This is a genomic window from Prauserella sp. PE36 (assembly GCF_003311655.1).
GTDB classification, from domain to species: Bacteria; Actinomycetota; Actinomycetes; order Mycobacteriales; family Pseudonocardiaceae; genus Prauserella_A; species Prauserella_A endophytica.
Genome location: NZ_QEQT01000050.1, coordinates 56,260 through 111,135, shown reverse-complemented (window position 1 = coordinate 111,135; position 54,876 = coordinate 56,260). Strand labels below are relative to the sequence as shown.

Sequence of the window (54,876 nt, the reverse complement as noted above, 5' to 3'; positions counted from 1 at the left end):
CGGGGAGGCCGGGGCCGGTCAGCCGCAACGGCTGCTCGCCGCCGGTGACATCGGGCACCGCGAGAGCCGCGAGCGCGCCGTCCTCGGGCGCGGTGGCGCTGCCCCGGCACAGCGAGCGCAGCTCGGCGGCCGTGGCGGGTCGCAGCGCCGCGACGAGGCGGGCGCGGTGGAGCGGGGCGGGCGCGGCGTTGGTGACCACGCCGGTGACGTCGGCCCAGCCCGGGTCGTCGGCGAGGACGTGCACGCCTGTGCCGAGGTCGGCCAGCGCGAGCACGGGCAGCAGTGCGGCCGGGACCGTCTCGAGGGGCTCCTGGGGAAGCCGCGTCACGCGGCCGGGGCGGGCGATGGCGTCGAGCGTCGCCCGGAAGGTGCGCTGCGACTCGTCGGGGCGCAGGGTCGCCGACCGGATCAGATCGGCCGTCTGGTTCATGTCAGCTCCTCGAACTCGACGACGGTCGGCGCGAGCTCGGCCCACTCGGCGGCCTCGCGCTCCTGCCTCCTGCGGGCCACGCGCGCGCACAGCTCGGCGACATCGGCCGCGTGCGGCCGAGCGGCCTCGACCTCGGCGTCGAGCACCGCCGCGGCGAGCGCCGAGGCCCGGTCGTCACCGAGCCGCATGGCCCACCCGCGGTGCCCGGCCAGCTCCACCTCGGCGCGGGACGCGAGCACGTCGCCGAGCAGGAACCGTTCCGCCGCAACGGGTTCGCGCACCTGTGCCGTGACGAAGCCGATCTCGGGGCCGACGAGCACGCGCACGTCGGCGCCGTCGGCGAGGCACTGGTCGGCCAGCGCCCGCAGCTCGTCCGGTTCCGCCTCGGCCAGCAGGCCGCAGCGTTCCTCGCGGCTCACTTCTGTCACCGCTGCTCCTCCTCGGGTTGGTCGGGATGCAAGGTCTCCTGGAGCTCGACGACCATGCGGACGGCGTCGGCGCGTGTCCACGCGGTGCTGCAGGTGAGGCCCGCGCCGGTCTCGGCGTCGCAGCTGAGGCTCTCCACCTGCCACGTGGGTGCGCTCGCCTCGATGCGGAGGTTGCGCACCACCTCGGGCGGCGGCACGTCGAGGCTCGCGCGGCACCAGGCGCGCACGGGCTTCACCCGGCCCATCTGCCGCAGCACGAGGTCGAGCGAGTCCGCCGCCTGCAGCGCCAGCTCCAGCTCCGGCACCACGTCGACGGGGATCCACTCCTGGATCCAGGTCGCCAGCAGGTCGTCGATGTAGAACTCGCGGGCCACGCGGTGGGCGAGCGTGCCGGGCTCGCGGCGCAGCTGTGCCGCCGGCCCGGCCGGCAGCGGGAGCCGGTCGACGTCCTTGATCACCGAGCGCGGCACCGCTCCGGCCGCCTGCACTGTGGCACTCCACGACGGCGGTCTGCTGTGTGAGATCACGTAGTCGATGCGCCGGTTGACGAACGTGCCCGCGCCCTGCACGCGGCGCACCAGCAGGCGTCGCTCCAGCTCCTGCAGTGCCGAACGGGCCGCCGCCCTGCCGACCCCGAACCGCTGCGCGAGCTCGGGCTCGCTGGCCACCCGCGTGCCCGCGGGGCGGCCGGCCAGTTCGGCGGCGAGCCGTTCGGCGATCTCCAGGTATCTCGTCGAGCTCATGTCCACGACCCTGCGCCCCTTGCTTGTCCGGACAACTTCGCCGCAGCCAACGCGACCGGCCCCGCAGGTGAACATCCGGCACGCTTGTCGCGAACTAGCCGGCCACCCTTCGCAGCCACACCGCGATCAGTTCCACCGCCATCGCCAGCGCGAACACCAGCAGCAGCACCGTGGTGACCACGCCGAACTCCAGCACCCTTGACGCGTTCTGGAGGTAGAAGCCGATGCCTCCGGCGCCGACGATGCCGAGCAGTGTCGCGGAGCGGATGTTGACGTCGAGCTGGTACAGGACGTGTCCGACGAACGCGGGCGCGGCCTGCGGCACCGTGGCCGACGCGAACACCTGCCAGCGCGTCGCCCCGGTGGCACGCACGGCGTTCTCCACGCGCTCGTCGACCTCCTCCAGCGAGTCGGCCACGAGCTTGCCGAGCAGACCGACCGCGCCGACCGCCAGCGCGAGCGTCCCCGCGACCTCACCGAGCCCGGTGAGCACCACGAACACCACCGCGAGCACGAGCTCGGGGATGCCCCTGATGAGCACGATCAGCCCGCGGAACACGGCACCCACCCTCGGCGACGGCGCCACGTTGCGAGCGGCGAGCACCCCGATGGGCAGTGCGAGCACGGCGCCGAGCAGCGTCGCCGCGAGCGCGATCTTCACCGTCACCCACAGTGCTGTGAGCAGGTCGGGAAGGATTCCGCCGGTCTCGGGCGGCCAGAACAGCCCGAGCGTGGTGCCCAGCCTGCTGAGCCCGTCGACGAAGCCGGCGGGGGAGAGCTCCGCGCCCCACAGCGAGGCCAGCACCACGAGTGCCGCGACCAGGCCGTAGACGTTGCGGCGGACACGGCTCGGCGTCCACGGTGGACTGATCCGGCCCGGTGCGGGCCGGGCCCGGCTCAGCGGCGCGCGGGTGAGCGCGCGCCGGATCGCGCCGGAAAGCAGCTCCGCCAGCACGCACAGCACGAGCACCACGAAGGCGAGCGCCATGCCGCGCCGGTAGTCCAGCTCCCGGAACGCCGAGGCGATCGCGAACCCGAGGCCGTCGACGCCGACGAAGCCGAGCAGCACCGACACGCGCAGGTTGATGTCGAACCGGTGCAGCGCGGTCGACACGAACGCGGGCAGCACCTGCGGCAGCACACCGCTCGCCAGCTCCTGCGAACGGCCGGCGCCGCCCGCGCGCACTGCGGTGCGCGGTCCCTCGTCGATCTGCTCGACGGCGTCGGCGTAGAGCTTGCCGACCATGCCCACCGAGTGCAGGCCCATCGCGAGCACCCCGGCCATCGAGCCGAGCCCGAACACGCGGATGAACACAATGGCCAGCACCACGTCGGGCACCGCCCTGGCGAGAACGATCGCCGCCCGCGAGCCGATGCGGGCGGCGGCGTTAGGCGTGGTGTTGCCCGCCGCGAGGACGGCGGCCGGGACACTCAGCAGCACCGAGAGCAGTGTCGCCGACACCACGATCGCCAGCGTCGTGCCGCAGAGCCGGAGCAGCTCCCCGGCCGAGGGGAAGTCCAGTGGGAACATCCGCCGGGTGAAGTCGGCGGCGTTGCCGACGCTGTCGACGAGCGTGGCGACGTTGATGCCGAGGTCGCTCGCCGCCCACACCCCGGCGCTGAGTATGGCGAGTACCACGACCGTCGCCGCCATTCCCGGCCCGGACGGAGCGGGCAGGGTCCTGCGTTCGGCTACCGCGCGGCTCATGCGGCGGCAGGAACGCGCGCGACAGCCGAGTACACGGCCATCGCCTCGTCGCGGCCGAGCCCAGCGGCCTGCCGGTCGAGCACTACGCGGCCCGAGCGGAGCCCGACGACGCGGTCGCCCCAGCTCAGCGCGAGGTCGACCTGGTGGAGGCTGCACAGCACGGTGAGGTTCTGCTCAGCGCTGATCTCGCGCAGCAGCCCCATCACCTGTCCTGCCGACTCGGGGTCGAGCGAGGCCACCGGCTCGTCGGCGAGCAGGATCTCCGGCCGCTGCAGCAGGGCCCGCGCGATGGCGACCCGCTGCTGCTGCCCGCCCGACAGCGTGTCGGCGCGCTGGAACGCCTGCTCCGCCAACCCCACGCGGTCGAGGTGCCCCAGCGCCTCCTGTCGCACGCGCTTCGGGTAGGTGAACAGCCCGAGGCGCGGGCCGCGCAGCGTGCCCAGTGCGCCGGTGCAGACGTTCTCCAGCACCGTGAGCGCGCCGACGAGGTGGAACTGCTGGAAGACGAAGCCGACCCGGCGGCGCAGCGCCCGCAGCCGTGCCCCGCTGGCCGTCGCCAGGTCGGTGCCGAGCACGCTGACCGAGCCCGCGCTGGCGCGCTGGAGCCCGTCGACGTGGCGCAGCAGCGTCGACTTGCCCGACCCGGAGAGGCCGAGCAGCACGGCGATCTGCCCCTCCGGCACGCTCAGCGACACCTCGTCGAGCGCGAGGGTGGCCCCGAACCGCTTGCTGACCCGCTGGAACGTCACGACGTCGTGCACTGCTCGTCCTTCGTGATGTCGCAGACCCGGCGCACGCCGTCGAAGAAGCCGTCGTCGACCTTCGCGAAGCCCCACACGTCGTCGCCGACGACGCAGTCCTCACCGCAGAATCCGTTGGCGCGCAGGTAATCCACGTTGGCCTTCTCCTGCACGGCCCTGGCGATCCTGTCCCGCAGGGCTGGGTCGAGGTCGTCGCTCACCGCGATCGGCGGGCCCGCGATCACCTCGGATTTCCACACCGTGCGCACCTCGCCCGCCTTCAACTGTCCCTTCTGGATCAGCTGCCTGTCGACCATGCTGTCCATGGCGAAGCCGACCTCACACTGTCCACTCGCGACGGAGAGTACGGAGGCGTCGTGCCCGCCGGCCATGACGGGCGTGATGCCGGATTCGGGGTCGATGCCCTCGTTGATCAGCCCGGCCGTGGGGTAGAGGTAGCCCGAGGTGGAGCCGGGGTCGACGAAGCAGGTCTTCTTGCCCCGGAAACCGGCGAGGTCGCGTACCGGTGAGCCGGCGTTGACGATGCCGTAGGACTGGTAGCCCGGCTCGGCGCCCTTCTCCTCGACCTGGGAGGCGACGGCCGTCGTCTCGACGCCGCTGTTGCGGGCGAGCACGTATGAGAACGCGCCGTACTGCGCGATGTCGATCTTTCCGGCCCGCTGCCCCTCGATGATCGCCGCGTAGTCGGTGGCCTGCTGGAACTCGATCTCCTTGCCGGTCTCCCGCTCCAGCATGTCGATCACCGGCTGGAACGACTCCTGCAGGCTCGTCGACTCCTCGGAGGGGATCGACGCGAAGACGAGTGTGTCGGCCTCACCGGAACCGCCGTCGTCGTTGGCCGCGCTCTGGCCGCAGCCGGCGAGAGCGAGGGCGGCGACCGCGATCAGGCAGAGGCCGCGCAGGGGAGTCGGGGACATGGAGGCGCCTCTCTCTCTGGGGTGGTGGCACCAGAGAGGTTGCGTGCGAGGGATGCCCGCCACGGGGACTCCGGGTTACCGGAAACCGAACGCGGCGGGTCGCCTCTCTTCACCCGACCGGACGACCACGCCGGGTCACGCACGGTGCGCGCCCGGCCTGCCCTCCTCGACCACGAACGACGCGAACGTCGACTCGCCGGCGTCGCGGCGGCCGACCGTGTCGACCATCTGCAGGTCTGCCCGGAACTCCTTGCGGTCGACCCGGCACCGGACGTAACCGCGCCGGTCGCCGTCGAAGAACCGGATGTGCGGGTTGTACTTGATCATCGGCCCGTAGTAGGGCCCATAGACCTCGCCGTCGCCGTTGGAGGAGATGGACGTGCCGACGAACTCGGTCGCGATCACGGGGGAGTCGGGGCGGTCGAAGTCGCCGTGGATGTCGTTGACGAAGCTGGAGTGCCAGTCGCCGGTGACGACCACCGGATTGCGCACGCCGTGGCGCGTCCAGGCGTCGGTGAGGCGCTTGCGGGCGGCGGGGAAGCCGTCCCACGCGTCGTGCCACAGCCTGCTGCCCGAGGGCCCGTCGTGATCGAGCCGCGCCATCATCACGTTGCTGCCGAGGAGGTTCCACGTCGCCGACGACGCGGCGAACCCGTCGTAGAGCCACCTCTCCTGCTGGAAGCCGAGCATCGTCACGTCGGGCGCGTATGCGGCCGCGCACGCGTCCGCCTCGCCCCAGCCGCACGGCGGCACGCTGCGGTGCTGCCTGCCGTCGACCACGTCGAGCTGCGCGAGCCTGCCCCAGCGGAGCCTTCGCTGGATGCGGGGCCCGCCGAGCGCGTCGTGCCGCGAGGGCGCGCGCACGGGTTGGTGCTCGTACCACGCCTGGTACGCGGCCGCCCGCAACGCGCTGATGTCGCCCGCCTGTTCCTGCTCGGTACCCGCGTAGTCGTTCTTGACCTCGTGGTCGTCCCACGTCACCAGCCACGGGAACCGCGCGTGCGCGAGCCGCAGGTCGGGGTCGCTCTTGTAGAGGGCGTATTGCATCCGCCAGCGTTCGAGGTCCAGCGGCGCGGAGCGCAGCACGTCGGGCGTGTCCTGCCCGCGGTAGCCGCCGTCGGCGGGGATGCCGCCCTCGTAGACGTAGTCTCCGAGGTGCAGCACCAGGTCGAGGTCCTCCCGCGCCAGGTGCCGGTAGGACGGATAGTAGCCGCTGGCCCAGTCCTGGCAGGACGCGAACGCGAACGCCAGCGCGCCCACCGGCGCTCCGGAACGCGGTGCCGTCCTGGTGCGGCCGACGGGGGAGACGTCGCCGCGATAGCGGAACCGGTAGAACCACTCGCGGTCCGAGGCGAGCCCCTCGACCTCCACGTGCACCGAGTGCGCCAGCTCCGGCAGCGCCCACGCCGAGCCGACGGCGACGACGTGACGAAAGCGCTCGTCGCGCGAGACCTGCCACTCCACGGGCACCCTGCGGGGTTGCATGCCGCCGCCGGGCACGAACGGTTCTGGCACCAGCCGCGTCCACAGCACCACGCCCGTTGCGGTGGGATCACCGCTGGCGACACCCAGCTGGAACGGGTAGTTGCCGCCACCAGGCCTGGTCGTGGCTGCGGCGCGGCCGACGGGCGACCCGGCCAGCGCGGCGGCACCGGCGACGGCGGAGACTCCGGCGAGGAACCGCCGGCGGCCGAGTTCGGTCGAGGCTTCGCTCATCCGCCCTGTCTAACCGGTCCCGGTGGCTCCGAGGCCACGCCCAGGTGAACCGCGGATGGGGGCCAGGCGTCGCGACCCCGGCCGACTCGCTGCTGCCCGCGATGCAGTGAAGGCCACCATGCCTGCGTTCAACGCAGTGAAGGTGGCCTTCACTGCATCGGGGCGAGCGCGCCCGCTACCGGCCGGAGGACTCCCGCGCGCTCAGCACCGGCCGCTCCAGGTACTCCAGCAGGCCGCGCTCGAGCAGCAGGTCCACGATGCGGCCCGCCGCCGTCTCGGCGTCCAGCTCGCTCGTGTCCACCCGCAGGTCGGGCGCCTCGGGCTGCTCGTAGACGTCGTCCACGCCGGTCAGCCCCGTGATCTCACCCGAGGCGACCTTCGCGTAGAGCCCCTTCGGGTCGCGGCGCGCGCACTCCCGCAGCGGCGTGCTCACGTACACCTCCAGGAACGCCGACCCGCGCTCCTCGTGGCGCTGCCGCACCGCCTGCCGCGTCTCGGCGTACGGGGCGATCACCGGCACCAGCGTGAGCACCCGGTGCCGCGACAGCAACTCGGCGATGAACCCGACACGCCGGCCCTGCGCGTCCCGGTCCGGCCGGGAGAACCCGAGGTCACTGGAGATGGTCTTGCGGATCTCGTCGCCGTCGAGGACCTCGACCTCGGCATCGTCTCCGACCAGGGACGCCACCGTCCGGGCGAGGGTCGACTTGCCCGCGCCCGACAGGCCGGTCAGCCATACCGTCACACCGCGGTTGAGCCGCAGGGCGGGGCCCGGTGACATACAAGGTCCTCCTCGGTATCGCCCGGCCACGGGCCGGTCCTCGCTCATGGTCGCCCATCATGCCGCCCAGCACGTCGTTCGTATCGTGCTGAGAGAAATAATCAGGAAGGTGCCAGGAAACCATCCCGCCCGACCCACTAACATCCCGGGGCCATGACCTCCCCCACCCAGCGGGTGTACCTGCACATCGGCTTGCCGAAGACGGGCACCACGTCCCTGCAGGAACTGCTCTGGCACCACCGCGAGGCGATCGCCGAGGACGGGGTCCTCTACCCGGGGCACGACGAGGCCGCCCACCACCGCGCCGCCATGGACGTGCACCAGGGCCGGTACGGGCAGTGGAAGGAGCCCGGCACGGCCGGCTCGTGGGACTGGATCGTCGAGCAGGCCCGCGCCTGGCGGGGCACGTCGGTGATCTCCACGGAGCTGCTGGCTCCCGCGAGCCCCGCCGAAGCCGCCGTCGCGCTGGCCGACCTCGACTTCGCCGAGGTGCACCTGCTGTGCACCGCCCGTGACCTCGCCCGGCAGATTCCGTCGGTGTGGCAGGAGAACGTCAAGACCCGGCAGCGGACGTCGTTCGCCGACTTCCTCGCCGCGCTGCGCGAGCCGGAGCTGAACGACACCTCCCGCCTGTTCTGGGACTACCAGGACCTGCCAAGGGTCCTGCGCACGTGGGGAGCGGGCCTGCCGCCCGAGCGGGTCCACGTGGTCACCGTGCCGCCGCGCGGGGCAGCGAGCGGCGTGCTGTGGGAGCGGTTCGCGTCCGTGCTCGGGCTCGATCCGGCCAGGTTCCCCAGCGACGTGCCGCTCTACAACAACTTCTCCCTCGGCATGACCGAGACCGAGTTGCTGCGCCGCGTCAACACCGCGCTCGGTGACGAGATGCCGTGGCTGCGCTACGCGGACGTGGTCAAGGACGACTTCGCCGCGAAGGTCCTGTCGCAGCTCAGCGGTTCCACTCACATCCCGCTGCCCGCCAGGGATCACAGCTGGGTCGCCGAGGCCGCACAGAGGTTCCACGACGAGCTGGCCGCCGCCGGGTACGACGTCGTCGGCGATCTCGGTGACCTGCTGCCGTCGGCACCGGCGGGCAAGGCCGCCGACGCCGACGCGGCGGCGCCGACGGACGCCGAGCTCCTCGCCACCGCCGTCGACGCGCTCGTGGCCCTGCTGCGGCGGGATCCCCCGCGGGCTCCCGCGCCGCCCCCGCCGCCGACGGGCGTCGGCCGGTTCCGGCAGACGCTGCTGCACCTGACCGAGCAGTACCCGCAGGCGATGCACGCCCGGCGGCTCTACTGGCGGGCCAAGGCTCAGCTGCGCCGCTGACACTTCGACCGTTTCGGGTGGTTGAGACGCGGGAACGGCGGGGTAGCCGGGCGCCGTGAGATCACGACTGAGTGCACTGACGACGGCCGGATCCCTGCTGCTCTCCCTGTTCGGCCTGCCCGCGTTCACCGCGCGCGTGGCCCCGCCCGAACCGTTGATTCCGCGCAACTTCCCCGATCCCGACGTCAGCGTTTTCGGCGGCACCTACTACGGCTACGCCACGGGCGGAGAGCGGGAACGGGTTCCGTACGCCGTCGCCCGCGACGACGGCGGTGACTGGACCACCCGCGGCGACGCCCTGCCACAGAAGCCGGCATGGATGGCGCCCGGCGTGGGTGCGTGGGCGCCGGACGTGTTCCAGCGCCCGCAAGGCGACTACCTCATGTACTTCACGGGCGCCCGCAGCGGCGACAACACCATGTGCCTCGGCGCCGCCGTGGCAGGCGCCCCCGACGGACCGTTCACGCCGGTCGGAGACCACCCGCTGGTCTGCGAGCCGCGGCTCGGCGGCAACATCGACCCGGCGAGCTTCGTCGACGCCGACGGCAGCCGGTACCTGCTCTACAAGACCAACGCGCACCCGTCGACGATCTGGCTGCAGCCGGTGGCCGCCGACGGGCTCACGTTCACCGGGCCCCGCGTGGAGCTCCTGCGCGTGGACCGTCCCGACGAGGGCCGGGTCGTGGAAGCGCCGGTGCTGATCAAGCGGGAGACGCAGTACGTGCTGTTCTACTCCGCCAACCACTTCCAGAGCCCGGCCTACCAGACGCGCTACGCGACATCGCCGTCGCTGACCGGGCCCTACACCAAGGCGAGGGAGCCGTTGCTCGACAGCCGGTCGACCGGCCTCGAGTCGCCGGGCGGGGCCGACGTGACCGGCGAACACCTCTACTTCCACGCCTGGCGGGACGGCGGCAGGGAGGTCCGTGCGATGTACCGCACGGACCTCCTCTGGACCGCCGACACGCCCTACGTGCCCTAGGTGTAGAGCAGCTCGTCGAGCAGGTCCTGCATCGTGACCAGCCCGACGACGGCGTCGCCTTCCTTGACGAGCGCGAGGTGATCGCGCCGGTCCCGCATCGTCGTCAGCGCCGTGTGCACCGGCGTGTCGGCGGGCAGGGCCTGCGCGGGCCGCATGAGGCCGGCCGCCGTGGCGCCCTCCGGCTGCGCGAGGGTGTCGCGGACGTGCACGACACCGAGCGTGCCCTCGCCGTGGACGACCAGGCGCAGGTGCCCGCTCGTGCGCGACGCCTCCTGGATCTCGGCGACGGTCGCGGTGGGCGGCACGGCGGCGACGTCCTCCCTCGGGGCCATGACGTCACGCACCCGGCGGGACCGCAGGTCGAGCGCGGTCGCCAGCTGCTCGTGCCGCGACCGGTCCAGCGCGCCCGCCTCGGCCGAGTGGTCCACCAGTTGGCGGAGGTCGTCGGGCGTACGTCCCGTGCTGACCTCGTCGACCGCCTCCACGCCCACGCGGTGCAGGCACCAGTTGGCGACGCCGTTGAGGGCCAACAGCAGCGGCCGGGTGAACCACATGAACACCCGCATCGGAATCGCCAGCATGGTCGCCGAACGCTCCGGATGCGCGATGGCCCACGATTTCGGCGCCATCTCGCCCACCACGAGGTGCAGGAACGTGACCACCACGAGCGACAGCACGAACGCCACCACGTCCGCCGTCGCCGTGGGTACGCCCCAGCCCTGCATGACCGGAGTGAGCATGTGGTGCACGGCGGGCTTCGCGACCGCACCCAGCGCGAGCGTGCACAGCGTGATGCCCAGCTGCGAGCCCGCCAGCAGCAGCGAGAGCTCCCTGGCACTGGCCAGTGCGGCCCGCGCCGAGGCGCTGGACTCCGCCGCGTCCTCCAGCCGGTAACGCCGGGCGGCGACGAGCGCGAACTCGACCGCGACGAAGAACGCGCTCAGCGCGATGATCGCGGCGGCGATCGCCATGGCGAGCCATGGACTCAGGTCGCTCACCGGTCCACCTCCTCGGAGGTCCGGCCGCGTTCCTCGATCCGGAGCCGCACGCTCGCGGGAACGTGCCGGTCCACGTCGCCGACGGTGATGTTCAGGAGCCGCCGCGGCTCGTCGTCGGCGGCGCCGGGGCGGCGCGGGAGTGCGACCGTGACGCTGTCGCCCGGCCCCGGCAGTGTGCCGAGCTCGGTGATCACCAGGCCGCCGATCGTCTCGTAGTCGCCCTCCGGGAGGTCGTGCCCGAGCAGGCGTTCGACCTCGTCGATGTGCACGCTGCCCGCGAGCAGCCAGCCGCCGTCGTCCAGCCGGGTCGCCACGTCGCCCGCCGGATCGTGTTCGTCGGCGATCTCCCCGACGAGTTCCTCGGCGACGTCCTCCACGGTGATCACGCCGGCCAGGCCGCCGTACTCGTCGACGACACAGGCGAGCTGCTCACCGGCCTCGCGCAGCTGCGCGAGCACCTGTCGCAGCGGCAGCGACGAGGGCACCATCACCGCGTCGCGCGCGATGTCGGTGACCCGGCGGGTGTCGCGGTCGGCCGGCGAGAGCGAAAGGACGTCGCGCAGGCAGACGATGCCCCGCACGTCGTCGACGCCGTCGCCGAGCACCGGGTAGCGGGAGTGTCCCGATGCCATGAGCGTCACCACGTCGGAGACCGTCGCCGTGCCCGGCACCGTCGCGACGCGAGGACGCGGGATCATCGCGTGCTCGGCCGTGCGCTCGTGGAGGTCGAGCACGCGGTCGAGCAAAGTGGACAGCTCGGCGGGCAGGTCACCGCTGCGCCGGGACTCGTCGACGATGCGCTCGAGGTCGTGTGGCGTCGCGGCGTGCTCGACGTCGTGCACCGGTTCGATGCGCACCGCCTTGAGCAGCAGGTTCGAGGCGTGGTCGAACAGCTTGATCAGCCAGCCGAACGCCGCGAGGTAGACGTTGGTCGACCACGCGAGCCAGCGTGAGACGGGCTCCGGCCGCGCGATCGCCAGGTTCTTCGGGAACAGCTCCCCGAAGACCATCTGCACCACGGTGGAGAACAGCAGGGCGAACGCGATACCGATCGCCACGCCTGCCGACTTGGAGAGGCCGGCGCCGCCGAGCAGCTCGCCGACACCGGTGCCGATCAGCGGCTCGGCGACGTAACCGACGAGCAGACCGGTGACGGTGATGCCCAGCTGGGCACCGGAGAGCATGAACGACGTGCGCCTGGTGATGGTCAGGGCGCGTGCGGCGCCGGTGTCACCGTCTGCGGCGCGGGCCTTGAGGCGGGAACGGTCCACGGCCATGTAGGCGAACTCCTGCGCGACGAAGTAGCCCGTCGCGGCTGTGAGCAGGAGAACCACGAGCATGCCGAGGAGAATGTCGACAATGATCATCGCGTCGGCACCAGCTCATCGAGCTCGGCGGCGACGCGGACGGTACTTCGGGAGGGGTCCATTGTCCTCTCGTTAGGGTCAGCCGGAATTGTCCGCTATCCATAGCACGACCGGACCCGTTGCGAAAGTTCCAACACACCGCCGCGTGTGACGCAGATCAACTCGCGGCGAGTCGTGCACTCCCGGCGGCGAGTTGTGCGTTCCCGCGCCGACCGGCGAACCGGAACGCGCGACTCGCGAGCGGGAACGCACGACTCGCGGGCGTCAGCGCAGTGGGGCGCCGACGTGGTGGAGGTGACGCAGTGCCTCTCGGTACGAGCTGAGCAGCCCGGTCTCGTGGTAGGGCACCCCGATCTCGGCGCAGTAGTCGCGCACGATGGGCTGCGCGCGGCGCAGGTGCGGCGAGGGCATGTTCGGGAACAGGTGGTGCTCGATCTGGTAGTTGAGCCCGCCCAGCGCGACGTCGATGAAGCGGCTACCCCGCACGTTGCGCGAGGTGAGCACCTGCCGGCGCAGGAAGTCGGGCCGCTCGTCGCCGCTGAGCGTCGGCATGCCCTTGTGGTTCGGCGCGAAGATCGATCCCATGTAGAGGCCCCAGAGTCCCTGGTGGACGGCGATGAACACGAGCGCCTTGCCGGGGGAGAGCACGAGGAACACGGCCGCCAGGTACGCCACGACGTGGGTGGTCAGCAGCAGGGCCTCCAGGCCGCGCCGCTTGAGCCCTGGGGAGAGCACCGCGCGGAACCCGGACACGTGCAGGTTCAGGCCCTCCAGTGTGAGCAACGGGAAGAACAGCGCCGCCTGCCTGCGTCCGATGAACCGCGCCAGGCCCGAGCTGTGCCGCGCCTGCCGCTGCGACCACACGAGGATGTCGGGTGCGACGTCGGGGTCAAGCTCCTCGTGGTTCGGGTTCGCGTGGTGACGGGTGTGCTTGTCCATCCACCAGCCGTAGCTGAGGCCGATGCCGAGGTTGCCCACCAGCAGGCCGAGCGCCTCCGTCGGCTTGCGGCGCCGGAACACCTGACGGTGAGCGAGGTCATGTGCCAGCAGCGCGATCTGTCCGAAGAGGACGGCCAGGAACGCCGCCACCGCCAGCTGCCACCACGAGTCGCCGAGCAGGAAGAAGGCCAGCAAGGCCGCCGCGGACAGCACGCCCACGATGGCGAACCTGGCGACGTAGTAGGCGGGACGCCGCCGGAGCAGCCCGGCTTCGGAGATCCGCCGGGACAGCTGGGAGTAATCGCTGCCGCGAACGGGCGGCGCGAGGTCGTCGATAGTCATCTACTCGAGTCTGGACGCGGCGCGCCCACGCGGTAAGCCCGCCGACACCCGCATGCGTGCGGGGGTTTGCCCTACCGCCGACCGGGTTTCGGCAGCCCGTCGACCACGCGGTCGACGACCCGGCGGAGGAACGCGTCGGACACCGCCTCGCCCGTGACCAGCACGCGGAAGTACGGCGGTCCGAGCACGGCCTCGATCACCTCCCGCGGATCGGTCCCGGCGATCTCGCCGCGCGCGACGGCCCGTTCGACCACCGTGCCGTCGACGCCGAGCCGTTCCGACCAGAAGGCGGTGCCGGCGCGTGCGACCGCGGGGTCGTGCGGTGCGAGCGCCACCGCGGCACGGACCAGCGCTCCCACCTCGGGAGTGCGCAGGTTCGCGATGGCGGCGCGGGCCAGGTCGAACAGGTCGGCGCGCAGCGAGCCGTGATCGGGGATGGGCACGTGCGTCTGGGCCCGCTCGCGGATCGCGTCGAGGAGCAGCGTCTCGCGGGTGCCCCAGCGGCGGTACACGGTGGTCTTGTGCACGCCCGCCCTGCGGGCGACGCCGTCGAGGGTCAGCCCGTGGTAGCCGGCGTCGACGAGCTCGGCCAACGCGGCACCCAGCACGGCGGCCCTGACCTTCGCGCTGCGCCCGCCCGGGCGTGGTGCTCCCGCCATGACCGCGAAGCTTAACGCAACACTTCGTTGCACCAGGACCCGGACTTCCGGTAGAGCTAAAAGCGACACCAAGTTGCTTTTAGCGAGGAGATCGACATGGCGCACGAACACAGCAGGCGCGCGGTTCTGGGCGGGGCCGCGGGCGTGGGAGCGGTCGCGGGGCTGACGGCGCTGGCACCGTCGGCGGCGGCCCAGCCGAGTCCTGCCCGCCCGTTCGAGGGCAAGATCGTGCAGATCACCGGCGCCACGTCGGGAATCGGGGAGGCAACCGCGAGAGCCTTCGCGGCAGCCGGCGCGAAGGTCGCCTTCTGCGGCAGACGCAGGCAGCTCGGCCGCGAGGTGGAGCGCACGATCCGCGAGGCCGGCGGCGAGGCGACCTACCTGCACGCCGACGTCCGCGACCCCAGGTCCGTCCAGCGGTTCGTCGACGGCGCGGTACGGCGCTACGGCGGGCTCGACATCGCCTTCGCCAACGCGGGCGTCCAGTACGCGGCACGGCTGCACGAGACGACGCTCGAGCAGTGGGACGACCTGATGGCCACCAACGCCCGCGGCGTCTTCCTGGCGATGAAGTACCAGATTCCACACCTGATCGACGCGGGAGGCGGGCAGATCATCGTCAACTCGTCGGTCGGCGCCGTCGTTGGCCGCCCCGAGCTCTCGCTCTACCAGGCGAGCAAGCAGGCGATCCAGGCGCTCGTGCGGTCGGCGGCGCTCGAGTACGGCGAGCAGGGCATCCGCGTCAACGCGATCCTGCCCGGCATCACCGACACCCCCATGATCCGCCCGCCGGAACTCGACGACCCGACGTGGGAGCAGGCGAAGGCCGCGCTCGGACAGCTCAACGTCGACGGGCTCAAGACCGTTGCCTCCGCCGACCAGATCGCGCAGGCCGTGCTGGCGATGGCGGCGCCCGGGTTCGGCTACCTCACCGGCGTCTCGCTCCCCGTCGACGGCGGCGTCGCGGCGGGACGGCGGATGCTCTTGCCGGAGCGTTGAGCCAGGCCGTGTCCGACGATCCTCTGCCGTGCGAGCGGGGAGCAGCGTGGTGCCTCAGGCGGCGGAAGGCCATCGCGGGCGGAGGAGTACTCGAGCCTGCGGCCAGCGGGTCAACCGGCGATCGGCGGCGGCAACAGCGTGCGCACGGGCGGCGGAGTGCCGTCGTAGCGCTCCACCTGGACCCGGGCGTGCTGGCCGGCGCAGCCCTGTGCCAGCCGCGACGTGGGCACGTCCTCGGTGAGCACGTTCGGGTTTCCGTGCACGCACAGCGAGCCGCCGGGCTGAGCGGGGTCGTCGAACGGATCGAACCACGCGCCCGTGGCGAGCACCGCGACCCCGCGTCGCAGGGCACCGGTGAGCCGCGCACCGGCCAGGCACGCACCCCGGCCGTTGAACACCCGTACGACGTCGCCGTCCGCGATGCCGCGCTCCGCGGCGTCGTCGGGATGCAGCTCGATCGGCTCCCGGCCCCGCACCTTGGCCGCCTGGCTCGTCGCGCCGACGTCGCCCTGCCCGTGCAGCCGGGTGCTGGGCTGGTTGGCGATCAGCCACAATGGATGTTCCACATCGGACTCCGGCTCCAGCCACACGGGATGTCCGGGGCAGTCCGCGTAACCGAAGGCGGCCACTGTGGACGAGAACAGCTCGATGCGGCCGCTCGGCGTGTGCAACGGTCGCCGCCGGGGATCCGCGCGGAAGGCAGCGAAGGGCGTCGGCTGCTCGCCCGCGCTTGGCAGCCGCCACTCACCCTCGGCCCAGAACCGGTCGAACGGCGGCGCGTCGTGCCCACGCTCGGCGAGCCGGCCGCGCCACTCGTCGTAGAGGTGGACGAGCCACTCGCGGGCGGTCCTGCCCTCGGTGAACCGCTCGCCCTCACCGAGTCGTTCCGCGATCCCGGCGAGGATCGTGTAGTCGTCACGCGCCTCACCGACCGGGTTCAGCACCCGGTGCATGGCGATCAGGTGGGTGTCGCGGCGGCCGGAGCCCAGGTCCTCTCGCTCGAGTGGTGTGGTGGCAGGCAGGACGATGTCGGCGTGGCGGGCCGTGGCCGTCCAATGCGGCTCGTGCACCACGATCGTGTCCGGCCTGGCGAACGCGCGCCGAAGCCGGTTGAGGTCCTGGTGGTGGTGGAACGGGTTGCCACCGGCCCAGTAGACGAGCCGGATGTCGGGATAGCGGTACGTGCCGCCGTTGTAGTCGTAGCCGTCGCCTGGCCGCAGCAGCATGTCCGCGATGCGGGCGACCGGGATGAACGTCCGCACGGGGTTGTGGCCCTGGGGCAGCGTCGGCAACGGCAGCAGCGGGCCGTCGTCGCCGATGTCGCCGATCGAACCGTAGCCGTGCCCGAACCCGCCGCCGGGAAGGCCGATCTGGCCCAGCATGGCCGCGAGCAGCAGCCCCGCCCACACCGGTTGCTCACCGTGCCGCGTGCGCTGCAGCGACCACGACACCGTGACGAGCGTGCGGCCCTCTGCCATCCGCCTGGCGAGCGCGCGGATGTCCTGCGAAGCGATGCCGCACCGCGCCGCCGCCCACTCGGCGTCTTTCACGGTGCCGTCGGCGCCGAGGAGGTAGTCGGCGACCGTGTCGAACCCGGTGCAGTAGCGGTCGAGGAACGCGGTGTCGTGCCGGTTCTCGGTGAGCAGCGTGTGCGCCAGGCCGAGCATGAGCGCGACGTCGGACGCGGGCGCGATCGGGTACCAGCGGGCCCGCGGTGTTTTCGGCACGTCGTCGGCGAGCGGGCTGACCACGGCCAGCTCCACTCCGGACTCGCCGATCGTGCTCAGCGCCGTAGCCGTGGGGTGCTCGGTGTTGCCGCCCGGCGTCACCGAGACGTTCTTGAGCGGCAGTCCGCCGAAGGCCACGACCAGATCCGTGTGAGCCGCGATCGTGCCCCACGTGTCCGCGCGGTACAGCAGCGTGCCCGCGTCGCCGACGAGGTGGGGCAGCAGTACCGCCGAGGTGCCGTGGCTGTAGGTGTTGCGCGAGGCCGTGTAGCCGCCGAGGACGTTGAGCAGGCGGTGCAGCTGGCTCTGCGTGTGGTGGAAGCGGCCCGCGCTGCCCCAGCCGTAGGAACCGCCGAAGATCGCCTCGTTGCCGTGGGCGCGGCGCACCCGGTCCAGCTCGGCGGCCACGAGATCAGCGGCCGCGTCCCAGGACACCTCGACGAACTCCTCCGCACCCCGGTGCTCGGTGGGTCCCGGCCCGTGCTCGAGCCAGCCGCGGCGGATCGACGGCCTGCGCACCCGCGTGGCGTGCCGGACGCTGTCCGCGACGTTGCCCAGTAACGCGGAAGGCCGGCGGTCCAGCGGATGCGGGGCGACCTCCAGCTCGCCGGTCTCGGTGGTCCGCGCGCGGAACGCTCCCCAGTGTGACGTGGTGGGCGACCAGCTCATGCCGTGTCCGAGAAGGTCCGGTCGGCGGCGTAGGCGAGTGCCTGCGCGGCGTGCCCAGGGTCGGCGAGGTAGCAGCCCGTCATGGTGTCGTCGCGCAGCCGTTCCAGCGAGTGCCGCGCCGCCGTGCCGGTGGTGCCCGCCATGCGATCACGATAACGGACGTGCTGTCGCGGCCGGCTTTCGCCGAGACCGCCGACCACCACGAGAAGATCGTCGGCGCGTGCGCAGACCGCCGATCCTCACCGTTCACTCGTTCGGTTCGACGCGCGGCAGCGGTGTGCTCCCCGGCGCGGCGCCGGGGAGCACACCGCTGAGCTCAGCGGCCGATGTGGTCGAACTGCAGGTAGTCCAGGTTGAAGTTCTGGTAGGCGTTCTCGTCCATCCGCACGACGAACTCGTGCTCTCCCTTGCCGAGGTACCGCCGCTCCAGCGGCTGCACCTCGAACGCCTCGTGGTGCGTGGTGTTGCCGATCGAGAACGGCCCGCTCTCGGTGTGCCCCCAGTCGAGCGTGATCGTGCCGGCGGGGGAGTAGGGCGAGGAGACGCGGGCGGACACGTCGTAGACGCCGGCCTTCTCGACGGTGACCGAGTACTTCAGCCACTCGCCCGCCCTGATCCAGTTGACTGCGATGGCGCCCTCCAGGTCGCAGATGTCGACGCCCTCGTCAAGGCGCGCCACCGTGCAGCGGTTCGGATCGAGATCGTGGTAGCCCACGCCCTCCCCGCCGGGCGCGAAGTCCTCGGCCTCGACACGGATCGACCGGTTGCCGGGCAGCTTGCCGTACCGGTCGAGGTCGCCGCCGTCGCGCCAGTAGTCCAGCGCCTCGACGTTGTCGGTCTGGATCATGCTCGCGCCGTAGCTTCGCACGACCGTGTGCCAGCCGAGCCGCTCGTCGCGCAGCGACGCCTCGTCCGTGTAGTCGATGGCGAGGTTCTTCCACATCGTGTTGATCCAGATCCTGCTGTCCTCGCGGATCTTCGCGAGCGTCCCGGGCTGGACCTGCGGGTCGGCGGCGTCGTCGAACACCACCTCGTACGCCACGGGCTGGCGGCCGGGGAAGGTGCCGACGACACCGGCCGTGCCGTCGTTGATGATGTGCATGTAGAGGATCTCCGGATCCTTCTCCATGAACGCCGCCGCCTCGGCGACCGTCGGGCTGCCCTTGAACAGGCCGTGGTCGACCGTGCCGGTCCGGCGCAGCACCTCGTACATCTGCTCGCGCACGGGCCAGCCCTTGTCGAGGTTCACCATCGCCCTGTCCTTGACGGCGAGCATGGCCTCCTCGAACGTCGGCACCGTGTGTGACGTGAGCGGAGCCTGTGCGCCGCCGAGGCCCTTCTTCAGGCGCAACGACTTGACCTGCGCGAGCGTGAGCTCCGAGACCTTGCCGGTCCCGTTGGTCGTGCGGTCCACGGTCTCGTCGTGCATGAGCACCAGGTGCCCGTCGCGCGTCGGGCGCACGTCGATCTCCACGATCTCGGCGCCGTCGGCGATCGCGTGCCGGATGGCCGCGAGCGAGTTCTCCGGCGCGTCGCGCCACTGCCCCCGGTGGGCGGCGATCAGCAGCGGCGCGCCCGGGTCGTGGCGCAGCAGCCGGTCGTGGATGCGGTCGAGGTCGGTACGGCCGGAGGCCGCCGCGGGCGCGGCGACCAGTGAGGCGAACACGGCGACGATGGCCGCGACGAGGACGAGTCGGATTCTTCGGACCATGAGCGGTGAGTCTCGGCCGGGCGGACGTCCGGATCGTGAACGCTCGCGGGGTGTTTTGCTGAACGCCGGATAGATCTTGATACTCCTTGGACGTCGAGTCAGGACGCGGACGGAGAGTGAGCACGCGATGAGCAAGGTGGCCCTGCACAACGACGGCGGGCAGTGGACCCTGACGCTGACCGACCCGGATCGGCGCAACTGCCTGGACGAGGAGATGGTCCGGGAGCTCGGGGAGGCCGTGTCGGCCGTCGCCGGGCAGCCCGCCGCGAGGACGCTCGTCGTCACGGGGCAGGGCACCGCCTTCTGCGCGGGCGCCGACCTGCCGGCCCTGTTCGGGGAGGCCGCGGGCCGTTCGGTCGGTGAACTGCGCGGCCACCTGCACAACGTCTACGACAGCTTCCTGCGGCTTCGGGCACTGAAGATCCCGACCATCGCGGCGGTGCAGGGCGCGGCCGTCGGCGCCGGGCTCAACCTCGCGATGGCGTGCGATGTCCGGATCGCCGGCCCGCGCGCGTCGTTCGCGGCCACGTTCTCGAAGATCGGCCTGCACCCCGGTGGCGGTTGCACGTGGTTCCTCGTCGACGCGCTCGGCCCGCAGAAGGCGCTCGCGCTGCTGCTCGACGGCGGTGCGCTCGACGGTGCGGAGGCCGTCCGTCAGGGACTCGCGCTGGAGCTGGCCGATGACCCGGTCGCCGCCGCCCACGACAAGGCCGCCCGGTGGGCAGCGCTCGACCCGGCGCTCGCTCGCGACATCAAGTCCGCGGTCGGCGTGGCGCGCTCCGGCGACTTCGGCGCGACCCTGGAGTTCGAGTCGTGGGCGCAGGCCTCGTCGGCCACCGGGCCCGCGATCCAGGAGGTCGTCGCGAGGTTCCGCAAATCGTGACGGCCTCGTGGGCGGCCGGTCACGAGACCGTGGCGGCCGCTGCCGGGAACGTCGGCGTGGCTCGCGCTCGATCTCGCGCTGCGCGAGCCCGGCCGCGTCGCGGGCGGTGACCGCTCGGTCCGGGCGGCGTCGGTGACCTGGGGTGGCGGATGCGCCGCTGGATGGCCACCGGCCTGGCGGTCATGCTCGCGCCCGCCTTCGTCCGCCGCTGGTTCGGCCAGGGCTCGGCCTACAGCGCGTTCACCGACCCGATGCACCCGGGTACCGCGCACGGCATGGACCTGTTCACGCCCGAGCGCCCGCGGGACCGGATCCTGCGCGGGATTCACGAGGGCTGAGGTTCACCCCGGAAAGCGGCGTGAAGTTCTTGAAAGAAGCCCGGAGGCGGTGTCGGATCGGGGCGGCGGCGTTCGTGGGAGTGGTGAGAGGCCGCCTGCGAGGGGCGTCCCGAGCGGAAAGGGAACCGCGATCATGAAACTGACCGCTACCATCCAGGTCTCCGTCGATGGCGTGATGCAGGGAAACGGTGGGCCGGACCGAGCCGGCGGGTTCGAGCGAGGCGGGTGGGCCAGGCCGCTGTTCGACAGTGAAGCCATGGCCTTCGTCGACCAGGTGTACCAGCGCGCCGACGCGTTCCTGTTCGGCCGTCGGACCTACGAGCTGTTCGCCGGGTACTGGGGCGTGAGGGAAGATCTGGAGAACCCCATCGTCGGTGCCCTGAACACGAAGCCCAAGTACGTCGCATCGAGCACGCTCACCGATCCGAAGTGGTCGGAAACGACCGTACTCTCCGGTGACCTGGCGGCCGCCATCGGCGAGCTCAAGGCCAAGCCGGCGGGTGAGCTGCAGGTGCACGGCAGCGGCGCCCTGACGCGGTGGCTGCTCGAGAACGACCTCGTCGACGAGTTGAACCTGCTGCTCGTCCCGGTGATCGTCGGCCAGGGCGCGCGACTGTTCCCCGCCACCGGCCCGGACATGGCGCTCGACCTGGTCGAATCGCGAGCCTTCCCGGAGGGCATCACGCTCCAGGTCTACCGGCCGGCCGGGCGTCCGAGGTATGCGACCGACTGAGGAGATGATCCGAGATGCAGTACCTGGTTTCCGTGATCGACGACAAGACGAACTCGGCCACCTCGGACGAGATGGCTGCCATCCACGCGTTCAATGACCGGCTCAAGGCGGAGGGCCACTGGGTCTTCGCCGGTGGCCTCGCCTCGCCCAGCTCGGCCACCGTGATCGACAATCGCGGCGCGGAGGCGATGTTCACCGACGGGCCCTTCCTGGAGTCGAAGGAGTACCTCGCCGGCTTCTGGGTGATGGAGGCCGCCGACCTGGACGTGGCGCTCAAACTCGCCGCCGAGGGGTCGAGGGCCTGCAACCGGAAGGTCGAGGTGCGGCCGTTCCTGTGAACGGGGTCGACGTCCAGGAGGCGATCACCCGGGCCCACCGCGAGGAGTGGGCCCGGGTCGTCGCCACCCTGACCAGGCGTTTCCGCGACCTCGACATCGCCGAGGAGGCGGCGGCCGAGGCGTTCGCGACCGCCGTGGAGCGGTGGCCGGCCGACGGCGTTCCCCCCAACCCCGGCGCCTGGCTGACCACCACCGCCAACCGCAAGGCCATCGACCGGATCCGGCGCGAGAACAAGCGGCCGTCGACCGTCTCGAGAGCAAACTGGCCGCATATCACGCCTACCACGCGACCCGCGCGGACCTGCTGCGCCGGCTGGGCCGCAGCCGGGATTCGCGCGCGGCGTACGACAAGGCCATCGAGCTGGCGGGCAACACCGCCGAGATCGCCTACCTGGCACGCCGCCGCGACCAGCTGGGATAGTGCCGCGCCTGGAAAGCCGACGCGGATTGTCGGTGGCCTATGCGAACATATGTTCGTGTCGAACGAGGGGCCGATCCTGCATGCCGACCTCGACGCGTTCTACGCGTCGGTGGAGCAGCGCGATGACCCGCGCCTGCGTGGCAGGCCCGTCATCGTCGGTGGCGGGGTCGTGCTCGCGGCCAGCTACGAGGCCAAGGCCCACGGCGTGCGCACGGCCATGGGGGGAGCGCTCGCGAAACGGCTGTGCCCGCAGGCGATCGTGGTGCCGCCGCGGATGTCGGCCTACTCGGAGGCGAGCAAAGCCGTGTTCGCCGTCTTCGGGCAGACCACCCCCGTGGTCGAGGGCCTTTCGATCGACGAGGCGTTCCTCGACGTCGGCGGTCTGCGGCGGATCGCGGGCACGCCGACCGAGATCGCGCGCCGGCTGCGGCAGGACGTGGCGGAGCAGGTAGGGCTGCCCATCACGGTCGGCGTGGCCAGGACGAAGTTCCTCGCCAAGGTCGCCAGCGGGGTCGCCAAGCCGGACGGGCTGCTGGTCGTGCCCCACGACGGGGAGCTGGCGTTCCTGCATCCGCTCCCGGTCGAGCGGCTCTGGGGCGTCGGCCGCGTCACCGCGGAGAAGCTGCGCAAGCGGGGCATCACCACGGTCGGTCAGGTCGCCGCCCTGGACGAGCGCTCGCTGGTGTCGATGCTGGGGCGGGCCTCGGGGCGGCACCTGCACGCGCTCTCCCACAACCGTGACCCGCGTCCCGTGCAGGTCGGCCGCAGGCGTCGTTCGATGGGCGCCCAGCGGGCTCTCGGCCGCAGGAGGCGGTCACCGGCGGAGCTGGACGCGCTGCTCGCCGGCCTCGTCGACAAGCTCGCCAGGCGGCTGCGCGCCGCGAAGCGGGTGTGCCGCACCGTGGTGCTCCGTCTGCGCTACGCCGACTTCACGCGCGTGACGCGGTCGCACACCATCGCCGAATCCACCGCCCACACCGAGACGATCCTCGCCACGGCCAGGATCCTGCTGGTCGCCGCGATGCCGACGATCCAGCGTGAAGGGCTCACCCTCATCGGTGTCGCGCTCACCAACCTCGCCGACGACGGCGCCGTCCAGCTCGCGCTGCCCTTCGACGAGCAGTCGGGCAGCGCGCTGGACTCCACATTGGACACCGTGCGCGACCGGTTCGGCGCGGCCTCGGTCACCAGGGCGACGCTGCTCGGCCGCGATCCCGGCCTTTCCGTGCCGCTACTGCCCGACTAGGCCGTGTCCGATGATGCCGTGTCGATGATTCTGTGCCGGGCGGGCCGGGACCAGCGTGGCGGCTCGCCCGGCGGCAACCGGATAGGCATCACCAGCCGCGTGTTCGCTGCCCGTGGAGGACGTGAAGCTGCCCGCGCGGGCACCAGCGCGGTGCGAGAGCGGCCGGGCGCCGCCAAGGGTCGGTGCGGCTGGCCGAGCCCGCCCACCTGCCGTTCGCCTCGGTGGGCTACGACGCGGCGCCGGAGATCTACCGCCGGATCGACGAGCTGGTGAGCGGTTTCGGCGTGCGCAGGCGGATGGTGGTGGAGGGACACAACTTGTGCGGGCTCGCCCACGTGGTGGCGACGGAGCAGGCGTTCACGCTCATCGGTGTGGAGGCCGCATCGCCACCGTCGCCGTGTGTCGTGCCGACCGGGCGGAGCCGCCCGTGCGTGTGGTGCTGGCGGGCCGAGCCGCCCGGTGTGGTAGCCGACCTCGTCGCGGTGGTGCGCGGGTTCGACCGCGTCTGACGGTCTTCCCGCCCGGAATGGCTCGGTTCGTCACAACCGTCCTAGTGCCCTACTCCCTTCCGCTGCGTGCGCGGTAGCGGATGTGATGCTGCGGCACGAAGGCCGTGATCAGCGTCCTCCACTCGAGATCCGCCGTGAGCAGCTGGTAGCTCACGATCCCCAGCGGCGCCCCGTCCACCGCGGGCATCCAGCCGCGTAGCAGACCCTTGACCTCGTAGCGGTACTGCAGCCCGCCGGGGGCGTCGTCGTGGAACGCGAACGGATCGCGCCGCAGCGCCGCCCGCAGGTCCACCCACACCCATTGGGCGGGCTCCACCGGCTGGTACCCCGGAGGCGGGGCGTCGGACGGCGTCCACACCGGATGGGTGGGCGTCGAGCTGACGTCGCGCCGCCACCACCGGCACGGCGGCTGAGCTGGTTTGTTCACGCGCACTCCCTGACTGACCACTCGATTCGAACAAGAGTTCGACTGCGTTGTCAAGGGGCTGTCACGCCGGTCACCGGGCCGGTGCCGGGAACGCGCAACTCGCTGTCGGGAACGCGCAACTCGTTGTCCTGAGCGCAGAACTCGGCGTCTGGAGCGGGCGACTCGCGGGCGTGAGCGTACGACTCGCGAGGGTTACCGCTGGGGCATCGGCTCCAGCGTGTGCAGGAGCTTGGCGATGCGCTCGGGGACCGGGATTTTGCGGTGCTCGAGGTCGCGGCACGCGAACGTCATCGTGCCGGTAGTCACCAGCTCGTCACCGCGGTGGAAGGTGAAACCGAGCGTGTACGAGGAGTTGCCGACCCGTTCGCGCCGCACCTCGCACGTGAGCTCGTCGAAAACGGTCACCTGACGTAGATATGCCGCCTCCGAGTGCACGCCGACCACGTACACGCCGAGCTCGTCGGACAGCTGACCCGCCCGGATCCCGTTGTCGTAGAGCCACGAGCTGTAGGTACGCTCCATCCACGGGTAGTAGATCGCGAAGTAGGCGATACCCACCGTGTCGCAGTCGCCGTAGGACAGCCGGAAACTCTGCGTGGTGCCGCTCAAGGACCCCTCACTCTCCAATCAGGACGGTCGCCGTGCCGCTCAGCACCGGGTCACCGCCGGACACCCGAAGCCACACGTCGCAGTCCGCCACCCGGCCGGCGCCGTCCTGGCGCACCGCGGTCACGGTGCCGCCCGCCACCAGCCCGTCGCCGGCGAAGACGTTGCCGAGGAACCGCAGCCGCAACGCCCGCACCCGGGCCGCGCCGCCCGCCCAGCGCGCCAGCATCGACACGATGTAGGCCTGGTTGAGCGGGCCCTGGTTCACCACGCGATCGCCGAGCCCGAGCGCGCGCACGGCCGCCGGGTCGAAGTGGATCGAGTTGGCGTCGCGCATGAGCGCGGACATCGTCTTCATCTTCTCCGCGCTCACCGGCTCGACCTCGTAGGCGGGCAGCTCGTCGCCGGGCGCGGTCACAGCGACCTCCTCGGGAAGATGATCGAGTTCGTGCAGCTCGCCGCGAGCGAGCCGTGCTCGTCCTGCAGGTCCAGCCGGTAGCCCACGAGGTCGAACACACCTGTGCGTGCGCCCCGTTTGCGCACGGCCGACACGATCCGCCCGCTCACCCCGTAGGTCGCGCCGACACGCAGCGGCTCGCTGATCTCCGTCGCCGTCTCCCCGGCCATCGGGCCGTCGGCCTCGGTCGCGCCGAACAGGCCCCACATCTCCTCCCACGACCAGCCCATCGCCGCCGTCGCCGCGAGGAACGCGAACACCGGGCTCGCCGCGCCGTCCGAGGCCGGGGCGAGCGCGCAGTCGTTGACCAGGCGCACCCACCACGGCTCGAACGTGAACGTGCCGCCGGGAAACGGCGTGCCGACGAGCTTCCCGAGCTCCTCCTCCGTGGGTACCGCCGTCACACCGACCGCTCCCGGTCCGCCCAGTACGGCGCCCGCAGCTCGCGCTTCATGATCTTGCCCGTGGGCGCCTTGGGCAGGCTGTCGACGAAGTCCACCGATTTCGGCTTCTGGTACGAGGCGAGGTTCTGCTTCGCCGTCTCGATGATGTCGGCCTCCGTGGCCGACTGGCCCGGTTTGAGCACCACCACCGCCTTCACGCTCTCGCCCCACTCGTCGTCCGGTACCCCGATCACCGCGCATTCGAGCACCGCGGGATGGACCGCGATGGCCTCCTCCACCTGCACGCTGTAGATGTTCTCGCCGCCCGAGATGATCATGTCCTTGGCGCGGTCGACGATGTAGACGTAGCTGTGCTCGTCCCAGGTCGCGACGTCACCGGTCCACATCCAGCCGTCGCGGATCGTCCGCGCCGTCAGGTCGGGCTGGTTCCAGTAGCCGATCATGTTGGCCTCGGACTTGACCACGATCTCGCCCGCGGTCCTGCCGTCGCGCGGCACGTCGGCACCGGTCTCGTCGACCACACGCAGGCGCCCCACGAAGCCCTCCCGGCCACACGAGCGCAGCCGGTGCGCGTGGCGGCCCGCGACCGCCTCGGTGTGGTCCTCCTGCGACAGGAACGTCATGCCGGGCCCCTCGGTCTGCCCGTAGCCCTGGATGAGCGTGCAGGGGAACGAGTCCAGCGCCGCGCGCACGATCGAGGACGGCATCGGGCCACCGCCGTACTGGATGTTGCGCAGGCTCGACAGGTCGTAGCCGGCGAAGCCCGGCACGGCCATCATCCAGTTCAGCATCGTGGTGATCCCGAGGAAAGCCGACACGCGTTCGGCCTCGATCACCCGCAGCGCCTGCTCCGCCTCGAAGTTGACGAGCACGAGCGGGCAGCCGTGGCGCAGGTAGTTCATCGAGAGCACCACGGGGATGTGGTACATCTGCCCGGTCAGCATGTAGACGTCGGACGGCACGATCCGTTCGGCGACCGTCTGGTTGAGCCCGCCCATCGCGGCGCTGTGGTGCGTGTGCAGCGCGCCCTTGCTCCGGCCCGTGGTGCCCCCGGTGTACAGGATGAAGAACGGGTCGTCGCCACCGACCTTCGCCGACGTCACCGGCTCGTCGGTGCTCGACCGCGCCAGCAGGTCCTCGTAGCTGCCGTCGCCGCCCTCGCCGAACTCGAGCCACGTCGGCACGTCGCAGTCGCGCTGCAGCTCCTTCGCCACGTCGCGCCACTCCACCGAGGTGATCACCACGCGCGGGGCCGCGTCGCCGATGAGCCTGGCCAGCTCGGTGCTGCCCAGCCGCCAGTTCAGCGGCTGCAGGATCAGCCCCGCCCGTCCGGCCGCGAAGTACAGCTCCTGGAACTCGACGCTGTTGCGGGTGAGCACGGCGACCCGGTCGCCGACCTCCAACCCGAAGGAGCGCAGCCCGTTGGCGAGCCTGCGGACCCGCTCGTCCAGCTCCCGCCAGGCCATGCGCCGGTTGTTCGGGACGTCGTAGAGCGCCTGCGCGTCGGGGGTGAGCGCGGCCCACTTCGCGGGGATGAGGCCCTGGTTGATGGTCATCGCGGCCGCCTCAGTAGGGGAGGTCCAGTGCGATGTGGCGCTTGCGCAGCCGCCAGCCCGCCTCGGTGCGTACCAGCTCGTCGTCGTACTTGCCGGTCGAGAGTGCCGTCAGCACACCGTCCTTCGCCGAGAAGATCGTGAGGTACGACAGGCACGACGCGGTGTCGCCGTCGGCCTCGATGATGACGTTGGTGGTGACGTGGCGGCGCTGGTCGTCCTGCGAGTGCGCGGAGTCGCGCATGAGCCGCATGATCGCGTCCCTGCCCTCGAAGGGGCCGACGAGGTCGCCGTTGCCGATGCGGAGGGTGAGCACCGCGTCGGGGGTGAAGCTGTCCTCCACCAGGCGCAGGTCTCCGTCGTCGTAGCCGACCGCGTAGCGGTGGAGTGTGTTCTCGATGTCGTCGCGTACCGAGGAAGACGTCATTGTCCCTCCAGTCACTGGATCATTTGATGTTCGCGCCCGCGTCGACGGGCAACGTCGCCCCCGTGATGTAGCGGGCCTCGTCGCTGGCGAGGAAGAGCACCGCGTTGCTGATGTCGAGCGGGTCGACCCAGGGCACCGGCAGCGCGTTCAGCGACATGAAGCCAGGAATCGCCTTCTCCTGGTTCGGCTCCGGATCGTCGGGCACGAACATGCCGTAGGTGCCCGGGTTCTGGATCATCGTTGTGTCCACATTGGTCGGATGCACCGTGTTGACCCTGATGTGGTGGGGCGCCAGCTCGTTGGCCATGGTGCGCATCAGGCCGACGATGCCGTGCTTGGCCGCCACGTAGTGCGCGACGTGCTGGATGCCCTTGAGGCCGCCGATGGAGCTGGTGAAGACGATCGACCCGCCGTGCCCGCCCTCGATCAGCGCGGGGATCGCCACCTTGGCCGTGTGGAACACACCGGTCAGGTTCACGTCGATCATGTCCCGCCACTGCTCGGCCGAGAGCTCCCACGATCTGCCGAACGTCGCGATACCCGCGTTGGCCACCACGGCGTCGATCCGGCCCAGCTCCTCGACGCCGGAGTCGAACGCCTTCTGCAGCGAGCCGAGGTCGCGGACGTCGGCCTGGTGAGCGACGATGCGCCTGCCCAGCCTTTCGACGTCCGACACCGTACGCGCGAGATCCGCAGGCGTGGCCAGCGAGTAGAACGGCGTCACCGTTTCGATGTCGGCGCAGATGTCGACGGCGATGATGTCCGCGCCCTCCTCGGCCAGCCGCACGGCGTGCGCGCGGCCCTGACCTCGGGCGGCACCGGTGATGAAAGCGACCTTGCCCGCCATTCGTCCGGTCATGTCAGCCTTCCCTTCAAGCCTTCTCGGTCACGGGCAGCAGCCGCTTGCCTGGAGTGAACCGGGCGGGGATGCTGACGTAGCCCATGTTGACGCCCTGGCGCGGGTACCGCTTCAGTGCGTCGAAGTCGACGGTGTAGTCGGGCATGCGCTCGAGGACGGAGGAGATGAGCGTCTTGGACATCAGCCGGCCGAGATGCGAGCCCGCGCAGCGGTGCACGCCGACGCCGAACGCGGTGTGGCGGTTGGGCCACCGGTCGATGTCGATCTCGTCCGGGTTCTCGAACTTCGACTCGTCCCGGTTCGCCGACGACCAGGCCAGCAGGACGCGGTCGCCGGCCTTCATCGGGCACCCGTGGAAGTCGACGTCCGTGGTCACCGTGCGGGCGAGGGCCTGGGTGGGGGAGAAGAACCGCAGGAACTCCTCCACGGCGCGGTCGAGCAGGCTCGGGTCGTCGATCAGCCGCTGCCGCACGTCGGTGTGCTCCGCGAGCCACACCAGCGCCTGGCTGACCAGCGACGCCGTGGTGCCGACCCCGCCCGCCACGAGCAGGTCGATGATGCCGAACACCTCGTCGTCGGTCAGCGGCCGGTCGTCGACCTCCTGGTTGACCAGGTAGCTGATGATGTCGTCCTTCGGCTCGGCGCGGCGCTGCCTGATGACGTCCCACATCTGGTCGGCCAGGTACGGCAGGTCCACCTTGGCAGCCTGCTCGAAGGCCGGGCTGCCCTGTGGTTCGGCGAGGACGGCGTGATGGGCCCGCGAGTAGCGCTGCCACTCCTCGATCGGCAGGCCCAGCCAGTCGATGGTGACGATCGAGGGCACGCCGATCACCGAGGTCAGGTCGCATTCGCCCTGCTCGATGACGCTGTCGATGAACTCGGTGGTGTGCCGCTCGACCATGTCGCGCATCTTCTCGACGGCCGCGGGCGCGGTGATGCGGTTGACGATCTTGCGGTACTTGCGGAAGTCGGGCGGGTCGAGCTCGATCGGGATGTGCAGGTGCATCGGGGTCTTGGGGATGACCACCGAGAGTCCCTCCCCGCCGGAGTCGGTGCGCCTGGAGGTGAAGATCTCGTCGTCGCGGGCCGCTTCGAACACGCTGTCGTAGTCCGAGAGCACCCAGTAGCCGCCGCTGGCCTCGGTCCAGCCACGCTTCGAGCCCTTACGGAGTTCGCGGTACGCCCCGACGGGATCCGCCGAGTGCTCGGGAGAGTTGTGATCGAACCGGATCACCGGACAGCGTTTCTCGTCGGACATGCGTCTCCGTGCCCCTTCGTCGCATCAACTTCGCCGTTGACCTGATAATGGTTATACTAGATCTGGTCGATGTCAATAAGCACGGCAAACGAGGCTTCAAGGAGGAAGCGATGCGCGTTCGGGTCGATGCCGAGCAGTGTCAGGGCCACGGCCTGTGCCAGATGACCGCGCCGCAGGTGTTCGCGCTGCGGGAGGAGGACGGTCACGCCTACGTGCTGACCGACGAGGTGGGTGCGGACCTCTCCGGGCCCGCCAGGGACGGCGCTGACTCCTGCCCCGAGCGGGCCATCACCGTCGAGTGAGCGTCACTGGTACGGCGAGGTCCACGGGATGACCTGCGTGAGCACGTCGGGGTACTTGCGCCGCGCGTAGCGCGTGTAGGCGTCGATGTGCTCACGCATCCGCAGCTCGGACTCCGCGGGGTCGCGCTTGCTCAGCGCGGCGAGGATCTCCTCGTGCGCGGTGATGATCGCGGCCCTCCGGGGTGCCGGGTAGTCGATGCCGATCACGGTGCCGTCCATGATCCCGAGCAGCGAGTCGACGATATAGCCGAACAACGGGTTGCCAGACGACCACGCGATGACGTCGTGGAAGCGCTTGTTGGCCTCCAGGAACACCGTCTGGTCGTCGAGGTTGGTGCGCATCTGGCCGATCGTGTCGTCGAGCTCGCCGAGCGCGTCGTCGGTGATCCGCTCCGCGGCGAGGCAGCTGATCATCGGCTCCAGCGCGTTGCGCACCTCGACGATGGTCTGGAACGGCGCCTTCTTCAGCTGCATGAGCAGCACCACGGTGCTGGCGAGGTGGCTCGCGTCGGGGTCCAGCAACACCGGGCCACCGCGCGGGCCGGGCTTGAGCGCGATCACGCCCTGGAACTCCAGCAGGCGCAGCGCCTCGCGCAGCGTTCCCCTGCCCACGTTGTACTTCTCCAGCATCGTGCGCTCGGGAGGCAGCAGGTCACCCGGTGCCAGCGTGTCGCGTCCGATGTCCCGGACGATGCGCTGAGCGACGAGCATCGCGGCCTTCGGGCGGCGGCTGTCCGCGGTCATCGGCTTCACTCCTCGCGGGGAGAGGTGCTATACAAGGCGTATCATTATAAGCAATGTTGGAGGAGTGGACATGCCCGACGTCGTGGTGGACCGGATCGGGGACACGCTGTGGATCCGGCTCAACCGCCCTGAGCGCCGCAACGCCTTCGACCCCGCGATGTCGGCAGCGGTGGTGGAGGCGTTCGAGGACGCCGCGTCGGCCAGGGCCGTGGTGCTCACCGGCTCGGGCGGCAGCTTCTGCGCGGGCGGGTCGCTCCAGCAGCTGAGCACCCCCACGACCGGCCAGATGCGCGGGCTGTACCAGTCGTCGCTGCGGCTCTTCGACGCCGTGCGCTCGTGCCCCCGGCCCGTGATCGCGGCCGTCAACGGCGCAGCCGCGGGCGGGGGCAACGAGCTCGTCGTGGCGTGCGACCTCGCCGTCGCGGCCCGCTCCGCCACCTTCGGCCAGACCGGACCGCGCGTGGGCAGCGCGCCCGTCACCGGGGCGACCAACGTGATGGGCGTGCAGATCGGCGAGAAACGGGCCAAGGAGCTCGCGATGCTCTGCCGCCGCTACACCGCCGAACAGGCCAGGGAAATGGGCCTGGTCAACGAGGTCGTCGACGACGACGCACTCGAGGACACCGTCACGGCGTGGTGCGCCGAGCTGGCGCGGCTGAGCCCCCGGTACCTGGAGATCACCAAGATCAGCTCCAACATCTGGTGGAACGCCGCGCGCGACTCCTTCACCAACGGCCTCGGGATGCTGGTCCAGGCCGTCGGCAGCGCCGACATGGTGGAGGGCGCCACCGCATTCCTGGAGAAGCGCAAGCCGAGCTTCCCCGGCCCGGAGTGACTGCTCAGCTCCGCAACACGGGAGCCAGCCTGCGCACGCCCTCGGCGATCTCGTCCGCCGTGTGCGTGGTGAACGACAGGCGCATGGTCGCCCGGTCCGGCTGCCCGGCGTGGAACGGCGCTCCGGGCACGAACGCGACGGCCCGCTCCAGGGCGGCGGGCAGCAGGCGCTCGGTGTCGACGTCGCCGGGCAGGCGCAACCACACGAACATGCCGCCGTCGGGATCGCTGACCTCCGTACCGGCGGGGAGGGCCTCGGCCAGCGCCTCGATCATCGCGTCCCGCCGCGTGCGGTAGGCGGCGCAGAGGTACCGCACGTGCGCGTCGAGATCGGCCGTGGCGAGGTACGCCGCGGCCGCCGCCTGGTCGATGGTCGAGGTGTGCAGATCGGCGGCCTGCTTGGCCACCACCAGCGTCGAGCGGATCGACTCGGGTGCCCGCAGCCAGCCGAGCCGCAGCCCGGGTGCGCCGATCTTCGAGAAGCTGCCGAGGTAGAGCACGTGGTCCCCGGCCGAGGCCGCCAGCGGTGGGACGGCCTCGCCCCGGTAGCGCAGCTCGCCGTACGGGTCGTCCTCCACCACCCACACCCCGTGCGCGGCCGTGAGCTCGGCGATGGCCTGCCTGCGGTCGGCGCCGAGGGTGCGGCCCGTGGGGTTGGCGAAGGTCGGCACCAGGTACAGCAGGGCGGGCCGCTCGCGTTCGAGCAGGTCGGCCAGTGCGGTGGGGTCGATGCCCTCGGCGTCGCCCGGCATGGCGACCACCCGTGCGCCCGCCGACTGGAACGCCTGCAGCGCGGCGAGGTAGGTGGGCTCCTCGACGGCGACGACGGCGCCGGGGTCGAGCAAGACTCCGGCCACGAGGCTGAGCGCCTGCTGGGAGCCGGTGGTGATCAGCAGGTCGGCCTCGCCGGTGGGCAGTCCTCGCCGGGTCATCCGTTCGGCGACGGCGGCCCGTAGCGCGGCGTTGCCCTCGGTGGGCGCGTACTGGAGGCTGCGCCCGCCCGTGTCCTTGGAGAGGGCGCTGTCGAACGCCGCCCGCCAGCCGTCGAGATCGAACAGCTCGGGCGCGGGCAGGCCGCCGGCGAAGGAGATCACCTCTGGCCGCTGGGTCAGCGAGAGCAGGTCGCGAACGGGCGAGCGGGTGACGCCACGGGAGCGCCGGGACATGACGAGAGAAGGGGCTGACACGCGAAGGCTCCTCGGATCGGTTCTGACGAAACCGCGTCGGGGCGTACGCTCTTGCCGCCGCCCCGGCGCGCAGCAGGCTGCACTGGTCGAGGAGCCGTGATCAGTCTATCGCGTCAGCGGCCCTGCCAGACCGGAGCCCGCTTCTCCTTGAAGGCCAGCGCGCCCTCCTTGGCGTCGGCCGACGAGCGCACCGGCTCGACGAGTTCCTGCTGCAGGGCGAACGCCTCGCCCGACGGCCAGTCTCGGGCGGCCTTGATGATCTCCTTGGTCGCCCGCACAGCCAGTGGACCGTTGCGGGCGATCGCCCGTGCCAGGTCGAGCGCGGAGTCGCGGGCGGAGCCCGGCTCAGTCAGCCTGCTGACCAGGTGCACCTCGTGGGCGAGCTTCGCGGGCACGAACTCGCCGGTCAGCGCCCACTCGACGGCGAGGTGGTACGGCACGCGCTCGGGCAGCCGCAGCAGCCCGCCGCCCGCGGCGACGAGCCCGCGCTTGACCTCGGGCAGGCCGAACACGGCGTTGTCCGCGGCGACGATCAGGTCGCACGCGAGCACGATCTCGAACCCGCCCGCGATCGCGTGTCCCTCCACGGCCGCGATCACCGGCTTCGCCGGCGGCTGCTCGACGATGCCCGCGAAGCCCCGGCCGGGCACGGACGGCCGCTCTCCGGCGAGGAACGCCTTGAGGTCCATCCCGGCGCAGAACGTCGACCCCGCGCCCGTGATCACGCCCGCGACCAGGTCGTCACGCTCGTCCAGCTCGTCCATCGCGGCGGCGATCGCCTCGGCGGCGGCGGTGTTGATCGCGTTGCGGGCGTCAGGCCGGTTGAGGGTGACGACCTGCACGCCGTCGATCTGCTCGGTCAGGACAACGGGGTCGGACACGGTGCTCTCCTTACGGGAACGCAGAACTCGTGGTCGGGAACGCAGAACTCGTGGTTCTGAGCGGGGGACTCGCGGGCTGGAGCGGGGTACTCGCTGTTACTTCGGGGGCATGCGGATCGCGCCGTCGAGGCGGATCGTCTCGCCGTTGAGCATCGGGTTGTCGACGATGTGGTGGGCCAGCGCGGCGAACTCGTCCGAGTCGCCGAGCCGCTGGGGGTGCGGGGTCTGCTTGGCGAGGCCGTCGCGGATCTCGTCGGAGAACCGGGACAGGATCGGGGTGTCGAACGTACCGGGCGCGATGGAGCACACCCGCACGAGCTTGCGGGCCAGGTCCCGGGCGGCGACCAGCGTCATGCCGACCACGCCGGATTTGGCCGACGCGTAGGGGATCTGTCCGATCTGTCCTTCCCACGCGGCCACCGACGCGGTCAGCACGCACACGCCGCGCTCGCCGTCGACGGGCTCGTTGGTCACCATCCGCGCCGCGGTCAGCCGCAGCACGTTGAAGGTGCCGATCAGGTTGGTCCGCACGATCGACTCGTAGGCCTCCAGCGAGCCGGGGGAGCCGTCGCGCTCCACGACGCGAACGGTGCCGCCGCGGCCCGCGCAGTGCACGAGGGCACGGATCGGGCCCCGCGCGAGGTCGAGCGCCTCCGACACGGCGCCGGCGTCGGCGACGTCGGCGGCGCCGAAGCGCACCAGCTCGCCCAGCTCCTTGGCGATCCGCTCGCCGTCGGACGTGGGCAGGTCGACGATCACGGTGGGCACGCCGCGCTCCACGAAGCGGCGCACGGTCGCGAGGCCCAGCCCCGAGGCCCCACCCGTGACGACGGCGGCGGAGTTGTCCAGCTTCATCTCTCTCCTCTACGCGCTCAGGTTCTCGACGATCGCGGCGTTGGCCATGCCGCCCGCCTCGCACATGGTCTGCAGGCCGTAGCGCCCGCCGGCGCGTTCCAGGTGGTTGATCATCGTGGTCATCAGCCGGCAGCCGGACGCGCCGAGCGGGTGCCCGAGCGCGATCGCGCCGCCCGCCGGGTTGAGCCGGTCGTCGGGCACGCCGAACTCCCGCTGCCAGGCGAGCGGCACCGGCGCGAACGCCTCGTTCACCTCGACGGCGTCGATCCGGTCGAGTCCGACGCCCGACCTGGCGAGCACCTTGTGCGTGGCCGGGATCGGCCCGGTGAGCATCAGCGTCGGGTCGTCGCCGACCACGGCGCTCGCGACGATCGCGGCCCTGGGGCGCAGGCCCAGTGCCTTCGCCTGCTCCTCCGACATGACGAGCAGCGCGCTCGCGCCGTCGGTGATCTGCGAGGAGTTGCCCGCCGTGATCAGCCACTCCAGCTCGGGGAACCGGCTCAGGTACGGCTCGCGGGCGAACGCGGGCGCCAGCCCGGCGAGCCGCTCGGGCGTGGTGCCCTCCCGGATGCTCTCGTCGCTGGTCACCGTGGTGCCGTCCGGAGTGGTGATCGGCACGATCTCACCGTCGAAACCGCCGTTCGCCCGCACGGCCGCGGCGCGCGCGTGCGAGCGGGCGGAGTACTCGTCCAGCTCGGCGCGGGTCAGCTTCCATTTCCTGGCGACCAGCTCGGCCGAGACGCCCTGCGGCACCAGGTCTGGGAACCGGGCGCGCACCGAGGGGCCGAACGGGTCGGCGTCCATGCGGGCAGAGCCCATCGGGACGCGGCTCATCGACTCGACGCCCGCGGCGATCGCGATGTCGTAGGCCCCGGCCACCACGCCCTGCACGGCGAAGTCCACGGCCTGCTGGCCGGAGCCGCATTTGCGCTCGATGGTGGTGGACGGGACGTGGGTGGGGAACCCGGCGGCGAGCACGGCCTGACGACCGGGCGTCGCCGACTGCTCACCGGCCTGGCCGACGCAGCCGACGAGCACGTCGTCGATGGTGGCCGGGTCGAGGTCGTTGCGGGCCACGAGTGCCGTCAGCACCTGAGCCAGGAGGTCGACCGGGTGGACGCCGGCGAGCGCACCTGACTTCTTGCCGCGTCCCATGGGGGAGCGGACGGCGTCCACGATGACGGCCCGGCCCATTGCGCCTCCTCAAATCTATGATGATGATAACCAGAATCCATCTTGCCCAGGATGGCAAGGATGAAGCAAGCTTGACCCCATTCGCGGCAAGACTATGATGATGATTACTATGAAAACGTAGGCAGGAACGGAGTCCTCGTGACACAGGTGATCGACGCTGACGAACAGCGCGCACTCAAGGAGGTCGCCGCCAAGGTCGCCCTGGAACGGTACGCGCCGCACGCGGAGGAATGGGACCGTTCGCGCACGGCTTTCCCCCACGACGAACGCCGCTATCTGGGTGAACTCGGCTTCCTCGGCATCGCGCTGCCGGAGCGCTACGGAGGGGGCGGGGCGCCGCTGCAGCACGCGCTGACCGTGATCGAGGAGCTGGCGAAGGAGTGCCGCCCCGCCGCGTTCCAGGTGTTCGAGTCCAACACCGGCCCCGCGCAGGTGGTGGCCCGGCTCGGCACCGAGGAGCAGCGCGAGCGCTTCCTGCCGCCGATCATCCGGGGAGACGCCACGCTGGCCGTCGCGATCTCGGAGCCCGACGCGGGCTCGGCCGCGACCGACCTGAAGACCAAGGCGGTGCCCGAGGGCGACAAGGTCAGGATCACCGGCGGCAAGCGCTGGATCTCCAACGGCAGCGAGGCCGACCACTACCTCGTCTACGCGCGGATGAACGACGAGCCCGGCTCGAAGGGGATCGGCGCGGTCCTCGTCGAGGCCGACCGGCCCGGCGTGAGCTTCGGTCAGCGCGAGAAGCTGATGGGCTTCCGGGGCATCCCCTCGGCCGACGTGCTCTTCGACGACGTCGTGGTCCCCGCCGGGAACGTCGTGCTCGGCCCCGGCCGGTTCCGCGAGCTCTTCGGCGCGTTCTCCATCGAGCGACTCGGCAACGCCACCATGAGCCTCGCGATCGGTCAGGCCGCGCTCGACCGCACGGTGCGCTACGTGCAGGAACGCACCCAGTTCGGCAAGCCGCTGGTGGAGTTCCAGAGCGTGCAGATGAGCCTCGCCGACATGGTGCTGCAGGTGGAGGCCGCGCGGCTGCTGATCCGGCGCGCCGCGGCCGACTTCGGCGACGGCCTGCCGAACTCCCTGGAGGTCTCGCTCGCCAAGTGCACCGCCAACGAGATGGCCAAGAAGGTCACCGACCTGGCGATGCAGCTGCACGGCGGTAACGGCTACACCGAGGAGTTCGGGCTCGAACGCCTGCACCGCGACTCGCACGGGTGGGCCCTCGCCGGGGGTACCCCGGCGATGCAGCGCATCCGCATCGTCTCCGAACTGCTCGGCCGCTCGTTCGACCAACGCCGCTGACCGGCTCACCTGGAAGGGAAACACATGACACGCCGCTTCGAAGACCGCATCGTCGCTGTCGTCGGCGGTGGATCGGGCATGGGCCGGTCCATCTCCCTGCGCCTGGCGTCGGAGGGAGCCCACGTCTACGTGGCCGACCTGGCCGCCGACGCCGCCGAAGGCGTGGCGAAGGAGATCGTGGCCGCCGGTGGCAGCGCCACCCCGCAGCAGGTCGACGCCACGGACAACACCAGCCTCACCGCCCTGTTCGACCGCATCCGCACCGAGCACGGGGTACTGCACGCCCTGCACGCCCAGGTCGGCATGCCCGGCCCGGCCGGCCTCGAGGTCAGCGACGAGGAGTGGGCCAAGAACATCGACGTCAACGTCAAGAGCGCCTACTACACCTGCACGCTCGGCTTCGACCTGCTGAAGGCAGCGGGCGGCAAGGGCTCCATCACGCTGACCTCCTCGACATCGGCGCTGGTCGGCTCGCCCTTCAGCCCCATCTACTCGCTCACCAAGGGCTCGCTCGTTCCGTTCACCCGCTCGCTCGCGCTGGTCGGCGCGCCCGACGGCGTGCGGGTGAACGTCGTGTGTCCCGGCACGGTGCACACCCCCATGCTCGCGCAGTTCTTCGGCCGCGAGCCAGGTGCGGACGTCTCGGAGCTGACCAAGAACTTCGTCTCCGGGATCCCGCTGGGCCGCGGCGCCCAGCCCGAGGAGATCGCCTCGGTCATCGCGTTCCTCGCCAGCGACGACGCCAGCTACGTCACCGGGGTCACCATCCCGGTCGACGGCGGCCTGACCGCGAAGTAGGTAGGTACCCCATGGTCCAGGTCGGTCTCCTGCTCAGCGACGTGCCGAAGGACGTACCACCGGCACAGCAGTTCGACGACGTGCTGCGGATCGTGGAAACGGCGCAGCGCAACGGCTTCACCTACATCGCCATCGGGCAGCACTTCCTCTACGGAGAGCTGCGCTGGCTGCAGCCCGTGCCGCTGCTCGCGCGCCTGGCCGCCGAGGTCGACCCGCACGTCAAGCTCGTCACCCAGATCATGATCGCCCCGCTCTACCACCCGGTGATCCTGGCCGAGGAGCTCGCCACCCTCGACGTGGTCACCGAGGGAAGGCTCGTCTTCGGCGCCGGGATCGGATACCGGCCCGAGGAGTTCGGCTACCTCGGCATCCCGTTCAAGGAGCGGGCGTCCCGGATGGACGAGGCGCTGGAGGTGATCACGCGCCTGTGGACCGAGGACGAGGTGACGCACCGCGGCAGGCACTGGCGGCTCGACGGCGTCGCCCCGCACATCCGCCCCGTGCAGCGGCCGCACCCGCCGATCTGGATCGGCGCCCAGAAGAAGCCCGGCGTCGAGCGCGCGGGGCGGCTCGGTGACGCCTACGCATGCCCGCCGGAGGCATCCCGCGACGAGGCCGCGGAGCGCTACCGCATCGTCCGCGACCGCTTCGCCGCCCGCGGCAAGGAGTTCGGCCCGCAGCCGCTGCGCCGCAACGTGCTCGTGGCCGACAGCCGCGAGCAGGCCATCGCCGAGTACGCCCGCGTCGCCAAGGGCAAGTACCTCAGCTATGCCAGCAAGGGCTTCGACCTGATGGGCAAGCAGGAGCTGGAGGACTCGTTCGCCGAGACCGTCGCCGGGCACGCCGTGCTCGGCTCACCGGAGGAGGTGGTGAAGCAGCTGACCGAGCTGGTCACCACGCTGCCCGTCGACCCGTTGCTCGTCCGTCCACAGTGGCCCAGCATGGACGGCGCCGAGACCGTGGCGACCATCGAGCGCCTCGGCCGCGACGTGGTGCCCGCCATCACGGCGATCACGCCGCGCAGCGACATCCCCGCACTCGCCGGCGAGCGGGCGTCATGACCCAGGTGTACCGCGATCTCGTGCCCACGTTCAGCGACCCGCACGACTGGACGCTGAACACCGTGCTGCGCCACCATGCGTCCGTCCGTGGGGACTCCACGTTCCTCATGACCCCCGAGGAGGGTCTGGAGTGGACGTACGCGGAGATCCTCGGCTCGGCCGAGCGGATCGCGGGCGCGCTGGGCAAGGCCGGAGCCGAGCAGGGCGACCGGGTGATCATCATGGCGCTCAACTCGTCGCGCCTGGTGCGCAGCTGGTTCGGCACCGCCGTCGGCGGGCAGGTCGAGGTGCCCATCAACACCAACTACGAGGGCGAGTTCCTGCGCCACCAGGTGGTGACCGTCGGCGCGAGGTGGGCCGTCATCGACGACACCTTCGCCGAGCGGTTCGTCGCGATCGCCGAGCACGCCCGCGGCATCGAGAAGTTCTGGGTGATCGACACCGGCCACGGGGCCGAGGCCGTCGAGCTGTTGCGGCGCAACGGCTGGAGCGCCGAGCCGTGGGACGCGCTCGAAGAGGGGCCCGTGCTCCAGCGGTCCGCGCCGAGGCCCGAGGAGCTGGGCGCGATCTTCTTCACCTCCGGCACCACGGGCCCGTCCAAGGGCGTGGCCATGCCCCACTCGCAGCTGTACTTCTTCGCCCAGATCGTGGTGTCACTGACGCGGCTGACCCACGAGGACACCTACCTCACCACCACGCCGCTGTTCCACGGCAACGCCCAGTTCATGGCGGTCTACCCGGCGCTGGTGGCCGGCGCGAGGGCGGTGGTGCGGCCCAAGTTCAGCGCGAGCCGGTGGATCGACCACGTCCGCGACTCCGGCGTGACGGTGACCAACTTCGTCGGCGTGATGATGGACTTCGCGTGGAAACAGCCACCACGCGACAACGACCTCGACAACCGGCTGCGCTGCGTCTACGCGGCGCCCACGGCCAGCTCGATCGTCGAGCAGTTCAAGAAGCGCTACGGCATCGAGGCTTTCGTCGACGCCTTCGGGCTCACCGAGACGTGCGCGCCGATCATGTCGCCCTACGGCGTCGACCGGCCCGCGGGCGCGGCGGGACTCCAGGCCGCGGACTGGTTCGACATCCGGCTCGTCGACCCGGAGACCGATCGCGAGGTGCCGGTCGGCGAGATCGGCGAGCTGGTGGTGCGGCCCAAACAGCCATGGACGTGCAGCATGGGCTACTACGGGATGCCGGAGAAGACCGTCGAGGCGTGGCGCAACCTGTGGTTCCACACCGGTGACGCACTGCGCAAGGACGCCGACGGCTGGTTCTACTTCGTCGACCGCTACAAGGACGCGCTGCGCCGTCGCGGCGAGAACATCAGCTCCTACGAGGTGGAGCAGGCGGTGCTCGGGCACCCGGCGGTCACCGAGTGCGCCGTGATCGGTGTTCCGGCCGGGGTGGACGCGGGTGAGGACGAGGTGCTCGCCGTGGTCGTCACCTCGCAGCCGTGCGACCCGGCCGGGATCCTGGAGTGGTGCCGGGGCCGCATCCCCGAGTTCGCCATCCCCAGGTTCGTGCGGTTCGTCGACGCGCTCCCCAAGACTCCGTCGGAGAAGGTACGCAAGGCCGCGCTGCGCGAGTCGGGCATCACCGCCGACACGTTCGACCGGCAGGAGAAGGTGCATGAACTTCAGCGCTGACACCACCCACGACGACATCCGCGCCGCCGTGCGCGCGCTGTGCTCCGACTTCCCCGACGACTACTGGGCAGAGCACGACCAGACCCAGGAGTTCCCGTGGGACTTCTACAACGCCGTGGTGAAGGGCGGCTGGCTCGGGCTCACCGTGCCCGCCGAGTACGGCGGCGGCGGGCTGGGCGTCACCGAGGCCGCGATCGTCGAACAGGAGATCGCCGCGTCGGGCGCGGGCATGAACGGCTGCAGCGCCGTCCACATCGGGATCTTCGGATTCGAGCCGATCATCCGGCACGGCAGCGAGGAGCTGAAGCGGCGGTTCCTGCCAAGGCTCGTCGAGGGCGACCTGCACACGTCGTTCGCGGTGACCGAGCCCGACGCGGGCACCGACACCACCAACATCTCCACGTTCGCCAGGAAGGTGGACGGCGGCTGGTCGATCTCCGGCAAGAAGGTGTGGATCACCAAGGCACAGGAGGCCGAGCGCATGCTCATCCTGTGCCGCACGGCGCCGCGCTCGGCCAGTCCCAAGCGCACCGCGGGGATGACGCTGTTCTTCGCGCCGCTGGACCGCGATCGCGTGACCGTGCGCAAGATCCCGAAGATGGGGCGCAACGCCATCGACACCAACGAGCTGTTCATCGACGAGCTGTTCGTGCCCGACTCGGACGTCGTCGGCGAGGTCGGCGGCGGGTTCAAGGCGATCCTCGCCGGGCTCAACGCCGAGCGCGTGATCTCGGCCAACGCGGCGATCGGCATCGGCAGGGCGGCGTTGCGCAGGGCCACGGCCTACGCGTCCGAGCGCACCGTGTTCGGCAGGCCCATCGGGCAGAACCAGGCCATCTCACACCCCTTGGCGAGGGCGCTCGTGCAGCTCGACGCCGCTGACCTCATGTGCAAGCAGGCGGCGTGGCTGCTCGACCACGGTCACTCGGCGGGCAAGGAGTCCAACGAGGCGAAGTTCCTCGCCGCCGAGGCCGGGTTCTTCGCCGCCGACGCGGCGCTGAGTGCGCACGGCGGGTACGGGTACTCGAAGGAGTACCACATCGAGCGCTACTTCCGGGAGGCGCGGCTGATGCGCATCGCGCCGATCAGCCAGGAGATGGTGCTGAACTACGTGGCCGAGCACGTGCTCGGCCTGCCGAGGAGCTACTGATGCGGCCCTACCGTTCCGTGCTGTTCCTCCCAGGCCACCGCCCGTCGTGGGTGGGCAAGGCGCTCGCGGCAGGCGCGGACGCGCTGGTGCTCGACCTCGAGGACTCGGTGCCCGCGGGGGAGAAGGAGGCCGCGAGGGCCACGGTCGCGGAGTCGATCGGGCGCATCCGCGAGACACACGCGGACGTGGGCGTGTTCGTGCGCGTCAACCCGCTCGACACGAAGCTCACCGGCGGCGACCTCGAAGCCGTGGTCGTACCCGGCCTCACGGGCGTCTTCGCGCCCAAGATCGAGCGGGCCACCGACGTGCTGCGGTACGACGCGCTGCTCGACCACTTCGAGACCCGCAACGGGGTTTCCGGGCTGGAGTACATCGTGCCGGTGGAGACGGTCGGCGCCATCCACAACTGCCGCGAGGTCGCAACGGCCTCGGCGAGGGTCGGCGCGATGATCGGCCCCACCGCCGAGCACGCCGACATCGCGCGCGCGGTGGGTTACGAGTGGACCCCGGAGGGCACCGAGACCCTCTACCACCGCAGCCGCATCCTGCTCGCCTGCCGCGAGGCGGGCATCCACGCGCTGACGGGGCTGTGGGAGGACCTGGCCGATCTCGACGGGCTGCGCGAGTTCGCCCGCGGGGGCAGGCAGCTCGGCTTCCGCGGCATGATCGCGATCCACCCGAGCCACGTGCCCGTGATCAACGACGTGTTCTCTCCGTCGGCGGCCGACGTCGAGTTCTACTCAGGACTCGTCGAGGCCTACGAGAAGGCCGCCGCCGAGGGCACGGGCGCGCTGCGCTACCGCGGCGTGCACATCGACAGGGCCCACTACGACAAGGCGGTGGACTGGCTGGCACGCGCGGAGGCCATCGCCTCGAACGAGAAGAGCGGTGACTGACATGCGCGGCCTCTACTTCGAGGAGTTCGAGATCGGCGCGGAGTACAAACACGCGTTCCGCCGCACGATCACCGAGATGGACAACGTCATGTTCACCTCGCTGACCATGAACGTCGCACCGCTGCACCTCGACGAGGAGTACGCGAAGACGACGGTGCACGGCGCGCGGGTGCTCAACAGCCTGTTCACCGTGGCGCTCATCGGCGCTTTCCACGTGCCCGAGCTGACCATGGGAACCACGCTGGGCAACCTCGGCTACGACAGGATCACGTTCCCGCACCCGGTGTTCCACGGCGACACCCTGCGGGCTGAGACGACCATTGTGGACAAACGAGAGTCCAGGAGCCGCGACGACTCCGGGGTCGTCTGGTTCGAGCACCGGGGATACAACCAGAACGACGTGCTGGTCTGCGAGATGCGCCGCGTCGGTCTGATGCTCAAGAAGCCGAAGGAAGGTGTCTGATGGAACGGGACTTCGTGCCGGACGTGCGCACGCTGACCATCGGGAACAAGCCGGTCGAGCCGGCCGGTGACCGGTGGGACGTCGTCAACCCGGCGACCGAGGAGGTCATCGCCACCGTCGGGGGCGCGTCGGCGGACCAGGTCGACCAGGCCGTCCGCGCGGCGCGGGACGCGTTCGACGGCTGGGCCGCGCTCTCCGGTGAGGAGCGCTCCGCCGCGATCCACCGGCTCGCCGACGTGCTGGAGTCGAGGACCGACCAGCTGCTGGCCTCGATCGTCAACGAGGTGGGCACGCCGGTGTCGCTCGCCGAGTTCATGCAGGTCAAGATGGGGCTCGGGCACCTGCGCTGGCAGGCGGACGCGGCGAAGAAGGACCGCACGCAGCACCTCGGCGCCTACGACGTGCCGGTGCCGACGATGAGCGACGTGACCCACTACCCGGTGGGTGTCGTCGCCGCGATCACCGGCTACAACTACCCGCTCAATCTCGCGATCTTCAAGTTCGGCGCCGCGCTCGCGGCCGGCTGCACCGTGGTGCTGCTGCCCTCGCCGCGGACGCCGCTGACCACGCTGTTCTTCGGTGACCTCTCCCGCGAGGCCGGGCTGCCCGACGGCGTGTTCAACGTGATCATCGGCGGCGCCGATGTCGGGCAGCGGCTCTCGTCGCACCCCGGCGTGGACAAGGTGTCGTTCACCGGCTCCGACACGGTCGGCGCCAAGATCATGGAGCAGGCCGCGGCGAACCTGTCCGGCGTCACGCTGGAGCTCGGCGGCAAGTCGGCCAACATCGTGCTGCCCGGCTGCGACGTCGAGGACTTCGCCGTGGAGATGCACCTGCGCTGGTCGCGCAACGGCGGGCAGGGCTGCGCGGCGCTGGCCCGGCTGCTCGTGCACGAGAGCCTGTACGACCGGTTCCTCGAAGCGGGCGCGGCCGCGTTCGACCAGATGAAGGTCGGCGACCCCTGGGACCCGGCGACCAACATCGGCCCGATGATCCGGCCCGACCACCGCGAGCGCGTGCAGGGCTTCATCGACGGCTCACTCGCCGACGGCGGCGAGGTGCTGCTTTCGGTCGGCACCCCGGTGCCGGACAAGGGCTACTTCATCAACCCGGTGCTGCTGGGGGGCCTGCCGCACACGGCGAGGGCCGTGCAGCAGGAGATCTTCGGCCCCGTGGCCGTGATCCTGCCCTTCCGCGACACCGACGAGGCGATCCGGCTCGCCAACGACACGGCGTTCGGCCTCGCGGCGAACGTGTGGGCGCCAGATCTCGGCGAGGGCCGCCGGGTCGCCGAACGCCTGCGGGCGGGCACCGTCTGGATCAACGGCGGTGGCGCCATGCGCCCCGACGCGCCGTTCGGCGGGTCAGGCCGCTCCGGCATCGGCAGGGAGATCGGTGAGTGGGGCATCCACGAATACCTGGAACCGCGGCACATCCAATGGCGCGTCTAGGCACCGCGAGTCCGAGAGCACGAAAGTAGGGGAGCATGGCAGCGACCAGATCCACAGGCGCGGGGCCGCTCGCGGGCGTGCGGGTGCTTGAGCTCGGCGCCGGATACGCCGCGCCGACCACGGGCCGGATGCTGCGCGACTTCGGCGCTGACGTGGTCAAGGCCGAGGATCCGCGCAACGGGGACTACGCGCGGCAGTGGGTGCCGCAGAAGGACGGGCTCTCACTCGGCTTCTGCAGGCTCAACGCCGGCAAACGGTCGGTGGGCATCGACCTGCGCTCGGAGAAGGGGCGCGACGTGGTGCGGCGACTGGCGTCCACTGTGGACGTCGTCGTGGAGTCGTTCCGGCCGGGCAGGCTCGAGGGCTGGGGGCTCGGCTACGACGTCCTCAGCGCGGACAACCCCGGCCTGGTGCTGACGCGGGTCTCCGGCTTCGGCCAGACCGGCCCGTACCGCTCCCGGCCGGGCTTCGGCACCGTGGCGGAGACCTCCAGCGGGTTCGCCCAGATCAACGGCTGGCCCGAGCTGCCGCCCACGGCGCCGCCGTTCGGCTTCGCCGACTCGATCGCGGGTATCTCGGCGGCCATGGGCACGGCGATGTCGCTGTTCCGCCGCGAGCGCACCGGTGAGGGCGACGTGGTGGACGTGGCACTGTACGAGCCGCTGATGTTCATCATCGGCGACATGATGCTCAAGTACACCTCGCTCGGTGAGGTGCAGGGCCGCATCGGCAACGACACCGGCGCGGCCTCGCCCCGCGGCATCTACCAGGCCGCGGACGGCAAGTACCTGTCGATCGCCGCGTCCAACCAGGCGATCGCCGCGCGACTGTTCGCGGCGATGGGGCAGCCCGAGCTGGTCGAGGACCCCCGCTTCGCCACCAACTCGGCGCGGCTGGCGAACAACGAGCTGGTGCAGAAGCACGTGGCCGACTGGGTGCGGTCGCTGCCGAGGGCGGAGGCGCTGCGGATCCTGGAGGAGCACGACGTGGTCAACGCGCCCGTCAACGACGCCTCCGACATCGTCACCGACCCGCACTTCCTCGAGCGCACGCTGGTGGGCATCACCGGCGAGCACGGTCTCGGCTCGGTGCTCATGCCAGGGCCGGTGCTGCACCTGGCGAGCTACGACGGTCCCGGCTACGACGGCGTGCCGACCGTGGGGCAGCACACGCGGGAGGTGCTCGGCGGGCGGCTCGGCCTCGGTGAGGGCGAGCTGGCCACACTCGGCGCGGAGGGCGTCGTCACCAGCTGACCCGGTGGCGCGCCGGGGCCGTGCGGTGGCCCCGGCGCGCCACGGTCAGGGCTGGCCGCCGTCCACGGTGAGCACGGCGCCCGTGGTGTAGCTGGAGGCGTCGCTGGCCAGGTAGACGGCCATGCCGACGATCTCGTCGGGCTGACCGCCGCGGCGCAGTGCGAAGCCCTGCGCCCGCTGGGCGAATGTCTCGGGGTCCCACGACGCGCTGACGTCGGTGTGGAACGTGCCCGCCATGATCGCGTTGCAGCGCACCGAGGGGCCGAATGCGTGGGCGAAGCCGATGGTGACGGCGTTGAGGCCGGCCTTGGCGGCGGCGTAGGGCACCACGGCGGGCCGGGGGTGCGCGGCGGCGGCGCTGCTGATGTTGATGATGGAGCCGCCGCTTCCCCGCGCCATGCGGGTGCCCACCAGCGCGGACAGCCGGAACGGGCCCTTGAGGTTGACGCCGAGGACCTTGTCGAACAGCTCCTCGCTCACGCCGTCGAGGCTGTCGTAGAGCGGCGACATGCCCGCGTTGTTGACGAGCACGTCGACGTGGCCGAACCGGTCGTAGGCGGCGTCCACCAGGGCCTCCAGCCCGCCCCAGCGCCCGACGTGCGCGCTCACGGGCAGGGCGGCGCGTCCGGTCTCACGCTCCACCTCGGCGGCGGTCCGCTCGCACGAGTCGAGGTTGCGGCTGGCGATCACCACGTCGGCTCCCGCTCGGGCGAGGCCGAACACCATCGCCCTGCCGAGGCCCCTGCTGCCGCCGGTCACCAGCGCGACCCTGCCGGTCAGGTCGAACGCCGTCGTCGGATCGAACGTCACGAAGCCTCCTCTTGAACGTATTCCTTGTTATGGTAATCATAGATAGTCGCGAAGTGAAGCCGAGGACGAAGGAGTACCGGTGGGCGAGACGCACGAGCAACCCCTGTTCGAGCTCCCTGCGCCGTACCGCGCGCTGCAGGACGAGGCGAGGGGGTTCGCCGAATCGGTACGCGACATCGCGGAGCGGGCCGACGAGGCCGACGACATCGACCCGGAGATGCGCAAGCGGCTGGCGGAGACGGGGCTGGCCTCGATCATGGTCCCGGCCGAGTTCGGCGGCCGCCACGCGGAGGTCGACTCCCTGGCGGTGACCGTGGTGCGCGAGGCGTTCGCCGCGGAGAGCGCGCACCTCGACTCGCTGCTCGGCATGCAGGGCATCGGCAGCTACGCCATCGGCAAGGGCGGCAGCAGAGAGCTGTGCGAGGAGTGGCTGCCGAAGGTCGCCAGGCTGGAGGCCATCGCCGCGCTGGCGCTGACCGAGCCCGGGGTCGGCTCCGACCTCAAGGCACTGTCCACATCGGTCACCGAGCGTGACGGCGAGCTGGTGGTCAACGGCCACAAGTCCTTCATCACCAACGCCGGCGACGCGGACTTCTACTGCGTGCTCGCCCGCGAGGGCGAGGGCTACTCGCTCGTGCTGGTGCCGGCCGCGGCGCCCGGCGTCTCGGTGGAGAAGGCGCACCAGATCATCGCGCCGCACGTGCTCGGCGACGTGCTCCTCCACGACGTGCGGGTGCCGGCGGGCAACCGGCTGGGGGAGCCGGGCAAGGGCTTCTCGCTGGTGCTCGCCACGCTCGCGACGTTCCGGGTCTCGGTGGCGGGCGCCGCGGTGGGGCTCGCACAGGCGGCGCTGGAGGAAGCCGTCCGGCACGCGGCGGGCCGCGAGCAGTTCGGCGTGAGCCTCGCGCGGCTCGGCTCGGTTCCCGGCAACCTCGCCCTTTCGTGGACCGACATCGAGGGCGCGCGAACGCTCACCTACCGTGCAGCGGCCGCCGCGGCCCGTGACCCGCTCGGCAACCTGCACCTGTCCTCGATGGCGAAGGTCGCCGCGACGGAGGCGGCCGCGCGGGTGGTGGACCGGTGCGTGCAGACGATGGGCCGGTTCGGGCTCGTGCGCGGCAGCAAAATCGAACGCCTGTACCGCGAGGCGCGGCCGATGCGCATCTACGAGGGGTCCACGGAGGTCATCCTCGACTCACTCGCCAAGCAACTCGTAAAACGCTTGACCAAATAGGTCGCGACACTCGCCGGGGCGCCTGCGCCGCCTGCCGCCGGTCACGCCGGTATGCTGCGATTCATTATGACTGACAATGCGGCGTCCGGCGCGGCATGGGAACGCCGGAGCGAGAAGGTTTCGGCCATCATCGCCAGGGAGATCGTGCGCGACATCGCCAAGCGCGATCTCAAGCCCGGCGACATGCTGGAGTCGGAAAGCGTCATGCTCCAGCGCTACCAGGTGGCGCGCGCCTCGCTGCGGGAGGCGCTGCGCGTACTGGAGACCCACGGGCTCGTCCGGATGAAGCCCGGCCCCGGCGGCGGCCCCGTGGTGTCGGAAGTGGACAGTCGCGAGTTCGGGCGGATGGCCACGCTGTTCTTCCAGGTGCTCGGCATCCAGTTCAGCGAGCTGGTGGAGGCCCGGCTGATCATCGAGCCGCTCATCGCCCGGCTGGCCGCGCAGCGGCACGACCCGGACGACAACGACGAGTTGCGCGCGATCGTCAAGCAGGGCTTCGAGGCGAGCACCGACGCCGAGTGGCTGGTCGCGAGCAACGCGTTCCACGCGAAGGTGCTGTCGATGTCCGGCAACGGACTGCTCGACATCTTCGCCCGCGCGATGAAGGACATCTTCACCGAGCGGGCGTCCGGCGTGTACGTCGCGCGCAAGCGCGGGCACGTCCGCCGGGTGCACGCCGAGATCGCCGACGCGATCATCGCGGGTGACGCGGAGGTGGCCGAAAGGCTCATGCACGAGCACATGAGCGAGTACGCCAAGACGGTGGCCCGGCGCGAACCGCAGCTCATGAACGAGGTCGTGGACTGGCGCTGACCGGCGCTGCCGCCTGGTCAGACGGCCAGGCCGAGCACCCGCGCGAGGTTGCCGCCGAAGATGGCCTCCTCGGCGGCGTCGCCGAGCCCGAGCCGCCGGATCGCGGCGATCTCAGCGGCCGGGTCGGTCATCGGCCAGTCCGAGCCGAACACCACCCGCTCGGTGCCGTGCCGGGTGATGAACCGCCGTACCGTGTCCGGATCGACGTTCGCGACCGACGGGGGCCAGGAGGTCTCCAGCACGATCGGCAGGCCGCGCAGCTCCTCCTCGGCCTCGGCGAGCATGTGGTAGCCGCCGAAGTGACACGCGACGAGCCGCAGGTCGGGGAACGTCGTGACGATCTCGCGCAGCATCCTCGGGTTGCTCAGCGAGTTCACCTCGCCGCTGCCGCCCGCGCCGACGTGCGTGATCACCGGAATGTCGCTGCCGAACGCCTCGAACAGCTCCCACAGGCGCTCGTGCATCAGCCCGAAGCCCTGGAACAGCGGGTGCACCTTCACGCCGTGGATGCCGTGCCTGCGCAGACTCGCCAGGTTCTCCTCCACGGAGAGGTCCACGTGCACGGTGCCGAACGGCGTGAAACTGGCGCGGTCGAGCGAGGCCATGAACGCGTTGGTCGCGTCGACGTGGCGGGCCTGGCCGGCGACGCCGAGTGCGACGCTGTGCCCGACCTCGCCGCCCGCCATCTGCGCCGCGAGTGTGCCGGCCTTTCCGTCGCCGACGGCGGTCAGCCCTGGCAGCCGGTTGGCCGTCAGCGCCTTCTCGGCGATGCGGTCTGGCCAGATGTGCGTGTGCGCGTCGATGATCACGGGTCCCGCCTCTCTCGGTCGTTCATTGCGCCAGGTAGCCACCGTCGGCGACGATCGCCTGTCCGGTGATCAGCTCGCACGTGGGTGAGCACAGCCAGACGTTGGTCTCGGCGATCTCCTCGGCCGTGCCGAGCCTGCCCAGCGGGCTCAGCCGCGCCGCCATCGCCGCCTCGCTCTCGCCGCGGGCGGCCCTGGCCTCCCGCGCCATGGGCGTGTCGATCGCGCCGGGGCACACGGCGTTGACGCGGATGCCCTCGCTCGCGTGCTCCAGCGCGGCCGTCCGGGTCAGGCCGAGCACGCCGTGCTTGGTGGCCGTGTAGGCCGGCGAGCCTGCCTTGGCGCGCAGCGAGCGGACCGAGCCGACGTTGACGATCGCGCCGCCCTCGCCCTGCCGCCGCAGCCAGGCGAGCTCGTACTTGAGGCACAGCAGCACGCCGGTGAGGTTGACGGCGAGCAGGCGGTGCCACTCGCCGAGGTCGGTGTCGACGATCCCGGCCCGGTCGGGGGTGAGCGCCGCGTTGTTCACCGCGAAGTCGAGCCTGCCGAAGCGCTCGACCGCGGTGGCGACCATGGCCTCGGCTTCCTCCGGCCTGCTCACGTCGGTCTCGACGAAACAGCCGCCCGCCTCGGCTGCGGCGTGGCGGCCTGCCTCGGTGTCGACGTCGGCGACCACGACCTGTGCGCCGGCGCGGGCGAAAGCGAGCACGGTCGCCCTGCCCATGCCACTGCCGCCGCCGGTCACCAGGGCGACTTTGCCATCCATATTGATGTTAATCGTTATCTCCAATTGAGCCAGTGTCAAGCAGCTGCACCGAAGGGCTGGACAACGACGGCGCCGCGGCTTACCGTGTGGAAACTCATACGAATCATAATCATAGATTCGGTCCCCACGGAGGCGTCAGTGAAGATGCGTACGGGAAATCGGGTCCGGTGTGCCCTGGTCGTGGGCGCGGCGGCCGTGTTGACAACGGCGTGTGCGACCTCGTCGGGAACGGGCGGCAGTGGGGGAGAGGGGCTGCCCGGGACCGTCAAGATCATGTCGATCAAGGAGATGACGGGGCCGGTCGCGTTCGCTGGCACACACGCCACGCGCGGCATCGACCTCGCGGTCGAGCAGATCAACCAGCGAAAGTTCCTCGGCGACACGAAACTCGAGATCGATTTGCACGACAGCGCCGCGAGCGTCCAGGAGGCAGCGAGCTTCGCGACGCAGGCGGTGTCCGACCAGTCGTACTCCGCGCTCCTCGGGCCCGCGTCCAGCTCGCAGGCCGCCGCCGTCTCGCCCATCGCGGACAAGGCGAAGATCCCGGTGATCTACACCCAGGCCGGCAGCGACGGCGTGCTCGTCGGCGACTACACCTTCCGCGTCACCGCTCCGGCGAGCTCCTACTTCCACCACGCCGGCGAATACCTCAAGAGCAAGGGCGCCAAGACCGCCGCCGTGCTCTACAACAGCGGCAACCCGACGCTCGCCGAGCTGGGCCAGCGGACCGTGCCGGAGCTGGCGAAGGAGTACGGCTTCTCGGTGAGCAGCTCCGACGGCGTCCAGCTCACCGCGCAGGACTTCACCAACGCCGGGGCCAAGATCGCCCGCGCGAAGCCCGACGCCGTGTTCGTGCTGTTGCAGGGCCCGCAGAACCCCGCCGCGATCACGCAGCTCAAGCAGAACGGCTACTCCGGTGAGATCGTCGGCATGACCTCGATGGGCGCGGGCAACCTGAAGCCGGCCGGGCAGCAGGCCAAGGGCACGGTGTGGCCGAGCGACTTCAGCCCGCACGCCGAAGCGCCAAGCGTCCAGGAGTTCGTCAAGGCCTACCAGGCGAAGTACAACGGCGAGCTGCCCAACAACTACGCCGCCGAGGCCTACGACGCGGCGTGGTTCCTCGCCAGGGGAATCAAGGAGGCGGGCAGCGCCGACCGCACCGCGATCCAGCAGGGCCTGGCGGCGGTGGCGAAGCAGGGCTTCGAGGGCGCCGAGGGCAAGCTCCGCTTCGAGGGCAACGACCTGCGCGTCGAGGGCGTGCTCGCGGGCTGGGACGGCAGCGGCGAGATCCTTGTCTCCCGTGGGGCGTCGTGAGCCATGGCGCAGAACCTGCTCAACGCGCTGACGCTGGGCTCGCTGTACCTGCTCTTCGCGCTCGGCATGAGCCTCGCGTGGGGCACGATCGGCATCCTCAACTTCGCCCACGGCTCGATCTTCATGTTCGCCGCGTTCACCGGGCACCTGTTGGTGCAGCAGGTCGCGCTGCCGCTGCCGGTGGTGCTGCTCATCGGCACGGCGGTGGGCGCGGCGCTGTCGGTGCTGGCGCAGGTGCTCGCCTTCGAGCCCATCCAGCGCAGGGCGCGTGACCACCGACGCGCCGAGCTGCAGATCCTGGTCGGCGGTATCGGCATCGCGACGATCCCGCTCGCGATCGCCCAGCACGCCACCAAGAGCGTGCCGTTCGGGTTCACCGGCAGCACGTTCCAGGTGGAGGTGTACCGGCTCGGCCCGGTGCAGCTCACCAATGTGCAGCTGGTGATCCTCGGCGCCGCCGCGGTGCTGACGGGGGTGCTCGCCTGGTGGCTGCGCTCCGCCCGCACCGGCCTGGCATTGCGCTCGATCGGCGTCGACGCCGAGGTCGCCACGATGATGGGCGTCAACCGCCGGGGCCTGGCCATGGCGACGATGGCGGTCGCCGGCGCTCTCGCGGGCATCGCGGGCGTGCTGCTCACCTACTACCTCGGTTCGATCGCAGCGGAGAGCGGCGACAGCTTCCTCATCAAGGCGTTCGCCGCGATCGTGCTCGGCGGGATCGGCTCGATCGGCGGCGCGGTGGCCGGGGCGATGATCCTCGCGCTCGCCGAGACCGTCGTGCTCACCCAGACCTCGGGCATGTGGGTCGACGCGGTGTCGTTCGGGCTGATCTTCGCCGTGCTCGTGCTGCGGCCGCGCGGTCTCTTCGGGCGCAAGGAGGTGCGTCGCACATGATCGCCTGGTACGAGGCGAACGTGGTGCTGATCCAGTCCATGTTCATCAGCCTGCTGCTGGCACTGAGCATCCAGGTGCCGTTCCGGGCGGGGGTGTTCTCCCTCGCTGGCATCGGCAGCTACGGTGTCGGCGCCTACACCGCCGCGATCGTGACCCTGCAGCTCGGGTGGCCGCCGTTCGCCGCGATCGGGGCCGGGATGCTGCTGGCGGCGGTGATCGCCTACCTGCTGGCGCTCGTGCTCGCGCGGCTCTCGGGCCTCTACCTCGGCATGGCCACGATCGCCTACAGCCTCATCCTCTCCGTCGTCGTGATCAACGGCGGCGAGCTCACCGGGGGCGCGCAGGGGCTGTTCGGCGCCGTCAGCGACCTGCAGACGGGGCACGTGGTGGCCGTCGCCGTTGCGGCGGTGGCGCTGCTGGCGCTGTCCGAGCGGGGCAGGCTCGGCCGGTGGATCGACACCGTGCGCGAGGACCCCGAGCTGGCCGTGTCGGTCGGCGTTCCCGTAGCGGCGATCCGGCAGCTGTCGTTCGTCGTCGGCGGGCTCCTCGGGGCGTGCGCCGGTGCCATGAACACGTTGCTGCGCACCACGGTCACCCCGGAGGAGGTCGGGTTCCATCTCGTGGTGCTGGCGCTGACGATGATCATCGTGGGCGGCTCACGGTCGTGGGCGGGCGCGCTGATCGGCGCCGTCGTTTTCACGTGGCTGCCGACGGTGCTCGCGTTCGTCGGCGAGTGGCAGACGCTGGTCTACGGCGTGGTGGTCGCCGTCGCGGCGATCTTCGTGCCGACCGGGATCCTCGGGCTGGCACAGGACTTCGTGCGGCGGCTGCGCCGCCCCGCGCTCCAGGGAGGCCGGTCATGACGGTGATCGAGGCACGCGACGTCGCCGTGCACTACGGCGGCATCAAAGCGGTCGACGGCGTCGACCTCGCGCTGGAGGCCGGGCGGATCTGCGGGCTGCTCGGGCCCAACGGGTCGGGCAAGAGCACCCTGCTGGCGGCGCTGACCCGGCTCGTCCCGCTCACGCGAGGCACGCTGCTGCTGGACGGCGTCGAGTACCAGAACGCGGCCCCGGCAAGCCTCGCTCGCCGAGGGGTCGCCCGCACGTTCCAGACCGTGCGCCTGCTGCCGGACCTCACGGTGGCCGAGAACGTGCGGCTCGGCGCGGATCTGCGCAGGCGGCCACCGGCCGGGATCGTCGACGACGCGATCGAGCGCACCGGTCTCGGCGAGGTCGTGCGGGCAAGGCCGGGTGAGCTGTCCTACGGCATGTCAAGACGAGTCGAGATCGCCCGCGCCCTGGCGACCTCACCGCGCCTGCTGCTGCTGGACGAGCCGACGGCCGGGATGAACCAGGCCGAGCGGCAGGAGATCTCGGAGCTGCTGCGCAGGCTGCGCGACGAGGGCCTGACGCAGCTGCTGGTGGAGCACGACGTGCAGATGATGATCGACACCTGCGACGACCTCGTGGCCATGAACTTCGGCGCCGTGGTGGCACACGGCAGCCCCTCCGAGGTGGTCACCAACCCCGACGTTCAGCGGGCCTACCTGGGAAAGAGGTGGCGTGCCCATGCTTGAGATCGAGGACCTGCGGGTCAGCTACGGCTCGGTGGAGGCGGTCCGCGGCGTCCGCGCACGGGCGAGCGAGGGCCGCGTGACGCTGGTGCTCGGGGCGAACGGGGCCGGCAAGAGCACCACGCTGCGTGCGGTCTGCGGGCTCGTGCCCGTGCGTTCCGGAGAGGTCCGCCTCGGCGGCGCCTCGATCGTCGGCAGGGCGCCGCACAAGACCGTGCGCGACGGGCTCGTGCTCGTGCCGGAGGGCAGGCGCGTGTTCGCGCCGCTGACCGTGGAGGAGAACCTCGTGCTCGGCGGCTACACCGCGCCGCGCGCGCAGGCACAGCGGACGCTGGAGCAGGTCTACACCATGTTTCCGGTGCTGCGCGAGCGACGGCGGGGCGCGGCCGGGCTGCTGTCCGGTGGCGAGCAGCAGATGCTCGCGTTCGGCAGGGCGCTGATGTCCTCGCCGAGGGTGATGCTGCTCGACGAGCCGTCGATGGGCCTGGCGCCCGCGATGGTCGAGTCGGTGCTCGGCGCCGTGCGGGAGATGGCCGACTCCGGCATCGCCCTGCTCGTCGTGGAGCAGAACGCCGAGCTGGGCCTCGAGATCGCCGACGACGTCGTCGTGCTGGCCCGTGGCGAGGCCGTGTTCCACGGGTCGGCGGCCGAAGCCCGTTCGCATTCGTCCGTGGTGCGGGCCTTCCTCGGCGACGCCGCGCTCACCGGTTGAGTGGTTCTCCTAATTGCTTGCTATGAATATCAGGGAAATCCTTGACTTGATCTTAGCCTGACCTCAATGTGTGTGTCACCCGTCACGACGTGAGAACGACGAGGAGCTGATCGTGATCAGGAGCTACCGCCGGCTGTTCATCGGGGGCAGGTGGGTCGAGCCGTCCAGCGAGCACGTCATCGACGTGGTCTCGCCCAGCACCGAAGAGGTGCTGGCCGCGGTTCCCGAGGCGAGGGAAGCGGATGTGGACGCCGCGGTGGCCGCCGCCA

The 54,876-nt window shown here is 71.0% G+C and carries 59 protein-coding genes and 1 pseudogene (2 of these 60 cut by a window edge); 29 read left to right on the top strand and 31 right to left on the bottom strand.

Annotated elements, in window-relative coordinates; all coding sequences use genetic code 11:
- From phnH to cysC, 8 genes are all read right to left on the bottom strand, one after another.
- Positions 1-430: the 5' portion of a phosphonate C-P lyase system protein PhnH gene (gene phnH, locus DI005_RS11550; RefSeq protein ID WP_113642108.1), read on the bottom strand. 167 nt of this gene lie to the left of the window's left edge; 430 of the gene's 597 nt are visible here — the first part of the coding sequence; the start codon lies at positions 428-430; its stop codon lies off the left edge, out of view.
- The gene (phnG, locus tag DI005_RS11545; RefSeq protein ID WP_112269504.1) at positions 427-858 is read right to left on the bottom strand and encodes a phosphonate C-P lyase system protein PhnG; all 432 of its coding nucleotides are present in this window, start codon (positions 856-858) and stop codon (positions 427-429) included. Before phnG ends, phnH begins: the two co-directional genes overlap by 4 nt.
- Positions 855-1,601, bottom strand: coding sequence for a GntR family transcriptional regulator (locus tag DI005_RS11540; RefSeq protein WP_112269506.1), 747 nt, complete (start codon positions 1,599-1,601; stop codon positions 855-857). The genes phnG and DI005_RS11540 overlap by 4 nt, the downstream gene beginning before the upstream one ends.
- Before the next feature lie 94 nt (positions 1,602-1,695).
- Positions 1,696-3,309 (bottom strand): phosphonate ABC transporter, permease protein PhnE, encoded by a 1,614-nt coding sequence (phnE, locus tag DI005_RS11535; RefSeq protein WP_113642107.1) that lies wholly within the window; start codon positions 3,307-3,309, stop codon positions 1,696-1,698.
- Positions 3,306-4,070 (bottom strand): phosphonate ABC transporter ATP-binding protein, encoded by a 765-nt coding sequence (phnC, locus tag DI005_RS11530; protein WP_112269510.1) that lies wholly within the window; start codon positions 4,068-4,070, stop codon positions 3,306-3,308. Before phnC ends, phnE begins: the two co-directional genes overlap by 4 nt.
- Positions 4,055-4,987 (bottom strand): phosphate/phosphite/phosphonate ABC transporter substrate-binding protein, encoded by a 933-nt coding sequence (locus DI005_RS11525; protein WP_112269512.1) that lies wholly within the window; start codon positions 4,985-4,987, stop codon positions 4,055-4,057. The genes phnC and DI005_RS11525 overlap by 16 nt, the downstream gene beginning before the upstream one ends.
- A 135-nt stretch (positions 4,988-5,122) precedes the next feature.
- Complete coding sequence (locus DI005_RS11520) at positions 5,123-6,703, bottom strand: alkaline phosphatase (RefSeq protein WP_113642106.1); 1,581 nt, start codon at positions 6,701-6,703, stop codon at positions 5,123-5,125.
- A 175-nt stretch (positions 6,704-6,878) separates the two neighbouring features.
- A complete protein-coding gene (cysC, locus tag DI005_RS11515; protein ID WP_112269516.1) occupies positions 6,879-7,484 on the bottom strand; it encodes an adenylyl-sulfate kinase in 606 nt (201 codons plus the stop codon).
- Between the two features lie 153 nt (positions 7,485-7,637).
- On the opposite strand from cysC, the gene DI005_RS11510 reads away from it, so the two are divergent.
- Entirely contained in the window at positions 7,638-8,810 is a 1,173-nt protein-coding gene (locus DI005_RS11510; protein ID WP_113642105.1) for a hypothetical protein, read from the top strand.
- Positions 8,811-8,865: 55 nt separating this feature from the next.
- A complete protein-coding gene (locus tag DI005_RS11505) occupies positions 8,866-9,792 on the top strand; it encodes a glycoside hydrolase family 43 protein (RefSeq protein WP_112269520.1) in 927 nt (308 codons plus the stop codon).
- Here the strand turns inward: DI005_RS11505 and DI005_RS11500 are convergent.
- From DI005_RS11500 to DI005_RS11485, 4 genes are all read right to left on the bottom strand, one after another.
- Entirely contained in the window at positions 9,789-10,790 is a 1,002-nt protein-coding gene (locus tag DI005_RS11500) for a hemolysin family protein (protein WP_113642104.1), read from the bottom strand. The two genes, DI005_RS11505 and DI005_RS11500, sit on opposite strands and share 4 nt — an antisense overlap.
- Positions 10,787-12,157, bottom strand: a complete 1,371-nt coding sequence (locus DI005_RS11495) for a hemolysin family protein (RefSeq protein WP_112270601.1) — start codon at positions 12,155-12,157, stop codon at positions 10,787-10,789. The genes DI005_RS11500 and DI005_RS11495 overlap by 4 nt, the downstream gene beginning before the upstream one ends.
- 264 nt (positions 12,158-12,421) lie before the next feature.
- Positions 12,422-13,438 carry an acyl-CoA desaturase gene (locus tag DI005_RS11490; protein WP_113642103.1) on the bottom strand — a complete coding sequence of 339 codons (1,017 nt, stop codon included), beginning with the start codon at positions 13,436-13,438 and terminating at the stop codon, positions 12,422-12,424.
- A gap of 71 nt (positions 13,439-13,509) precedes the next feature.
- On the bottom strand, positions 13,510-14,097 hold the full coding sequence (locus DI005_RS11485; protein ID WP_113642102.1) for a TetR/AcrR family transcriptional regulator: 588 nt from the start codon (positions 14,095-14,097) through the stop codon (positions 13,510-13,512).
- A gap of 96 nt (positions 14,098-14,193) precedes the next feature.
- On the opposite strand from DI005_RS11485, the gene DI005_RS11480 reads away from it, so the two are divergent.
- Positions 14,194-15,096: an SDR family NAD(P)-dependent oxidoreductase gene (locus DI005_RS11480; protein ID WP_113642101.1), complete on the top strand. Its 903-nt coding sequence runs from the start codon at positions 14,194-14,196 to the stop codon at positions 15,094-15,096.
- Between the two features lie 110 nt (positions 15,097-15,206).
- Here DI005_RS11480 and DI005_RS11475 read toward each other — a convergent pair whose 3' ends face one another.
- From DI005_RS11475 to DI005_RS11470, 3 genes are all read right to left on the bottom strand, one after another.
- Positions 15,207-17,492, bottom strand: a complete 2,286-nt coding sequence (locus tag DI005_RS11475; protein ID WP_113642100.1) for a molybdopterin-dependent oxidoreductase — start codon at positions 17,490-17,492, stop codon at positions 15,207-15,209.
- A complete protein-coding gene (locus DI005_RS38175) occupies positions 17,489-17,635 on the bottom strand; it encodes a hypothetical protein (RefSeq protein WP_158559805.1) in 147 nt (48 codons plus the stop codon). The genes DI005_RS11475 and DI005_RS38175 overlap by 4 nt, the downstream gene beginning before the upstream one ends.
- A 173-nt stretch (positions 17,636-17,808) precedes the next feature.
- Positions 17,809-19,203: a glycerophosphodiester phosphodiesterase family protein gene (locus DI005_RS11470; RefSeq protein WP_113642099.1), complete on the bottom strand. Its 1,395-nt coding sequence runs from the start codon at positions 19,201-19,203 to the stop codon at positions 17,809-17,811.
- 127 nt (positions 19,204-19,330) lie between these two features.
- On the opposite strand from DI005_RS11470, the gene DI005_RS11465 reads away from it, so the two are divergent.
- From DI005_RS11465 to DI005_RS11440, 7 genes and pseudogenes are all read left to right on the top strand, one after another.
- Positions 19,331-20,086 (top strand): enoyl-CoA hydratase, encoded by a 756-nt coding sequence (locus DI005_RS11465; protein WP_113642098.1) that lies wholly within the window; start codon positions 19,331-19,333, stop codon positions 20,084-20,086.
- Between the two features lie 149 nt (positions 20,087-20,235).
- Entirely contained in the window at positions 20,236-20,424 is a 189-nt protein-coding gene (locus tag DI005_RS37930; RefSeq protein WP_147263839.1) for a hypothetical protein, read from the top strand.
- Positions 20,425-20,557: 133 nt separating this feature from the next.
- Positions 20,558-21,157 carry a dihydrofolate reductase family protein gene (locus tag DI005_RS11460; RefSeq protein WP_113642097.1) on the top strand — a complete coding sequence of 200 codons (600 nt, stop codon included), beginning with the start codon at positions 20,558-20,560 and terminating at the stop codon, positions 21,155-21,157.
- Positions 21,158-21,171: 14 nt separating this feature from the next.
- Positions 21,172-21,495: a YciI family protein gene (locus DI005_RS11455; protein WP_112270585.1), complete on the top strand. Its 324-nt coding sequence runs from the start codon at positions 21,172-21,174 to the stop codon at positions 21,493-21,495.
- Positions 21,492-21,738: pseudogene (locus tag DI005_RS11450) on the top strand (sigma factor); the annotation flags it as partial. The gene DI005_RS11455 and the pseudogene DI005_RS11450, both read left to right, overlap by 4 nt.
- A 227-nt stretch (positions 21,739-21,965) precedes the next feature.
- The gene (gene dinB, locus DI005_RS11445; RefSeq protein ID WP_113642224.1) at positions 21,966-23,162 is read left to right on the top strand and encodes a DNA polymerase IV; all 1,197 of its coding nucleotides are present in this window, start codon (positions 21,966-21,968) and stop codon (positions 23,160-23,162) included.
- A 182-nt stretch (positions 23,163-23,344) separates the two neighbouring features.
- On the top strand, positions 23,345-23,671 hold the full coding sequence (locus DI005_RS11440; protein WP_113642096.1) for a hypothetical protein: 327 nt from the start codon (positions 23,345-23,347) through the stop codon (positions 23,669-23,671).
- Between the two features lie 49 nt (positions 23,672-23,720).
- Here DI005_RS11440 and DI005_RS11435 read toward each other — a convergent pair whose 3' ends face one another.
- The 8 genes from DI005_RS11435 to DI005_RS11400 all read right to left on the bottom strand — a co-directional run bounded on the left by DI005_RS11435 (position 23,721) and on the right by DI005_RS11400 (position 29,662).
- Positions 23,721-24,098, bottom strand: a complete 378-nt coding sequence (locus DI005_RS11435; RefSeq protein WP_233520094.1) for a hypothetical protein — start codon at positions 24,096-24,098, stop codon at positions 23,721-23,723.
- 192 nt (positions 24,099-24,290) lie between these two features.
- Entirely contained in the window at positions 24,291-24,707 is a 417-nt protein-coding gene (locus DI005_RS11430) for a thioesterase family protein (RefSeq protein ID WP_199542739.1), read from the bottom strand.
- Between the two features lie 7 nt (positions 24,708-24,714).
- The gene (locus DI005_RS11425; protein WP_233520093.1) at positions 24,715-25,122 is read right to left on the bottom strand and encodes a MaoC/PaaZ C-terminal domain-containing protein; all 408 of its coding nucleotides are present in this window, start codon (positions 25,120-25,122) and stop codon (positions 24,715-24,717) included.
- Positions 25,119-25,565: a hypothetical protein gene (locus DI005_RS11420; RefSeq protein ID WP_113642094.1), complete on the bottom strand. Its 447-nt coding sequence runs from the start codon at positions 25,563-25,565 to the stop codon at positions 25,119-25,121. The genes DI005_RS11425 and DI005_RS11420 overlap by 4 nt, the downstream gene beginning before the upstream one ends.
- Positions 25,562-27,121 (bottom strand): AMP-binding protein, encoded by a 1,560-nt coding sequence (locus DI005_RS11415; protein ID WP_113642093.1) that lies wholly within the window; start codon positions 27,119-27,121, stop codon positions 25,562-25,564. Before DI005_RS11415 ends, DI005_RS11420 begins: the two co-directional genes overlap by 4 nt.
- Positions 27,122-27,131: 10 nt before the next feature.
- Positions 27,132-27,545 carry a nuclear transport factor 2 family protein gene (locus DI005_RS11410; RefSeq protein WP_112270574.1) on the bottom strand — a complete coding sequence of 138 codons (414 nt, stop codon included), beginning with the start codon at positions 27,543-27,545 and terminating at the stop codon, positions 27,132-27,134.
- 19 nt (positions 27,546-27,564) lie between these two features.
- On the bottom strand, positions 27,565-28,404 hold the full coding sequence (locus DI005_RS11405; RefSeq protein ID WP_113642092.1) for a mycofactocin-coupled SDR family oxidoreductase: 840 nt from the start codon (positions 28,402-28,404) through the stop codon (positions 27,565-27,567).
- A gap of 13 nt (positions 28,405-28,417) precedes the next feature.
- Positions 28,418-29,662, bottom strand: a complete 1,245-nt coding sequence (locus DI005_RS11400; protein WP_113642091.1) for a cytochrome P450 — start codon at positions 29,660-29,662, stop codon at positions 28,418-28,420.
- 110 nt (positions 29,663-29,772) lie between these two features.
- Here DI005_RS11400 and DI005_RS11395 point away from each other — a divergent pair, with 110 nt between their 5' ends.
- Positions 29,773-29,964 carry a ferredoxin gene (locus DI005_RS11395; RefSeq protein ID WP_112270569.1) on the top strand — a complete coding sequence of 64 codons (192 nt, stop codon included), beginning with the start codon at positions 29,773-29,775 and terminating at the stop codon, positions 29,962-29,964.
- Positions 29,965-29,967: 3 nt separating this feature from the next.
- Here DI005_RS11395 and DI005_RS11390 read toward each other — a convergent pair whose 3' ends face one another.
- On the bottom strand, positions 29,968-30,708 hold the full coding sequence (locus tag DI005_RS11390; protein WP_113642090.1) for a FadR/GntR family transcriptional regulator: 741 nt from the start codon (positions 30,706-30,708) through the stop codon (positions 29,968-29,970).
- Positions 30,709-30,778: 70 nt separating this feature from the next.
- Between DI005_RS11390 and DI005_RS11385 the strand changes: the two genes are divergently transcribed.
- Entirely contained in the window at positions 30,779-31,543 is a 765-nt protein-coding gene (locus DI005_RS11385; RefSeq protein ID WP_113642089.1) for an enoyl-CoA hydratase/isomerase family protein, read from the top strand.
- Between the two features lie 4 nt (positions 31,544-31,547).
- Here the strand turns inward: DI005_RS11385 and DI005_RS11380 are convergent, their stop codons facing one another.
- The 4 genes from DI005_RS11380 to DI005_RS11365 all read right to left on the bottom strand — a co-directional run bounded on the left by DI005_RS11380 (position 31,548) and on the right by DI005_RS11365 (position 35,659).
- Positions 31,548-32,729, bottom strand: a complete 1,182-nt coding sequence (locus tag DI005_RS11380) for a PLP-dependent aminotransferase family protein (RefSeq protein WP_233520092.1) — start codon at positions 32,727-32,729, stop codon at positions 31,548-31,550.
- 113 nt (positions 32,730-32,842) lie between these two features.
- Positions 32,843-33,610, bottom strand: a complete 768-nt coding sequence (locus DI005_RS11375) for a crotonase/enoyl-CoA hydratase family protein (RefSeq protein WP_113642087.1) — start codon at positions 33,608-33,610, stop codon at positions 32,843-32,845.
- Positions 33,611-33,706: 96 nt separating this feature from the next.
- Complete coding sequence (locus DI005_RS11370; RefSeq protein ID WP_113642086.1) at positions 33,707-34,465, bottom strand: SDR family NAD(P)-dependent oxidoreductase; 759 nt, start codon at positions 34,463-34,465, stop codon at positions 33,707-33,709.
- Between the two features lie 9 nt (positions 34,466-34,474).
- Positions 34,475-35,659 carry a thiolase family protein gene (locus tag DI005_RS11365; RefSeq protein WP_113642085.1) on the bottom strand — a complete coding sequence of 395 codons (1,185 nt, stop codon included), beginning with the start codon at positions 35,657-35,659 and terminating at the stop codon, positions 34,475-34,477.
- A 138-nt stretch (positions 35,660-35,797) separates the two neighbouring features.
- Here DI005_RS11365 and DI005_RS11360 point away from each other — a divergent pair, with 138 nt between their 5' ends.
- From DI005_RS11360 to DI005_RS11320, 9 genes are read left to right on the top strand one after another with little or no spacing between them, the layout of a single operon-like run.
- Positions 35,798-36,961 carry an acyl-CoA dehydrogenase family protein gene (locus tag DI005_RS11360; RefSeq protein ID WP_233520091.1) on the top strand — a complete coding sequence of 388 codons (1,164 nt, stop codon included), beginning with the start codon at positions 35,798-35,800 and terminating at the stop codon, positions 36,959-36,961.
- Between the two features lie 24 nt (positions 36,962-36,985).
- The gene (locus DI005_RS11355; RefSeq protein ID WP_112270556.1) at positions 36,986-37,759 is read left to right on the top strand and encodes an SDR family NAD(P)-dependent oxidoreductase; all 774 of its coding nucleotides are present in this window, start codon (positions 36,986-36,988) and stop codon (positions 37,757-37,759) included.
- 11 nt (positions 37,760-37,770) lie between these two features.
- On the top strand, positions 37,771-38,820 hold the full coding sequence (locus DI005_RS11350; protein ID WP_112270554.1) for an LLM class flavin-dependent oxidoreductase: 1,050 nt from the start codon (positions 37,771-37,773) through the stop codon (positions 38,818-38,820).
- Positions 38,817-40,469: an AMP-binding protein gene (locus DI005_RS11345; RefSeq protein WP_112270552.1), complete on the top strand. Its 1,653-nt coding sequence runs from the start codon at positions 38,817-38,819 to the stop codon at positions 40,467-40,469. Before DI005_RS11350 ends, DI005_RS11345 begins: the two co-directional genes overlap by 4 nt.
- A complete protein-coding gene (locus DI005_RS11340) occupies positions 40,453-41,619 on the top strand; it encodes an acyl-CoA dehydrogenase family protein (RefSeq protein WP_112270551.1) in 1,167 nt (388 codons plus the stop codon). The genes DI005_RS11345 and DI005_RS11340 overlap by 17 nt, the downstream gene beginning before the upstream one ends.
- Positions 41,619-42,515: a CoA ester lyase gene (locus tag DI005_RS11335; RefSeq protein WP_112270550.1), complete on the top strand. Its 897-nt coding sequence runs from the start codon at positions 41,619-41,621 to the stop codon at positions 42,513-42,515. Before DI005_RS11340 ends, DI005_RS11335 begins: the two co-directional genes overlap by 1 nt.
- A 1-nt stretch (position 42,516) precedes the next feature.
- Complete coding sequence (locus DI005_RS11330; protein ID WP_112270549.1) at positions 42,517-42,978, top strand: MaoC family dehydratase; 462 nt, start codon at positions 42,517-42,519, stop codon at positions 42,976-42,978.
- Positions 42,978-44,429, top strand: a complete 1,452-nt coding sequence (locus DI005_RS11325) for an aldehyde dehydrogenase family protein (RefSeq protein ID WP_113642084.1) — start codon at positions 42,978-42,980, stop codon at positions 44,427-44,429. Before DI005_RS11330 ends, DI005_RS11325 begins: the two co-directional genes overlap by 1 nt.
- A 35-nt stretch (positions 44,430-44,464) precedes the next feature.
- Positions 44,465-45,682, top strand: a complete 1,218-nt coding sequence (locus tag DI005_RS11320) for a CaiB/BaiF CoA-transferase family protein (RefSeq protein ID WP_113642083.1) — start codon at positions 44,465-44,467, stop codon at positions 45,680-45,682.
- 45 nt (positions 45,683-45,727) lie between these two features.
- On the opposite strand, the gene DI005_RS11315 is transcribed toward DI005_RS11320, so the two are convergent.
- A complete protein-coding gene (locus DI005_RS11315) occupies positions 45,728-46,492 on the bottom strand; it encodes an SDR family NAD(P)-dependent oxidoreductase (RefSeq protein WP_137094274.1) in 765 nt (254 codons plus the stop codon).
- Positions 46,493-46,571: 79 nt separating this feature from the next.
- On the opposite strand from DI005_RS11315, the gene DI005_RS11310 reads away from it, so the two are divergent.
- Positions 46,572-47,726, top strand: coding sequence for an acyl-CoA dehydrogenase family protein (locus tag DI005_RS11310; protein WP_233520090.1), 1,155 nt, complete (start codon positions 46,572-46,574; stop codon positions 47,724-47,726).
- A gap of 66 nt (positions 47,727-47,792) precedes the next feature.
- Positions 47,793-48,539, top strand: coding sequence for a FadR/GntR family transcriptional regulator (locus DI005_RS11305; RefSeq protein WP_199542737.1), 747 nt, complete (start codon positions 47,793-47,795; stop codon positions 48,537-48,539).
- 17 nt (positions 48,540-48,556) lie between these two features.
- Here DI005_RS11305 and DI005_RS11300 read toward each other — a convergent pair whose 3' ends face one another.
- Both DI005_RS11300 and DI005_RS11295 read right to left on the bottom strand, forming a co-directional pair.
- Positions 48,557-49,348, bottom strand: coding sequence for an amidohydrolase family protein (locus DI005_RS11300; protein ID WP_113642081.1), 792 nt, complete (start codon positions 49,346-49,348; stop codon positions 48,557-48,559).
- 22 nt (positions 49,349-49,370) lie between these two features.
- On the bottom strand, positions 49,371-50,111 hold the full coding sequence (locus tag DI005_RS11295; RefSeq protein WP_113642080.1) for an SDR family NAD(P)-dependent oxidoreductase: 741 nt from the start codon (positions 50,109-50,111) through the stop codon (positions 49,371-49,373).
- Between the two features lie 273 nt (positions 50,112-50,384).
- Here DI005_RS11295 and DI005_RS11290 point away from each other — a divergent pair, with 273 nt between their 5' ends.
- From DI005_RS11290 to DI005_RS11265, 6 genes are all read left to right on the top strand, one after another.
- Positions 50,385-51,425 carry an ABC transporter substrate-binding protein gene (locus DI005_RS11290; protein WP_199542735.1) on the top strand — a complete coding sequence of 347 codons (1,041 nt, stop codon included), beginning with the start codon at positions 50,385-50,387 and terminating at the stop codon, positions 51,423-51,425.
- Positions 51,426-51,428: 3 nt separating this feature from the next.
- Positions 51,429-52,319, top strand: coding sequence for a branched-chain amino acid ABC transporter permease (locus DI005_RS11285; protein WP_112270543.1), 891 nt, complete (start codon positions 51,429-51,431; stop codon positions 52,317-52,319).
- Positions 52,316-53,182, top strand: coding sequence for a branched-chain amino acid ABC transporter permease (locus DI005_RS11280; protein ID WP_112270542.1), 867 nt, complete (start codon positions 52,316-52,318; stop codon positions 53,180-53,182). The genes DI005_RS11285 and DI005_RS11280 overlap by 4 nt, the downstream gene beginning before the upstream one ends.
- On the top strand, positions 53,179-53,898 hold the full coding sequence (locus tag DI005_RS11275) for an ABC transporter ATP-binding protein (protein ID WP_113642079.1): 720 nt from the start codon (positions 53,179-53,181) through the stop codon (positions 53,896-53,898). Before DI005_RS11280 ends, DI005_RS11275 begins: the two co-directional genes overlap by 4 nt.
- Entirely contained in the window at positions 53,891-54,607 is a 717-nt protein-coding gene (locus DI005_RS11270; RefSeq protein ID WP_113642078.1) for an ABC transporter ATP-binding protein, read from the top strand. Before DI005_RS11275 ends, DI005_RS11270 begins: the two co-directional genes overlap by 8 nt.
- Positions 54,608-54,719: 112 nt before the next feature.
- On the top strand, positions 54,720-54,876 hold the 5' end (the start) of the coding sequence (locus DI005_RS11265; protein WP_369973570.1) for an aldehyde dehydrogenase. 1,277 nt of this gene lie beyond the right edge of the window; only the first 157 of its 1,434 coding nucleotides appear in the window; the start codon lies at positions 54,720-54,722; the stop codon falls past the right edge of the window.

What these genes read in the sequence shown, in the direction of transcription:
- DI005_RS38175 (WP_158559805.1), bottom strand. Translation starts at nt 17,635, where the DNA reads ATGGCGGGCACCACCGGCACGGCGGCGCGGCACTCGCTGGAACGGCTG.
- DI005_RS11305 (WP_199542737.1), top strand. Translation starts at nt 47,793, where the DNA reads ATGACTGACAATGCGGCGTCCGGCGCGGCATGGGAACGCCGGAGCGAG.
- DI005_RS11275 (WP_113642079.1), top strand. Translation starts at nt 53,179, where the DNA reads ATGACGGTGATCGAGGCACGCGACGTCGCCGTGCACTACGGCGGCATC.
- DI005_RS11525 (WP_112269512.1), bottom strand. Translation starts at nt 4,987, where the DNA reads ATGTCCCCGACTCCCCTGCGCGGCCTCTGCCTGATCGCGGTCGCCGCC.
- DI005_RS11395 (WP_112270569.1), top strand. Translation starts at nt 29,773, where the DNA reads ATGCGCGTTCGGGTCGATGCCGAGCAGTGTCAGGGCCACGGCCTGTGC.
- DI005_RS11355 (WP_112270556.1), top strand. Translation starts at nt 36,986, where the DNA reads ATGACACGCCGCTTCGAAGACCGCATCGTCGCTGTCGTCGGCGGTGGA.
- DI005_RS11365 (WP_113642085.1), bottom strand. Translation starts at nt 35,659, where the DNA reads ATGGGCCGGGCCGTCATCGTGGACGCCGTCCGCTCCCCCATGGGACGC.
- DI005_RS11520 (WP_113642106.1), bottom strand. Translation starts at nt 6,703, where the DNA reads ATGAGCGAAGCCTCGACCGAACTCGGCCGCCGGCGGTTCCTCGCCGGA.
- DI005_RS11290 (WP_199542735.1), top strand. Translation starts at nt 50,385, where the DNA reads ATGTCGATCAAGGAGATGACGGGGCCGGTCGCGTTCGCTGGCACACAC.
- DI005_RS11335 (WP_112270550.1), top strand. Translation starts at nt 41,619, where the DNA reads ATGCGGCCCTACCGTTCCGTGCTGTTCCTCCCAGGCCACCGCCCGTCG.
- DI005_RS11320 (WP_113642083.1), top strand. Translation starts at nt 44,465, where the DNA reads ATGGCAGCGACCAGATCCACAGGCGCGGGGCCGCTCGCGGGCGTGCGG.
- DI005_RS11330 (WP_112270549.1), top strand. Translation starts at nt 42,517, where the DNA reads ATGCGCGGCCTCTACTTCGAGGAGTTCGAGATCGGCGCGGAGTACAAA.
- DI005_RS11455 (WP_112270585.1), top strand. Translation starts at nt 21,172, where the DNA reads ATGCAGTACCTGGTTTCCGTGATCGACGACAAGACGAACTCGGCCACC.
- DI005_RS11345 (WP_112270552.1), top strand. Translation starts at nt 38,817, where the DNA reads ATGACCCAGGTGTACCGCGATCTCGTGCCCACGTTCAGCGACCCGCAC.
- DI005_RS11470 (WP_113642099.1), bottom strand. Translation starts at nt 19,203, where the DNA reads ATGGTCCGAAGAATCCGACTCGTCCTCGTCGCGGCCATCGTCGCCGTG.
- DI005_RS11390 (WP_113642090.1), bottom strand. Translation starts at nt 30,708, where the DNA reads ATGACCGCGGACAGCCGCCGCCCGAAGGCCGCGATGCTCGTCGCTCAG.
- DI005_RS11325 (WP_113642084.1), top strand. Translation starts at nt 42,978, where the DNA reads ATGGAACGGGACTTCGTGCCGGACGTGCGCACGCTGACCATCGGGAAC.
- DI005_RS11480 (WP_113642101.1), top strand. Translation starts at nt 14,194, where the DNA reads ATGGCGCACGAACACAGCAGGCGCGCGGTTCTGGGCGGGGCCGCGGGC.
- DI005_RS11495 (WP_112270601.1), bottom strand. Translation starts at nt 12,157, where the DNA reads ATGATCATTGTCGACATTCTCCTCGGCATGCTCGTGGTTCTCCTGCTC.
- DI005_RS11510 (WP_113642105.1), top strand. Translation starts at nt 7,638, where the DNA reads ATGACCTCCCCCACCCAGCGGGTGTACCTGCACATCGGCTTGCCGAAG.
- DI005_RS11540 (WP_112269506.1), bottom strand. Translation starts at nt 1,601, where the DNA reads ATGAGCTCGACGAGATACCTGGAGATCGCCGAACGGCTCGCCGCCGAA.
- cysC (WP_112269516.1), bottom strand. Translation starts at nt 7,484, where the DNA reads ATGTCACCGGGCCCCGCCCTGCGGCTCAACCGCGGTGTGACGGTATGG.
- DI005_RS11415 (WP_113642093.1), bottom strand. Translation starts at nt 27,121, where the DNA reads ATGACCATCAACCAGGGCCTCATCCCCGCGAAGTGGGCCGCGCTCACC.
- DI005_RS11295 (WP_113642080.1), bottom strand. Translation starts at nt 50,111, where the DNA reads ATGGATGGCAAAGTCGCCCTGGTGACCGGCGGCGGCAGTGGCATGGGC.
- DI005_RS11385 (WP_113642089.1), top strand. Translation starts at nt 30,779, where the DNA reads ATGCCCGACGTCGTGGTGGACCGGATCGGGGACACGCTGTGGATCCGG.
- DI005_RS11370 (WP_113642086.1), bottom strand. Translation starts at nt 34,465, where the DNA reads ATGAAGCTGGACAACTCCGCCGCCGTCGTCACGGGTGGGGCCTCGGGG.
- DI005_RS11490 (WP_113642103.1), bottom strand. Translation starts at nt 13,438, where the DNA reads ATGACTATCGACGACCTCGCGCCGCCCGTTCGCGGCAGCGATTACTCC.
- phnE (WP_113642107.1), bottom strand. Translation starts at nt 3,309, where the DNA reads ATGAGCCGCGCGGTAGCCGAACGCAGGACCCTGCCCGCTCCGTCCGGG.
- DI005_RS11410 (WP_112270574.1), bottom strand. Translation starts at nt 27,545, where the DNA reads ATGACGTCTTCCTCGGTACGCGACGACATCGAGAACACACTCCACCGC.
- DI005_RS11280 (WP_112270542.1), top strand. Translation starts at nt 52,316, where the DNA reads ATGATCGCCTGGTACGAGGCGAACGTGGTGCTGATCCAGTCCATGTTC.
- DI005_RS11270 (WP_113642078.1), top strand. Translation starts at nt 53,891, where the DNA reads ATGCTTGAGATCGAGGACCTGCGGGTCAGCTACGGCTCGGTGGAGGCG.
- DI005_RS11400 (WP_113642091.1), bottom strand. Translation starts at nt 29,662, where the DNA reads ATGTCCGACGAGAAACGCTGTCCGGTGATCCGGTTCGATCACAACTCT.
- DI005_RS11340 (WP_112270551.1), top strand. Translation starts at nt 40,453, where the DNA reads ATGAACTTCAGCGCTGACACCACCCACGACGACATCCGCGCCGCCGTG.
- DI005_RS11475 (WP_113642100.1), bottom strand. Translation starts at nt 17,492, where the DNA reads ATGAGCTGGTCGCCCACCACGTCACACTGGGGAGCGTTCCGCGCGCGG.
- dinB (WP_113642224.1), top strand. Translation starts at nt 21,966, where the DNA reads ATGTTCGTGTCGAACGAGGGGCCGATCCTGCATGCCGACCTCGACGCG.
- DI005_RS11485 (WP_113642102.1), bottom strand. Translation starts at nt 14,097, where the DNA reads ATGGCGGGAGCACCACGCCCGGGCGGGCGCAGCGCGAAGGTCAGGGCC.
- DI005_RS11350 (WP_112270554.1), top strand. Translation starts at nt 37,771, where the DNA reads ATGGTCCAGGTCGGTCTCCTGCTCAGCGACGTGCCGAAGGACGTACCA.
- DI005_RS11460 (WP_113642097.1), top strand. Translation starts at nt 20,558, where the DNA reads ATGAAACTGACCGCTACCATCCAGGTCTCCGTCGATGGCGTGATGCAG.
- DI005_RS37930 (WP_147263839.1), top strand. Translation starts at nt 20,236, where the DNA reads ATGCGCCGCTGGATGGCCACCGGCCTGGCGGTCATGCTCGCGCCCGCC.
- DI005_RS11405 (WP_113642092.1), bottom strand. Translation starts at nt 28,404, where the DNA reads ATGACCGGACGAATGGCGGGCAAGGTCGCTTTCATCACCGGTGCCGCC.
- DI005_RS11465 (WP_113642098.1), top strand. Translation starts at nt 19,331, where the DNA reads ATGAGCAAGGTGGCCCTGCACAACGACGGCGGGCAGTGGACCCTGACG.
- DI005_RS11285 (WP_112270543.1), top strand. Translation starts at nt 51,429, where the DNA reads ATGGCGCAGAACCTGCTCAACGCGCTGACGCTGGGCTCGCTGTACCTG.